Origin of the sequence: Salinimicrobium sediminis, assembly GCF_900215295.1 — a bacterium.
Taxonomy (GTDB): Bacteria; Bacteroidota; Bacteroidia; order Flavobacteriales; family Flavobacteriaceae; genus Salinimicrobium; species Salinimicrobium sediminis.
Genome location: NZ_OCMF01000005.1, coordinates 57672 through 113860, shown reverse-complemented (window position 1 = coordinate 113860; position 56189 = coordinate 57672). Strand labels below are relative to the sequence as shown.

Below are 56189 nucleotides of genomic sequence, written 5' to 3'. Positions count from 1 at the left end.
ATAGCAATAATAGCATCAAGCATATCAAAACTCTCCTGCATTTTCTTACACCCGTAGATCAATTCAAAACTTCCGGGAACATTCCAGCGAACGATCTTTCTTTCCAGAACGTCATTCTCCAGAAGTACTTTTATCGCTCCCTGTGCAAGATTCTCAGTAATATTATCGTTCCATTCAGAAACAACGATCCCAAACCTGAATTCCTTCGCGTTTGGGATCTTATTCTTATCGTATTCAGAAAGATTTTTTCCTTCGGTAGCCATAGATTATTGTTGCATTGCCTGAGCCTGACCCATATAGGCTGCTACTTTATTAGCTTCAGCAGATTCTGGATATTCTTTTTCGATCCTGGTTAGATACTCTTCAGCAGCTTCCCCATCTCCTAAACTTATTGCTGTCATCGCAGCCTTAAGAAGAAATTTTGGCGCAGTAAAGTTATTGTCTCTCATGGTAGCTGCCTCTTCATAATAACTTAAAGCCTCTTCCGGTTGATCCAGCTGAAGGAAAGCATCTCCAATTCCACCTTTTGCAAGCGGAGCAAGTATTTCATCGTCACTCTTAAAGTCATCAAGGTGCTCAATGGCTTTTTGATACTGGTTGGTGCTTAGGTAAGCCATACCTGCATAGTAACGGGCAAGGTTACCGGCTTTGGTAGAACCATAATTCTCTATAATGTCTTCAAAACCAAATTTACCCTGACCTCCGGTCAAAGCCATATTGTACAGGGAATCACTTTGCGCACCCTGGGCATCAAGTGCATTGTCAAAATATTGCTGGGCCATATACATTTCATTGGCAGCTTCAGCCTCTTTTGGCTCCTGGATAAATTCCTCATAACCAAGGTATCCAAGAATAACAACGGCAGCAACACCTATTATGATAAAGATATATTTCTGGTTGCGGGCAACCCATTCTTCAGTCTTGTTAGCACCCTCATCAAGGGTATTAAAAACTTCTGCAGTTGTTGAATGATCTTCAACAGCCGTGTTTTGCTCCTCTTTAGTGCCGGGCTTATATCCTCTTTTCTTGTACGTAGCCATAAATAAACGTTAATGAAGCGCAAAAATAGAATTTTTCTTTAAAACTTAAAGGGAATTAAATTGTTTATTTATGCTAATTTGCAAGCCCTGCCGGCCAGGCTCCCTATGGAATTCATTCTTCTGAATATCAGTTATATATGTTTTTAAAAAACCTTTCCTTACTCAATTATAAGAATTTTACAACGGCCGAATTTCATTTTGATCAAAAGATTAATTGCATGGTAGGGAATAACGGGATTGGAAAAACCAATATCCTCGACAGCATCTATCATCTTTCCTTCGGAAAAAGTTACTTCAATCCCATCACCAGCCAAAACATAAATCATGATTCGGATTTTTTTGTGATCGATGGGATCTTTGAAAAGAAAGAGCGGGAAGAGCAGATCATCGTGAGTGCCAAGCGTGGGCAAAAAAAGGTGATCAAAAGAAATAATAAGCCTTATGAAAAATTTAGTGAACATATAGGCTTCATTCCCACCGTGATCATTTCACCCGCAGACAGAGATCTTATTATTGAGGGCAGTGAGACCAGAAGAAAATTCATGGATGGAGTGATCTCCCAAAGTGACAATAAATACCTGAACAACCTCATCAACTACGGAAAGATCCTTGCACAACGCAATTCCCTGCTGAAATATTTTGCTGCAAACAACAGCTTTGACCGCGAAACACTTTCGGTTTACAACATGCAGCTGGAGGAATTGGGAAATGATCTTTTCCTGAAGCGAAAAGAATTCCTTAAAACATTTATTCCCATTTTTAAGAAGCGATATGATACCATTAGCAACGGGCGCGAAGAGGTAACTATCACCTATAAAAGTCAGTTGGATGATGGCAGTTTTAAGGATCAATTGGAAAACAGCCTTCAAAAAGATATGACGCTGCAGTATACCGGAGTGGGCACACACAAGGATGATCTCATTTTTGAAATAGCCGGGCATCCTATTAAAAAATTCGGTTCCCAGGGGCAACAAAAGTCATTCCTGATCGCTTTAAAATTAGCACAGTTCGACTTTATAAAAGACCTAAGCAAAGTTTCTCCGATTCTCCTCATGGATGATATATTTGACAAGCTTGATGAGAACCGGGTGGCACATATTGTTGACCTGGTGGCGACAGATGAGTTGGGGCAGTTGTTTATAAGCGACACTCATGGTGACCGCACCGAAAAAGTAGTTAAAGGCACCGGCCAAACCTATAAAATGTTTTACCTGTGAAAAAAGGCATTTCCATAATTCTGTTTTTAAGCCTGCTTATAAGTTGCAGCAGTAATGATCATGAAGAAAAAATACAAAACCTAAACGGTTACTGGGAAATTGAACAGGCAGACCTACCCGAAGGAATCTCTAAGGAATTCCGCTTTAGCGAATGGGTAGATTATATTGAGGTGGATAGCGCAAATGGCTTCAGAAAAAAGGTTAAACCTCAGATCGACGGAAGTTTTATTACCACCAATGATGCAGAGAAATTTAAGGTAAAGGTTGAAAATGACAGTATTAATTTGTACTATTCCACTCCCTACGCAAACTGGAAGGAAACCGTACTTTCTTCCGAAGAAGATGAACTTGTCGTTCTAAACCGGGACGGCATTATTTACACCTATAGACGTTTCACCCCCTATTCCGGCAACTATGGCGAAGAGAATTAATGACCACATAAGTATTAGCGATGCACTAAAAGAATTTGTTAGCGATAACAAATTGCAAAAAGGGCTGGATAAGGTACATGTGCGGGAGGTTTGGAACAGCCAGATGGGTCCTGCCATAGAGAAATACACAACCTCCATTAAACTGGAACGCGATACCCTTTACGTGCAGTTAAGTTCATCTGTGCTACGGGAAGAACTCAGCTACGGAAAAGAAAAGATTATAAAAATGCTCAACGAAGAGCTGGGGAGAGACCTGATCAAAAAGATCATTTTACGCTGAAGTTATTCCGGATTCAGGTGCTTTTCAAAAAATTCATATAGATCTCCTTTGGTGATCACCGCTCCCTGCTGAATTAATGCAAAAATATCTTTATTGCGATCATCACTTATATTTTTTGATGAAGTGTAAAGCGAGACCCGGTTATCCATCAAATTTTGTTGCAGCCAGGCATATCCCTGGCGGGTGGTAATATCAATAGCTTCATATTCTACTTTAACCCCAATTAGATTTATGGTAAATTCGGTGATCTTAAATAGATAAATTTGGTTAGGAGAAATATGCTCGAGGAATTTTGCCTGGTTAAGTACTCCTTCCCACACCAGGTCACTAAAAACATCCAGTTCCTGCTCAGCAACTTCGGGTTTATTCTTTTTTATACTCTCCCACTCATCTCCGGTTATCGACTGTGATGCAAGAAAATTAATGAATTCCTGGTGCAGCTCCTCGAACTGCTCTTTTGTTAATCGGGCGTACTTCATAAAAAGGTTTAAAGTTTAAGGTCTAAGGTTCAAGGTTTTTCAAAATCTGTTTTACAGTTTCACATTTCAAATCTCACATCTCACATCTCAATACTAAATAAAAAAGCCCACTCCGTTAGAAGCAGGCTTTAAAGTTATCTTATCAGCAATTAAGCTTGTGCTTCTGCTACCACTTCAAAGTTGAAGTTAGTAACCACCTCACGGTGAAAACGCAAAGTAGCATCATACTGTCCTAAACGCTTGATGTTTCCACCAGCGATAGAAATGTATTTCTTTTCGATCTCAACTCCTTCTTTTGCAAGAGCATCAGCAAGATCTGCATCGGTTACAGATCCAAAGATCTTATCACCGGCACCTGCTTTTGCAGTAAGTTTAATATCCAAATTCTGAAGTTTTGCAGCCTGAGCTTTTGCATCTTCAATTTGCTTTTTCTCTTTGTAAGAACGCTGCTTTAAAGTTTCTTCCAAAACTTTTTTTGCAGAAGGGGTTGCCAATACAGCAGCACCTTGAGGAATAAGGAAGTTGCGGCCATATCCCGGTTTTACCGAAACCACATCATCTTTAAATCCTAACTTTTCTACGTCTTTCTTTAATATCACATCCATAATAGCCCCTTTTTATTTTAGTAAATCGCCAACATAAGGCATTAATGCTAAATGACGTGCGCGTTTAACAGCTACAGCCACTTTTCTCTGATATTTCAAGGAAGTACCGGTCAAACGACGAGGCAATAATTTCCCCTGCTCGTTTACGAAGCTCATTAAGAAATCCGGATCTTTATAATCGATATATTTAATACCAGATCTTTTAAAACGACAGTATTTCTTAGCCTTGTTTGTCTCAATATTCAACGGGGTAAGATACCTGATCTCTCCGTCTTTCTTTCCTTTAGCTTGTTGTTCTATAGATGACATAACTACGCTTTTTCTTTGTTTCTATTCCTTCTCTTCTCTGCCCAGGCAACTGCATGTTTGTCTAAGCTCACAGTAAGATAACGCATCATACGCTCATCTCTTCTAAATTCAACCTCCAATGGATTGATTGCTTCACCCGGAGCGGTGAACTCAAACAAGTGATAAAAACCACTCTTTTTGTGCTGAATTGGGTAAGCCAATTTCTTTAGCCCCCAGTTCTCTTTTGATATCATCTTGGCACCGTTAGAAACAAGAAAATCTTCGTATTTCTGAACTGTTTCCTTTATCTGGTCATCAGATAAAACGGGATTCAAGATGAAAACAGTTTCATAATGATTCATAAAAAATTTACTTTAAATTAAATTGGCTGCAAAAGTAACATTATTATTTTATTCTACAAACAAGAACTGCCTGGCTAAACTGCTTTTTTAATCGGTGAAATTCCTCTTTTACTTTTTTTTATGATTTTTTTTATTTATTATTGCTATGATCTAACCTTTTTATAGTGGAAGAAGTTATACTTAAATGTGCAGTAGTAGATGATTCAAGCTTGCAACGCCTTTCTATTGTAAAGCTTATCAAAGACCACCCAAATCTTAAATTGGTTGCAGAATACAACAATGCCATTGAAACCAAAAATGGCTTACTGGACATAGAAGTAGACCTAATATTTCTTGACATTGAAATGCCAATTCTATCAGGTTTTGACCTGCTGGACGATCTTCCCAACAAACCTCAGATCATCTTCGTCACAGGAAAGACCAAATATGCTTTTAAAGCTTTTGATTACGATGCTGTAGATTATCTACACAAACCTATTTCCAAAGAACGTTTTCTTAACGCGGTATCCAAAGCAATCAACCTTTACCGGCTTAAACATGAAGGTGCCCCACCAGAAGATGATAACTATATCTTTGTAAAAAGCAATTTAAAGAACCGTAAAGTTTTCCTTAATAAGCTTAAATACATTGAAGCCTTAGGAGATTATGTGAAATTTGTCACCGAAAAAGATAATTTCATAGTACTTGCTACCATGAAGTCTTTTGAAAACCAGTTGCCATCCAACAAATTCCTGAGGATCCACAAATCCTACATTGTAAACCTGGACAAGATAGAACGCTACAACAGCAGGAACATTGAGATAGACAAACAACAGATTCCTTTAAGCAGGCATAAAAAATCAAATCTTATTGAAGCACTGGCTGCGAATCAATAAGGATCTACATTAATTACAGTTTTCACACCCCTGTAGGCGCCAATTGCTTTAAAACTTTGTAGTACTCTGCTTACGAGCTCCTTTGTTTTCGCAAGTGACTGCTTCTGCGGAATTTTTATGAGAATATTCTTATGGTACTCATTCCTTATCCTGGCGATTGGGGGAAATTCCGGCCCCAACACGTTCTCATAAAAGGAATTCTTAAGTGATGTCGCCAACCATTCTGCACCCTCATTTACTCTGGAATAATCCCTGCCTTTAAGGGTTATCCTGATGAGCCTGTAGAAAGGTGGATATTTGTAATTTCTTCGCTCCTCCAGCTGCTCTTTGTACATATCCAGGTAATTGTTGGTAGAAACCTGCTGCACGATCTGGTGATGTGGATTATAAGTTTGGATAAGCACAAGACCGCGTTTCTTTGTCCTTCCCGCTCTCCCTGCAACTTGTAGCATCAATTGAAAACTCCGCTCATGCGCCCTAAAATCGGGAAAGTTGAGTAGCGTATCGGCATTCATGATCCCCACCAGCCGTACATTTCGAAAATCGAGACCTTTGGTGAGCATTTGTGTTCCAACCAGAATATCGATCTCTCCTTCCTCAAAAGCTGAAATGATCTTTTCATATCCATGCTTTCCGCGCGTCGTGTCAAGATCCATTCTTCCAATTTGATGTCCGGGAAAAAGAGCTTTTAACTCGGTCTCTACTTTCTCTGTCCCAAAACCTTTGGTGGATAATTCAATGCTGCCGCACGCCATACATTTTGTTTGTAAAGCTATATGATAGCCACAGTAATGACATCGCAGTTGATTGTTATGACTGTGGTAGGTAAGGCTTACATCGCAGTTAGGGCATTGGGGGGAATGCCCGCAGGTATTACATTCCAGGATTGGACTAAACCCACGCCTGTTCTGAAAAAGAATGACTTGCTCGTTGTTGCTCAGCGTTTCCCTGATCTCTTCCAGCAGTCTATCAGAAAAATGGCCGGTCATTCTTTTCTTGCGGTGCTTTTCCTTTATATCTACGATCTCTATTTCTGGCTGCAGTACATTGCCATACCTGCGGTCGAGGTTTACTAAACCATATTTGGAGTGTTCGGCATTGAAATATGATTCCAAAGCCGGAGTAGCCGATCCTAAAAGCACCTTTGCTCCGTTCATTTTCGCCAGCACAACTGCAGCATCCCGGGCGTTATATCTTGGTGCAGGATCATACTGTTTAAAAGTAGATTCATGTTCCTCATCAACGATGATGAGCCCCAGGTCGTGAAAAGGTAAAAAGATACTGGAACGCACACCTATTACAATTCGTGCATTGTCATGATTATTTAAAACGTTCTGGTACACCTCTACCCGCTCATTTACAGAATATTTACTGTGATAAATAAGCACCTTTTCTCCAAAATAATTCTGAAGCCGGGTAATCAATTGGGCAGTAAGGGCAATTTCCGGAAGCAAATAAAGCACCTGTTGCCCTTCTGAAACTGCTTTTTCTATTAGCTCTACATAAAGCTCTGTTTTACCCGAAGAGGTAATTCCGTGAAGCAAACAGATATCCTGAGTTTCAAATGCAGTTTGAATTTCCTGAAGAGCCTGTTGCTGATGCTCATTAAGTGCAACCTTTCCAGCCAGCTCTCCTTCTTCAAATTGAAATCGTTGCTCCCGAACCTTCACCTCCTCAAGCACTTCTTTGTCAATTAAAGCTTTAATAACAGCTGCCGAAGCTTTACTTTCTTTGGTTAATTCTGAAATTTTAATAAGGTCTTTGCCCTGTGCTGTCATTCCAAAAAGGGCAAAAATCACCTCTCTTTGTTTTGGCGCTCTGCTCAAATCATCGAGAAGCTGATGCATGGCCGTTTCATCCTTATATTTCTCATGCAATCTCACATGTCGCTCCAGCTTAGGCTTGTATTGTTCATAGATCTCCTGGTTTACCGCTACCACCTTTTTCTCAACCAGGGAATTGATCACCGGAAGCACCGTTTTCTTATCCAGCAGCTGGATGATCTCGTTGATCTTGAGCAAAGATTGCTGTTGCAGGGCTTCATAAAGGACGAATTCATCATCTGTGAGCTCCTCATCCTGCACTTCCACACCTTTTAAAAGCTGCACCACAGTTTCACTTTCCAGAAGAAAAGCACCTGGAATGGCTGCCCGTAACACTTCTCCTTCAGTACACATATAATATGAAGCAATCCAACTCCAAAACTCCATTTGAGCTGCTGTCACCACCGGACTCTTATCCAATATTTGCTCTATAGGTTTGGCTTCATAGATCTTCGGGTCATTTTGATGTACTTCAGAAACAATTCCGGAATAAACCTTTGATCTTCCGAAGGGAACAGCTACCCTCATGCCGGGCTTGAGAAAATTTGCTTCAGCTTCAGAAATGCTGTATGTAAAATGATTGTCAAGCGGAAGCGGCAAAATTACATTGATGAAGAAGGGCATCCCGTAGGTTTTAAGCAAAAATAAAAGGAATTTGGTGCAAAAAAATAAACCATCCTAAAAAGAATGGTTTATGATTAAAGATTGTTTCCGGATTATTTTCCGGAAAGAAGTTCTTTCTTAAGATCATCGTCTGCAGGCCTGTTAGAAAGCCAGATTCCAAAAAGCGCTTTTTTAAACTCTTTCCCTTCGACTACACCCCTTTCTTTACCGTTCTTGTGCGCAATAACTCCTTTAGAAGGAACATAAACAAGATCAAAAACGTCATTCTTTTTGATATCTTCTTTAAAGAAACCTAACATGGTATTGATCTCATCCTGAATTGGAGCTGTATTGCCATTGGTGGCTTTTTCAAAACCTTCGGTCACCGCTTCCACCATCTTGTCACTGGTAATAAGTTTAGAAACGATATGAAGCTTTATGGCCATAGGTTTATCAGAGTTCAGCACCTCGTCTGCATTGGAAGTTTTTTTCTCAAGATATAGTCCGGCGGCATAAAGATCTATCCATAGCTTCTCCCGAACCCCGGCTCCATTAAGATGCAACGTATGTTCTTTGAATTTTTGAGTTGCAGGAAGAGTTACTCCTCCAACCTCTTTTTGAGCTACGGCGGTAGATGAAACCACAACGGCCATTATTAATAAAAGCAGATTTTTCATAATTGAATTTTTGTTAAAAAGTTATTTTTTATTTCGTTTTAATCTCATAAGAGAGGCATTTAGTTCAAAACCGAGCAACAATATATTAGAATTTATCCAGATATACACCATCAAAATCAACAGTGCTCCAATCGAACCATAGAGCTCATTATAGTTTGAAAAATTTTCAATGTAAATCCCAAATAGATAAGTTGTCAGAATGATCAAAATAGTAGCAAAAAAAGCTCCTATTGAAAAAAAGCGGCTCAATCTGCTTTCTTTGGTTCCAAAATAATAAAGGATCGCTACTCCTATATATACCAGACATATAAATATTATATACCTGCCCACATTTATCCACATTACCGTATCATCTACGACTCCCAGACTTTTAAGGTCTTCTGTTAAGAATGTCAAATAAACAGTTACTACTACAGTAGTTAGCAATAAAAGGGCCATAATTAATGAAACCCCTACTGCAATGAAATATTGTCTTATAATTGAACGGTTTATTTTGGTGTGATAGGAGAATTCAAAGCCGGTAAACACTGCATTAACGCCGTTTGCCATTAAAGCAATGGAAAGCAAAAAAACAAAAGATAAAAGTCCTCCCCTTTTGCGGGCTGCGATATCGTAAAAAATATCGTCAAAAAATGCGCTTGTTCCCGGGGGCAGCAGCGAATCGATAAAATCCAGGAACAGGATCTGGAAATCATCAATAAAGTCAATAAAGGGAATGAGGTTTAATATAAACAGCAAAAAAGGGAACAGGGCCAGTACAAAACTAAAAGAGATAGCACTTGCCCTTGCCGAAAAAGTACCCTTGACAATTCCTGCATAAAAAATAATGTAAAGGTCAAAAAGAGAAAGTCCTTCCAGCCCCGGAAGAATGATCTTTTTTGCCCGGCTGGTCCACCAGTAGGTAAAACCTTCTTTCTTTTTAGCACTTTTTGCCTTGCCGTTAGTCATGCATTAAACCGCCTTTAAACTCAGGTCAAGATTATACACCGAGTGGGTTAATGCGCCACTTGAAATAAAGTCCACTCCACATTCGGCATATTTCCTGGCAGTTTCGGGAGTAATGCCTCCGCTGGATTCAGTTTCGCACCTGCCGTTGATCAAAGCTACCGCTTCTTTTGTTTCATCATAGTTGAAGTTATCAAGAAGGATACGGTTAACACCCCCGGCTTTAAGGATCTGTTTAATCTCGTTCAAATTTCTTGCTTCCACAATGATCTTAAGATCCATGTTGTTTTCCTTTAAGTAAGTCTTGGTCTTTGTAATTGCAGTATCTATTCCTCCGGCATAGTCAATATGATTGTCTTTAAGCATGATCATATCAAAAAGTCCGAAGCGATGGTTTTCTCCTCCTCCAATTTTAACCGCCCACTTTTCCAGAGCTCTGATTCCGGGAGTAGTTTTACGGGTATCTAAAATGTGGGTATTAGTGCCTTCCAGTTTATCGACGAAGGTGCGGGTTTTGGTGGCGATGGCACTCATTCTCTGCATCGCGTTAAGCACCAGGCGTTCTGCCTTTAAAATGGAACGGGAAGCTCCTTCCACATAAAATACAATGTCCCGGGGCTTGATGCGGCTACCGTCTTCCATTTGGACTTCTATCTTTAATTGTGGATCTACTTTTTCAAAAACCCTGCGGGCAAACTCGACTCCTGCCAGAATTCCGGTGTCTTTTACCAGCAATTTTGCTTTTCCCCGGGCATCTGCCGGGATACAAGCCAGGGAACTGTGATCCCCGTCTCCCACGTCTTCCCTTAAAGCATTTTCAATTATTATTTCAATTTCCTTTTCAAATTGTTCTTTTGAAATCATTGCAGTGCCTATTTTTGCTAAAGTTACAAAGTAAACACTAAAATTTTACCATGACCATAAAATTGCTGACAATAGGAAAAACTGATGATAATGCACTGCAAAACCTCATCGGAACCTATGTCAACAGGTTGGGCCACTACAACAAATTTGAACTGGAGATCATCCCCGATCTAAGGAAGACAAAGAACCTTTCTGTAGAGCAGCAAAAGGCTGCAGAAGGAAAACTGATCCTCGAGAGAATAAATACTTCCGACTTTGTTGTGCTGCTCGATGAGAACGGAAAGCAATTTTCTTCGGAAGGTTTTTCAGAATACATTCAGAAGCGGTTGAACAGCGGCATGAAACAGCTCATCTTTATCATTGGAGGCCCTTATGGCTTTTCTGAAGAAGTCTACTCCCGTGCCGACGGAAAAATTTCCCTCTCAAAAATGACTTTTTCGCACCAAATGGTAAGACTGTTCTTTGTCGAACAGCTGTATCGCGCCTTTACTATCCTTCGGAATGAACCCTACCATCACAAATAATCTGCTATGAAATTGGTTTTCGCCACGAATAACAAGAACAAGATAAAAGAAGTACAATCCTTGATGCCTGAAGGTATCCACCTGCTTTCTCTGGAAGAAATTGGTTGCCATGAAGATATTCCTGAAACCTCGCCCACCATTGAAGGCAATGCTATTCAAAAAGCTGAATATGTAAAGGAAAAATACGGATATGATTGCTTTGCCGATGACACCGGTCTGGAGGTCGCAGCCTTAAATGGCGCGCCCGGAGTTTACTCTGCCAGGTATGCGGGGGAAGAAAAAAGCAGCGATGCCAATATTGGAAAGCTATTGAACGAATTGGAAGGAAAAGAAGATCGCAGTGCCCGTTTTAAGACAGTAATTGCACTGCATCTTAAAGGAAAGTTCCACACTTTCGAAGGAATTTGTGCCGGAAATATCATTTTTGAAAGGAAAGGCTTACAAGGTTTCGGCTATGATCCTGTGTTTCAACCCGAAGGAAAATCGGAAACATTCGCCGAAATGAACCTTTCAGAAAAATCCAAAATCAGTCACCGTGGGCGTGCAATCCGCAAATTGATTGACTTTCTTGATCATTTGAACAGTTAAATATTAATGTAATAAGCTGCTAACTAATCCGTACCTTTGCCGCTTATTAGATATGTATGAATAAATTTGAATTATTAGGATTGAATGACGCCCTGTTACAGGCAATTAAAGACATGGGTTTTGAAAGCCCTAGCGAAGTACAGGAAAAAGCAATCCCAATTTTATTGCAGGAAGACACAGATATGGTGGCTCTTGCACAAACCGGAACGGGAAAGACCGCAGCATTTGGCTTTCCGCTTATCCAAAAAATTGATGTAAACAGTAGAAAGACGCAGGGCCTTATTCTTTCTCCAACCCGTGAGTTGTGTTTACAAATTACAAACGAATTAAAGAATTACTCAAAATATTTCAAGGGCCTGAATACCGTAGCTATCTATGGAGGCGCAAGTATTACAGATCAGGCTGCGCAGATCAAGAAAGGAGCCCAGATCATTGTTGCCACTCCCGGCCGTATGCAGGACATGGTGAACAGAAGGCTGGTAGATATTTCTGCCATCCAGTATTGCATCCTTGATGAAGCAGATGAGATGCTGAACATGGGCTTTTATGAGGACATTACAGAGATCCTCTCCCATACTCCAAAAGAAAAGAGCACCTGGTTGTTCTCGGCTACAATGCCTAAGGAGGTTTCTACTATTGCTAAAAAGTTTATGCGCACCCCGGTAGAGATTACTGTGGGTACAAAGAACATGGGAACCTCAAATGTTTCCCACGAGTATTATGTGGTTAATGCCCGTGACCGTTATGCAGCCTTAAAAAGACTTTCAGACGCAAACCCGGATATTTTTTCTGTTGTTTTTTGTCGCACCAAACGTGACACTCAAAAAGTAGCCGAACAGCTTATCGAAGATGGGTATAACGCTGCTGCTCTTCATGGAGACTTGAGTCAAAATCAACGTGACCTGGTGATGAAAAGTTTTAGAGCAAGACAGATCCAGATGCTGGTAGCTACAGATGTTGCTGCCCGCGGAATTGACGTTGACGATATTACTCACGTGATCAACTACCAGCTTCCAGATGAAATAGAAACTTATACTCACCGAAGCGGTCGTACCGGAAGAGCCGGAAAAAGCGGAGTTTCTATGGTAATTGTTTCCAAGAGTGAAGCAAGGAAGATCAAAGGTATTGAGCGAATCATAGGGCAGGCTTTTGAAAGAAAGGATATTCCCGATGGCAGAGAGATCTGCGAAGTGCAGCTATTCCACCTTGCCAATGAAATAAGTAAGACAGAGATCAATCATGAGATCGATAAATATTTACCGAGTATAGCCGAACTTTTTGAAGGCCTTACAAAAGAAGAACTCCTTAAAAAATTCTTTTCGGTAGAATTCACCAGATTCTTTAATTACTACAACAACGCACAGGATCTTAATGCAAAAGGTTCTACGGAAGTTTATGAGGACGAAGGTGACAGCACCAGGTTCTTTATTAACGTAGGAGCAAAAGATGATTTTGACTGGATGAGCCTCAAGGATTTCCTTAAGGCTACTTTAGATCTTGGAAGAGATGATGTAAATCGTGTTGAAGTAAAAGACAGCTTCTCCTTTTTTAACGTAGACAGTTCAAAAGCGGAAGAAGTGATTAAAATTTTCCAGGATTTTAAACACAATGGTCGTCACATCAATGTGGAGATCACCAAGAAAAGCGCCGGCAAGGAACGCAGTGGCGGCCGCAAAGGCGGGGGTGGCTTTAAAGGTAGAGACAAAGGCGAACGCAGTTTTGACAAGCCCTCCAGAAGTGGAGATAAAGGCCGCAGACGTTCATCTGATGCACCTACGGGTGGTAGAAGAAGGTCATCTGACGCAGGATCCGGCGGACGCCAGGGAAAGAAGAGCGGTGGCCGCAGCAGCAGCATTGAAAGCTCCATTAAAAGAAGAAGATCAAAAAAGTAATTTTTGGAAAGCTTTTGGTACAATTTTTCCTAGTACGTAAATAGCTTAGATCACAGCATGAAAAAACTTTTAGCTCCCCTTTTCCTACTCCTGGGTTTTATGGCATTTAGCCAGGAACAACCTACTGTAGTAAAAGGAAAGGTACTTAACGCCGCGAATGACCTTCCCATTGAGAATGCTCACATTGTGAACCTCAACCAGGTGATTGGTGCGGTGTCCTCTGCGACAGGAGATTTCGAAATTAAGGCGCAGGTCAATGACACCCTTTATTTTTCTTACCTGGGTTTTAAATCCATACGGGTAAGAGTCACCAATGACTGGCTTAAGTTTGGAGAGGTAAAAGTAAAAATGACCGAACTCGGGATTGCCCTGGAAGAAGTTACTGTGAGTCCCGTTCAGTTGACAGGATATCTGGAGATCGATGCCAAGAATATTCCTATTTATGAGAATTACCGCTACAGTATTTCCGGATTGAATCAAGGCTATGAAGGTGGAGATTACAGTCCTAATGCGGTTTCGAGAGTATTGGGGGCTGTTTTTAATCCGGCAGACGCTTTGTATAATATTTTCGGAAAGCAACCTCAACAAATGAAAAAGCTTAGGGAGATGAAACAGGATGACGAGATACGCCGCCTGCTGGCTACTAAGTTCGACAGGCAAACCTTAATGGCTGTGCTTGGTATAAACAGGATGGATATCGATGAAGTGCTTCGCAGGTGTGATTATTCAACCGATTTCATAAAAACGGCTAACGACCTGCAGATACTGGACGCCATGAGTGGTTGCTATGAGGAATACAAGGTTCTGAACAGGTAAAGCAGAAAGAACTTTGAAATTTACAGGAGCCGAAAATGTGAATTTTCGGCTTTTTTTTTGACTATTTACCAGCTATTAATTTTCTACCCTGAAAGTGGTTAAAGTGACGTCAACAGATAGAATTTAAATAACTTTTATCCAGACCTTCCCGGAATTTGTAATTGAAAAGTTGGAATTTGGAATTTTTGATTTGGTGCTTTAATGAGTTATTTTCTCTCCAGGTGAATTTTTAGGTTGTACAAACCTGTTTCAAAGTCTTTTCCCAAAGCGCGATCCATTCCGTAAAAAAGCATCAGCACCGACGCAGGAAATTTATGTACTCCTTTTACACCCCATACCATTTTTGTGCGATTAGGCTCCACCTCCTTGACCGCCATATAGCAAAGAGAAAGAGATTTATAGGGTTTTATGAATAGTAACTGGGTTTCAAAAACTTTTCCTTCCTTTACCTTTACGATCTTCTCGATCCCCTCCACGTTGTTGCTACCTTTCCAATAAGCAGAAGCGCCAACTTTACCGTCTTCTCCCTTAAATTTTAAAACCACCCCGGGATCATTTAAGAACCACGGCATCCAGAGAGGTTGTTTTTTCAACTGTCTTATAAAAGCATAAACTTCAGCCTTAGGCCTGTTTATGACCACGGTTCTGCTAAAGTTATATTCCTTTTTTGCCCAGGCATGGAGGAACGCAACAAAAGTGATGAGGCCAATAATGATGTAAAAGAAAAGTGTCATGCAAATTTCACATAGGGGACCTAAATGTAAATAATTTTATCGTGATGCCTCAAAACGGCTGATGATTTCGGCGGAATTTTTTAAATTTTTCTTTGCCCAGTCTAATCGTTTAAAAATTTGCTCTTCTTCGGAAAGCTGCCAGTTGATCTCACTCCTTCGTAATCGGGCAGTTACATCCTGAAGAATAATAGCTGCAGAAACCGAGATATTCAAACTTTCGGTAAATCCCACCATGGGAATCTGCAAAAATTCATCCGCCTCTTCCAGTACTTCTTCTGAAAGACCTTCAGTTTCCCTACCAAAGAACAGGGCTGCAGGCCTGGAAATATCGAAATCCTGAAGCATGATTCCTTTATGAGGCGAGGTCGCTATGATCCTATAGCCTTCATTTCTCAATGTGTCAATACAATCTTCTGTTGAAGTATACCGGTTAATATCCACCCATTTTTGAGCACCCATTGCGATTTCCCTGTCGATCTTCTTGAGATTCACCTCTTCCACCACATGTACATTCTGAACGCCAAAAACATCACAACTGCGAATCACCGCACTGGTATTATGTAATTGATAAACATCCTGGGTGGCCACCGTAAAGTGATTTGTGCGCTGGGAGAGGACTATTTTAAAAAGTTCCTTTCTGCTTTCGGTAAGAAATGATTCGAGGTACTCGAGTAATTTCCGGTTCTCATTCATGTGGCGAAATTAGACAATCCTCCCGATAACAATTCAATGAGGCCTATGAAATTCCGTAAAAACTACTTATTTTATGCATCAAATTGACATGTATGAAAAAAGTTGTTGTACTTACGGGAGCAGGTATTAGTGCAGAAAGCGGAATTAGCACCTTTAGGGATGCCGATGGCCTCTGGGAAGGACATGATGTGATGGAAGTTGCTTCTCCAATGGGTTGGGAACGCAATATGGAACTGGTACTTGATTTTTACAACAAACGCCGAAGACAGTTAAAGGAGGTTTCTCCCAATGATGCACATAAGGCTTTAAAAGATCTTGAGGAAAAATATGAAGTTTATATCATTACCCAAAATGTTGATGATCTACATGAAAAAGCAGGCAGCAGCAATGTAATCCACCTTCACGGGGAGCTTAAGAAAGTCCGCAGTACTTTTAACGGTGAGCTTATTATGGATTGGGAGGATGACCTGAATCCCGGAGATTTTTGCGAAAACAATTTCCAGCTTAGGCCACATGTGGTGTGGTTTGGAGAGGCTGTTCCTATGATGGAGCCCGCCATGGACATTACTTTCCAGGCAGATGTCCTTATGATCATTGGCACCTCCATGCAGGTTTATCCCGCCGCCGGACTACTGGACCTTGCTCCTGAAGGGATTCCTATTTATTTTATCGACCCCAAACCCTCTGTCGCTGAATCTAAAAATCTAAAGATTTATGCTGAAAAAGCATCAGTAGGTGTGCCGCGGGTGGTGCAGGAGTTGCTCGAAAAAGCCTGAAAAACTTCAGGAAAAAATGCCTTTTTGAGTACCCCTGAAAAATGTATCTTTAGCCTTTAATTTCTGAAACAGATTTTCATGACTTCTCTCCAGGCAATTTCGCCCATTGACGGTAGATATATTTCCAAGACCCGGCAGCTTGCCGAATACTTTAGCGAACAAGCCCTTATAAAATACAGGGTGCGGGTAGAAATAGAATATTTCATTTCTCTTTGTGAGCTCGGCCTACCACAGCTAAAACAAATGCAGGAATCCAAGTTTGCTGAACTGCGTAAGATCTACAGCAACTTTTCCACAGAGGATGCTTTGGAAATTAAAGAGATCGAAAAAACCACAAATCACGACGTTAAGGCTGTTGAATATTTTATCAAAGACAGGTTCGACAAGTTAAACCTGTCGCAATTCAAGGAATTCATTCATTTTGGCCTTACCTCACAGGATATCAATAATACGGCAGTTCCTTTAAGTATAAAAGAAGCTCTGGAAGATGTTTATAATCCTGCATTGAATGACCTTTTGGAAAAGCTGGAACAATTGGCCACCGACTGGAAGGAAATCCCTATGCTGGCCAGAACACATGGCCAGCCTGCCTCCCCTACCCGTTTGGGAAAAGAGATCAAAGTCTTTGTAGTAAGATTAAAGGAACAGTTAAAATACCTGCAGGATATTCCCAATGCAGCTAAATTTGGTGGCGCAACAGGTAATTTCAATGCTCATAAAGTAGCATATCCCAAGGTAAACTGGAAGCTCTTCGGAAAGGATTTTGTTGAGGGTTCTCTAGGACTTTATCATTCTTTTCCTACTACCCAAATTGAACACTATGACCATATGGCTTCGCTTTTTGATGCTCTAAAACGTATTAACACTATAATTCTTGACCTGGATAGAGACATTTGGTCTTACGTCTCCATGGATTATTTCAAGCAAAAGATCAAAAAAGGAGAAGTGGGATCCTCGGCGATGCCCCACAAGGTGAATCCCATCGATTTTGAGAACAGTGAAGGGAACCTGGGCATAGCAAATGCCCTTTTTGAGCACCTTTCGGCTAAATTACCGGTTAGTAGGTTACAACGGGATCTAACAGACAGTACAGTCCTAAGAACTATAGGGGTGCCTTTTGGTCATACCTTGATCGGATTTTCATCTACCCTTAAAGGCCTTAATAAGCTGTTACTGAATGAAGCCAAACTCGATGCCGATCTTGAAGATAACTGGGCGGTAGTGGCCGAAGCCATTCAAACCATTCTTAGACGCGAAGGTTATCCAAACCCGTATGAAGCTTTAAAAGGCCTTACCCGTACCAACGAGAAAATAAATCGTGACAGCATATCAGAATTTATTGGAAGCTTGGAAGTTTCAGAAGAAATAAAGGAAGAACTCAGGCAAATTAGTCCGCAGAATTATACGGGAATATAATCAAGTATTCAGTGGTCAGTGATCAGTAATGAGTAGTAAGTTGATATGAATGTGTGGGAAAAATTCTGAATTCTGAATCTTGAATCTTGAATCTTGAATCTTGAATCTTGAATCTTGAATCTTGAATCTTGAATCTTGAATCTTGAATAAAATAAAGAGGCTCAAAAACATCATTTTTGAGCCTCTTTATTTTTAATCCAGAAAACCATCCAGGTCCGGTAAACCTGCTACATCCAATTCTCCTTTTTCGAAAGACTTAAGCAGTCTTATCATAGCTTCAGGATTCATGTCATTTCCGGTTACGCGGGCAATTCCGAAGCCTTTTTCATCATCACTGCCAAAAATAATCAATTCATCTATGGCGTCTTCCTCACCTAAATAGTACAACTCGGCTTTTCGGTTTCCGCCGCCATAGCGCATAAGCTGCTGATATTTATCAGATTTAAGGATCTCGGTCAATTTAGCTTTTTCAGCTTCATAAAACTCCTTGTTCCCGTCTTTTAAAGGAAATCCAAGTACATTCACCTTTTTAATGGTTTCAAGGGTAGCTTTCTGTTCAGCATTCAGTTTTGAGTTATCCCCGGTCAACAAACTGGCAGGCAGGTCAAAAGCTAAATACTGCTGACTGTTCTGGTTCTCTACATAATACTCCTGAAGGGTTGTTTCATTTTTACAGGAAACAACCCCAAGAGCTATTAGTACCAGCATTAAAACTGCTTTTTTCATCACTGTTTGGTTTCAACATTCTTCAATTCATTTCCCCCCGGGATCTTAAAATCATTGGCGAGTTTAGAAACCTGTGCAAGATTGATCTCCCCGGTTATATTTAGGATCACAGATAGAGGCTTGTTCTTCTCCCGGCCTTCCATAAACATGAACAACTGGCTCACATAATCATCATTTTTGCCGGGTTTGTAGTAGAACTTCACTGTCTTGTCGCCTTCAGAAACTCTCATAAGCTCTTCCATTTTTCCGGTTTTAAGGTATGCGGCCACATCTGTTGCCATTTGTTTACGCACCCCGTCCTGTGTGGAAGACAGTACTCTCATTTCCTGCAGATTTTCAATAAGATCAATATAGGCCTGAGTTTCCGGATCATCTGCATTTAGATCTATTTTGGTAAGTAGCTTGAACATTTTGCTCGTGACTACTACTGCGTCTACCTCTTTCATGTTCTCATATTTATCGAAATTCTGTGCAGATGCAAGAAAGGGTAATATTAATGCCAGTAAGGCTAAGGTCAATTTTTTCATGGGTTCTTTATTTTTTGATTTTACTTAACAATTTTATCTTTGGTACTATTAAATTCTTCGATGTATCCAAGCTCATCGGTGCCTGAATTCATATAAACAGACATCATTTCAAGGGCTTCCATGGTTTTTTGCATGGCCAGTTCAGGATCTTCATAAGTGCCATATTCACTTACCTGGTTCTCCTGCTGAACTACTACCCCGAGAAGGATCACTATGGAGGCCGCTATAGCCACCCAGGAATAAACCTTTCTACGACTTTCCTCAAATATATTTTTAGGGGCATAGGTTACTTCTTTGGTCAAATTTTCTTTCCCTGCCTGCTCAAAGTAGCAGAATACTGGAATATACTGCTGCAGGTGAGGTGCCACTTCTCCCGAGGTGAAGTAGGTTTTTAGTTGAGCTTCTTCTGCTCCCGAGGTTTCTGCCTCAAAATACTTATCCAGAAGGGATTCAATTACTCGTGATTCCATAGCGATGTCTTTTAGTCATTTCTTCTCTTATTTTTTTTCGGGCCCGGCTCAAAGCAACCCGTATAGCCGTTTCATTCATTTGGGTCATCTTGGCAATTTCTTCATACTCGTACTGCTCCACTTCCCTAAGTTGTATTAATATTTTCTGTTGCTCGGGCAGCCCTGCAATGATCTTCTGTACCCAGTTAAGATCATCCTGCACCTCAACCTTGTGCTGCAACGAAGATTCCCCACACTCGTAATTGTTGTGCACGATCCTCAGATTGTTGTTCTGCTTGAGCTTAAGTTGATCAAGACAGTGGTTCTTGGTAACGGTCATGGCAAAAGCCTCAACATTATTATAAGAACTCAACTGTTCCTTTCGGCTCCACAATTTGAGCATCACTTCCTGCGTTGCATCTTCGGCCGCCTCTTTCGAAACCAGGAGACGTAATGCAAGTCTGTACATCTTGTCCTGCACCGGTTTCATAAGGCTTATGAAAGTATGCTGTTTCATTTGATTGTTGGTTAGCGGGAGGTTTTTTACTGCCTCTTACCCTTACGACGGATGTAAATCAATTTTGTTACCAATTAATTTCAAAATTTCTTTATTCCACCTAAATTTAGTGATTTCAAAACCCTGTAAAGCTATGAAATCTGCCCACAAACTGATCTTCGGCCTCCTCCTGCTCTTCTTTTTCACCGGCTGCCAGGATGATCTTGATGATGTAATCCGCCCCAGCACCGACCTGGATATAAAGAATTTTATCTGGAGAGCTATGAATGACACCTATCTCTATAAGGCAGATGTGCCCGCACTGGCCAATGATCGCTTTGCTAATCAGTCGGAACTAAATGAATTCCTGAATAGTTTTTCCTCGCCCCGGGATCTTTTTTATAATGGCCTGGTGGCCCCTCATGATGAATTCAGCTTTTTAGTCGAAGATTATCATGCTTTGGAACGATCTCTTGACGGGATCACTCTTTCCAACGGAATGCAATTTGGCCTGTTAAGATATACTTCCACTTCGCAGGAAGTTCTGGGATATGTGAGGTATGTTATGCCAAACACTTCGGCTGAAGCACAGGGTATAAAAAGAGGTGATCTTTTCAATACCGTCGATGGAGAACAATTAACTGCTGAAAATTTCTCCCGCTTGCTGGAACCTGCCACATACACTATAGGCCTGGCAGAAATTAACGGCGATGTAATAAGCTCAACCGGGGAAACCGTTACTTTAAAAAAAGTAGAATATACTAGTAATCCTGTCTATATAGCGACCACTATTCCCACGGCTTCAGGGAAAGTGGGCTATTTGATGTATAACGGTTTTACCGGCACTTTTGATGATGTACTTAATGAAACCTTTTCGATGTTTAAATCTGAAGGAATTACCCATCTTATTGTCGATCTGCGTTACAACAGCGGCGGATCTGTTGAAAGCGCCAGCGACCTTGCCAGCATGATCACGGGCCAGTTTAAGGGAGAAGTATTTTATAAAGAGCTGTGGAATGAAGAGCTGCAGACCTACTTAGAGACCACAGATCCTGAAAGCCTGGTCAACCGTTTTAACGATCGCACTAATTCAGGTGCACTGATCAACAGCCTGAATTTAAATAAAGTATATTTCATTACAACTTTACGTACTGCATCGGCCAGTGAGTTGCTTATCAATGGACTAAAACCTTATATAGAAGTAGTACAAGTAGGAGAAAACACCACAGGCAAATTCCAGGCCTCTACCACTCTTTATGACTCTCCCACCTTCCGAAGAAACAAGGTCAACACCGGCCATACCTACGCAGTGCAACCCCTTATTTATAAAACAGCAAATGCCGATGGGGTGACCGATTATAGCGAGGGACTTATTCCTGATGTTGAAATAAGTGAAAATATAAGTGATCTGGGAGTTCTTGGAGATCCAAACGAACCCTTATTGGCTGCAGCTCTTGCTATAATAGCAGGAACTCAACCCTTAGATACAAGAGTTAAAAATAAGTTATTTATCATTTTTGGAGAAAGTGGTATGGATGATGCACTCTATCAAAAAATGTACACAAGTGATCATTTACCAAAAAACACACAACCTGTAGTCGATTAACAATTATTTAAGAAAAGGTTTTGCCATAAACTTGGTTTACAGTAGATTTAGAACCTATTAAAAATAAATTTTTGAAATGAAGAAATTTTTTATGCCGGTGCTCCTTTTAGGAGTGATGTTGACATCCTGTTCCAAGGATGATGATATCAATGAAGTTGAAGAAGTAGAAGTTGTAGTAGAGCAGACCGCCGAGGAAAAGAAAATGCTTGAGATAAATGATTTTATCTGGAAAGGCATGAACGACATTTACCTGTATAAATCCAATATCCCACAGCTTGCTGACGACTATTTCAGTACCCAAACAGAGCTAAATGATTATCTCTTAAAATGGGATGATCCTGAAGACCTTTTTTACAATGGTTTGGTCTATAAAAATTTAGACAAATTTAGCTGGATTGTAGATGATTATTCAGAGCTGGAAAGTTACCTGGCGGGTTCCAGTAAATCTGCAGGTTTTAAATATGGCTTCGTCTATGCCCCTAACAGTGATACAAAAGTACTGGCATATGTCATATTTGTTTCTCCCGAAGGGCCTGCCGACATTGCAGGTTTAAAACGAGGAGATCTTATTTCCAAAGTGAATGGAACAGAAATGACTGTCAGTAATTACCAGTCCATTTTTAATTCCGAAATGTTAGAATTGGGAAGATCAACCATAAAGGATGGTGCTTTGGTAGCTAACGGAGATCCAATTAATGTTACTAAAACAGTCTTTAAGGAAAAACCCATAGCAGTTGATAAAGTATTTACCGTAAACGGAGTGAAAATCGGGTATTTATACCTTTCTACTTTCCTGGGTGAATTTGGTGTTGATGACGTAAAATTAAACGACGTCTTCGCAAAGTTCAAATCAGAAAACATTGATGAATTAATCGTAGACCTGCGGTATAACAGCGGGGGATATTCTGAATTCTCAGCCGATTTGGCCAGTATGGTAACCGGGCAGTTTGAAGGACAAATTTTAACTCAGCAGTTATGGAACGACAACTGGATGGATTACTGGAAAAAGAATGACCCGGAAGCCATATACAACCGTTTTGATGCAGAAGTTAGTACCGAGCAGGCTATTAACAGCTTATATCTTGATAGAGTTTATGTGATTGAAACTGACAGGAGCTATTCTGCAAGTGAAAGTTTCCTCATTGCTTTAGAACCTTACATAGATGTTATTCATGTGGGGCAAAACACGGGAGGAAAATTCCAGGGTTCGGTTACTGTTTATGATTCCAATGGTTTTTTCAATAAGGAAGGTATCAACCCAAATCATAAATACGCCATACAACCTTTGATCTATAAGTATGCAAATGCTGTAGGCTTTACCGATTTCGTTGGAGGACTTACTCCGGATATAGAAAAAGATGAAAGCATCGGTAACCTGGGACAATTAGGAGAATTGGATGAACCTCTTCTTGCCAGAACTATCCAGGCAATTACAGGAGTTGCCCCTCAATCTTCGGCGGTTAAAAAACAGCCGACAGATTCAGGTTTAAATTTCCGTAAAATAGCTAAGCAAGATGAAAAAGGTTGGTTCATCACCCAAAATGAGGGACTTAAGAATGTGCCGCTTTCTTTCCCTCAAAATTAAATTGTTCAAAATTTTAAAAATAAAAAATCCCGCAATTGCGGGATTTTTTATTTTTAAAGATTGCTTGTGCTAGTCGTTGAAGAAAATTCCGTTAGGGTTTATTCCTGTATCATACTGGCCAACAAGATTTCCACCTGCAAGGTCGTAGATAAATAGCTTTCCGTTACCGGTGAAGTCGGGACTTGCTGAGGCCGCATAAGCTTTGCCCTCATGAATATTGAAACCATAAAGATATGCCACCTCTTCTATTGGAAAAGCTGAAATAGTCGGTAGTTCTGAGGCAGAAGTAGAAAAACTGAAAACCTCATCCCTCAGTGTAAAATAAATATCTCCATTGTAGTGGCTCATGTTAGCAGGATGTTGACCGGCATCCGGAAAACTAAAGGTTTTTTCTACCGTTAGTGAGCCCAAGTCAATTTTGCTAATGCTACCAGCGGTTTCTCCGGCATAGTCTGGAAGACCGGCAGAAGAAACCCACAATGATCCATCTGCAGCTGCGATACCGTTTGGCACCTCTCCCACCTCAATCACCTTGTTAACTTCAGTTCCGGTGATGACACTAATCTTGTTATTGAAATTCCAGCCTCCGCCGTGAGCGACAAAAATATTGCCGTTGAAGGATAAAATATCCTCAGGCCCTTCAGCTACAGGAATTTTAGTGAGAAGTTCAAAATTTTGTGTGTCAAATACAGCCACATAATCATCTGTGGTATCGCTACCTTCTCCCCAATTGGTCACGTACAGCATTCTCTCAGAAAATGCTATTTTTCGTGGGTTATGTAAGTCAGAATCAATTGTAGCTATACTTTCAAAAGTAACAGGATCCACGATCTCGATCGTATTCGATACGTTTAATACTATAAAGCCGTGATCTTCAAAAAAGGCTAAATCTGTTGCGGTGTCTCCCATGGGAACTTTGTTTACACCTTCAAAGATATTGTGAGACACCACTCCCGCAGCAGGATCTACATAGGTTACAGAGGAATTTCCCTGTTGAAAATTTCCCTCATTAAGCACAAAGATCCCATTTTCAAAGGTAACGGGACCTTCAGGATCCGGAAGTGAATCATCATTGTTATCGCAGGCGCTAAATAACAGAGCACAGAGGCAGAAGTAAATTAAATGTTTGGAATGCATAATTAAAAATTAAAGGTTAGTGAACTTTGAATGGAGCGTCCCGGCATAGGTCGGGACGGCATACTTTGATATTCTTGGTCAAATATGTTTTGAACGACCAATCCCAGCTGCACCCGGTCCTTCAAAAAATTATAATTGAAACCGAGATTGCTCAGGGTATAACCGGGAAGGGTATAGTGATTATCCGAGGAGGTAAAAACCTCTCCGTTATACAGGATTTGCAGGTAGGTGGAAAAGTTTTTGATCTCATAACCTGCAGATGCAGTGCCCTTGTGCATAGGCACATAGATCAAGGTCTTGTCTGAGCTTTGGTCCATGGCTTTTGTAAAAGCGTAAGTTCCTGAAAAACTGATCTTATGCTCTTGAATTTTTATCTGCCAGTCGGCTGTTGATTCAAACCCGTAATTCAGGGCTTTTTTAGTGTTTTCGGGAAGCCAGAGTCCTCCCGAAGAAGGCACCCAGCGCAAGAGATCCCGGGTGTTGATAATAAATCCCGTAAGACTGAAATTAAGATTTGAAAAATGCAGATTTTGACCTAGCTCTGCCTGCAGGGATTTTTCCGGTTTAAGGTCCAGATTCCCTCCGGAATACCAAAAGAGATCATTAAAAGTGGGGATGCGGTAATTGCGGGAGACATTCAGCTTTACTGAATAAAAATCGGTAAAAGAATAAGTTGCCCCTGCCGAAAACAACAAAGGAGAATTGTATTTATCTGAAAATTCTGCTCTTGCGCTTATTTCATACTTCAGCGGAGAAAGGTCGTGGATAAAAAGCAATCCCGCAGAACCCATATTCCGTTCGTTGATCCCGGAAAAATTACTGCCTTCCCCTCTCGAATTCTGGTATTCCAAAATTCCGGTGATCCCTGCCTTTGAAGACAAATTATACCTGAGGTCATATTTTATTATACCGGTTTTAGCTCTTCCGTAGCTGAAGTTATCTCTTTCCCGGTTTTCAAAATACTTGTAATGTTCATCCAGGTAAGCGAGGCGAACATTCGATTTAAAGTTTCTAAAATAGCTATTCCACTCCACCAGATTACGGGAGTTCCTGTCTTCATATTTCGACTTTGAACCTGCAGTCAGAGTTCCTGAAAAACCGCGGTCTCCATCAAAATAGTTGGTGTAGAATTTAAGAGTATTGTTTTGATCAATTAAGTACCCAATAGATAGAGAGAGCTGATCATTGCTAAAATCTCCATTGTCATTGATCTTATCAGATTCAGGATAAGGAAAATCATTATCGCTTTGATGTCGCGCCACAGCAAGCTGCAAGCTGAGATCTTCATTTGAATATTCCGAATCGAGGCTGCCGTAACGGGTGTCAAAACTGCCATATCTTAACTGAATTTTATTCTGAAGTCCGCGATTGAACCTAAAGCGGTTGTTGAGATGTATACTTCCTCCAATGGCGCCACTTCCATAGAGTACGCTCCCTCCACCCGATCTTATCGCTACTTCATCAAAGCCCGAAGTGAGTACCGTATTAAAATCTGTTTGCCCGTTAAACTGCGAATTGATATTGATCCCATTCCAGATCACAGCTGTTTGAGAAGCAGTTGTGCCCCGAAAAGATGCCGATGCCACCATTCCCGGACCATTTTCTCTAAAGTAAAGCGGAGAATTGAATTTTAGAACCGATGTCAATGCCGGCTGATTTTGATCCAGCACAGAATCCTTTAGCACCTGCACATGATTGGTAGAAGAGCTGCGGTGAAGATGAATATCACTTAAGATCACCTCGGGCAATTGTTGCAGGGATTCTAGTTGTGCATGAGCCGGGAAGGCCTGCAGCAGTACAAAAACTAATAGGTAATAGACGTTTTTTTTCATCATCCGCAGGCTTTTTTCCCGAAAGCCTAAAGGTTTTAATTGATAGAAAATTGGCAGGTCTCCTGGCTTGCGTCCTTTTGTTAACCTTCCCATCCTTAACAGAACAGTGGTATGAAGTGTACAAAAGGCATCCGCCGCGGCGGACTAAGCTTACAGTTGCGGGAACAGCTCAGGCTTGTTTGAAGTATGATCTTAGAAGTACGAAATTAGAAATTGCACTTTGAGATCGCTTCGGAAGTTAAAATAATTCGTACTTCGTACTTCTTATTTCTAACTTCCCCTGATTCCCTTTTAATCGAGCTGTTTAATTCTGAAGATATTTCAGAAAAACTCGAACCAAAATTTCAATACGAAAGTAACAATTTCAATTAATCCCACTCCCAAAAATTTAAATAATCTTACTTTTGATTCGGCAATGAAACATTTCTCTCACATCCTTTTCCTTCTGCTCGCTTTTCACCTGCTTGGTTGTAAGACCGATGAAAAACGAAAAAAACCATTGGTGATCTCTGGCGGAAAAGAAATTGAGATCAAATATGCCAGCGGACTTTCCATTGTGGATTTCGGTGACTATTCCATTGTCACCGTTGAAAACCCATGGCCTAATGCCGATCGTTCCTACAGATATTTACTCGCTGAAGCAGATGCAGAAGTGCCGGAAAATGTAAAATTCGATCAAAAGATCCAGGTGCCGGTGGAACATGTTGTTGTTACCTCCACCACTCATATTCCCTCTTTGGAAATTCTCGGTGTGGAAAGTACCCTCATTGGTTTTCCAGGCCTGGACTACATTTCTTCAGAAAAAACCCGAAACCTGATCGCGGACGGCAAGATCAAAGAACTCGGCAAAAATGAAGCTTTGAATACAGAGACTCTTTTGAACCTCCGGCCAGATGTGGTGATTGGTTTCTCCATTGATGGCAGCAACAAAAGCCTCAACACCCTCCAAAAAAGCGGAATTCCTGTTGTCTTCAATGCAGACTGGACCGAAAGTTCTCCTTTAGGAAAAGTGGAGTGGATCAAATTCTTTGGCGCCTTCTTCGGAAAAATGGAGGCTGCAAATGCCTTTTTCGAAGAGGTAGAACAGGAGTATCTCAAAGCAAAATCTTTGGCGGCAAAAGCAGATAAACGACCAACGGTTATGGCCGGCGCCATGTACAAGGATCAATGGTATTTACCGGCAGGGAATTCCTGGCAGGCCATTTTTATTGAAGATGCCAATGCAGATTACCTTTTTGAGGATACCGAAGGCACCGGAAGCCTTTCGTTATCTCTTGAAGCAGTGTTGGCCGAAGCCGCAAAAGCCGATTTTTGGGTAGGACCGGCACAGTTCACGGCTTATCAAGAATTGCAGGAGGCTTCTCCTCATTACCGGCAGTTCCAGGCATTTCAGGATCAGAATATTTTCACCTTTGCCAGCGAAAAAGGGGAAACCGGCGGAGTTATTTTCTATGAACTCGCTCCTAACCGGCCCGATCTTGTGTTGAAGGATCTAATTTCCATTTTTCATCCTCAACTGCTCCCCGACTATAAAACCACCTTTTACAAACCCCTCGAATAGTTGCAAAACTCCCGTCCTTATATCATCAGCCTCCTCGTACTGTTGCTTTGTACAGTAGCCGCCTGGTTTTTGAATATAAGTCTGGGATCGGTGAATATTCCATTCATGGAAGTGCTTACAGTTCTTTTTTCCTCGGAAGCCGAAAATAGCAACTGGCAATATATCATTATGGAATACAGGATCCCTAAGGCGCTTACATCGGTTTTGGCAGGTTCGGGCCTGGCGGTTAGCGGAATGCTGATGCAAACCATGTTTCGAAATCCATTGGCAGGACCTTATGTTCTGGGTTTAAGCAGTGGCGCCAGTCTGGGTGTGGCTTTAGTGCTTATGGGTGCCTCTCTTTTCGGCGGACTCGCAGGTAGCGTGCTTTTTTCAAGCTGGGGATTGGTATTGGCTTCAAGTTTGGGAAGTCTACTGGTACTCCTGGCCGTGATGCTGGCTTCAGTTAGATTAAAAGACACCATGGCCATTCTTATCATTGGGTTAATGTTTGCCAGTTTGAGTTCGGCGGTGGTAAGTGTACTGGCATATTTCAGTCCGGCGGCACAACTGCAGCAATATGTCTTCTGGTCCTACGGAAGTGTGGGCGATCTTTCCTGGACTGAGCTGGGGGTACTTAGTATTTTCTGGACCTCCGGAATTGCCATTGCACTTTTCAGCATTAAAAATCTGAATTCTCTCCTGTTGGGGGAGCAATACGCCCGAAGCCTTGGCATGAACATTGGCCATAACCGGGCGCTGTTGATCATTTCTACGAGCCTCCTGGCCGGAAGCATCACCGCGTTTGCCGGCCCCATTGCTTTTGTGGGCCTGGCAGTTCCACATTTGATAAGACAGGTGGTGCCGGGAAACGATCACAAGATCCTTCTTCCTGCAGTCATTTTTGGCGGAGCAATTTTGATGCTGCTCTGCGATATTGTTGCTCAATTACCCGGTAGCGAACATACCTTACCTATAAATGCCATAACTTCCCTAATAGGAGCGCCGGTAGTGATCTGGCTGCTGGTAAGGAAACGGAAATTCATCTTTTAGCCATAGGAACAACAATAAAAAATATCATTCTAAAGACCGAATCTCTCAGGATCGGGTACAGGAAAAAGCAACTGGAAACAGTGGTAGCTTCAGGTATTGATATTGATGTTGCTGAAGGGGAACTCACTGCTGTGATTGGAATTAACGGGGTGGGAAAATCCACTTTTTTGAGAACCATTTCAGGAATACAACCTGCGCTTTTGGGAAAGATCCTTATAAACACTGAAGCTCGTGAAGATATTCGGCCGCAACAGCTGGCCAGGCTCATAAGCCTGGTGCTTACAGAACAGCCTTTATCCAAGAACCTCAGCGTAGCCGAATTGGTAGCTCTTGGAAGACAGCCTTATACCAACTGGATAGGTACATTGAGTGCTGAAGATCGAAAAATGGTAAAAAAGGCGCTGGCTCTAGTGAACATTGAAGACCTGCATAACAAAAAGTGTTATGAACTTAGTGACGGTCAGCTGCAAAAAGTACTTATTGCCCGGGCTCTGGCACAGGACACCAAAATGATGATCCTTGATGAACCCACCTCCCACCTGGATATGTACCACAAGGCGCAGGTGCTAAAACTTTTAAAGCAACTTAGCCAACAGACCGGGAAAGCCATTATTTTTGCCACTCATGAGATCAATCTGGCCTTACAGCTTTGTGATAAGATCATTCTTATGAAACCCTCACAAGTGATTCAGGATGTGCCGAAACAGCTCATTCAAAAAGGCCATTTTGAGAGCATCTTTCCTTCAGACCTTATTGTTTTCGATCCCGTGACGGAAACCTTCAGAATAAAAACCTGAAAATACTATCTTTGAGCAAACCTCCTGCTCATGACCGAATTTAGCCTCATCGCCCTCTCCTTCTCTATTCTGATATTTGGCGGCTTCTTGGGATATTTTCTTTCGGGCCTTAGAAGTAAAAGCCTTCAGAATCTGCTTTCAGAAAAAAATAATCAGCTCAATCAGCAATTTTTGGATGCCTGTAAAGAGCGTGAGGAAATAAGGAATACAAAAGACCTTTTAAGCACCCAATTAACCGAACGAAATTTAGAATACAAAAATCTTCAGCAAAAGCTCGAAGAACAAAAATTGGATCTGGAGAGACTTCAGGAGAAATTCAGCAAGGAATTTGAAAACCTCGCAAATAGAATTTTAGAGCAGAAATCGGAAAAATTCACCTCCATAAACAAAGAGAATATTGCACAGATCCTGCACCCGCTTCAGGAGAAAATAAAGACTTTTGAGGAGAAGGTGGAGAAGAATTCCAATGATTTTATCGAGCGGCATGCGGCTTTAGGACAACAACTTCAGCATTTGCATGAGCAAAATATCAAAATAAGTGAAGAGGCCAATAACCTTACCAGAGCGCTAAAAGGGGAAAATAAGACCCAGGGAAACTGGGGAGAATTGATCCTGGAGCGCGTGCTGGAGAAATCGGGGTTGGCCAAAGACAGGGAATATTTTGTACAGCAGTCTCATCAAACTGAAGATGGAAAAAAACTCCTGCCAGATGTGGTGCTGCATCTCCCCGGAGATAAGCGCATGGTCATTGATTCCAAGGTGTCACTCGTGGCATATGAAAAATATATTAACGAAGAAAATGAAGACCAGCGTCAAAAATTTTTAAAGGAGCATCTGCGCTCGCTTAATTCACATATTCAGGATTTGAGTTCGAAGAAATATGAGGACCTCTATAAAATGCAATCTCCGGATTTTGTTCTGATGTTCATACCCGTAGAACCCGCTCTATACCTGGCGCAAAATCTTGATAACTCCTTTTTCTATACCGCCTTTCAAAAGAATATTTTACTGGTAAGCCCCACCACCTTGCTATCTGTTCTGAGAACTATAGATACCTTATGGAGCAATGAAAAACAACAGCAAAATGCCCTGGAGATCGCAAATCATGCGGCTTCGCTTTATCATAAGTTCAAATTACTGCTGGACGAACTGGAAATTGTAGGGAACAGGCTGAAATCAACCACCTCAGCTTACGATGGGGCAATGAAAAAGCTTACGGGGCAACAAAATCTTATCAAGGATATTGACCAACTGGAAGCACTCGGGATCTCTCCCAAACAAAAACTTTCGCAAAAATGGCTTTCCCAGGCAAATGGGGAGGAAAATCAATTGAATTAGAATGAAGAAAATTTACACTTTAGGTTTTTTCTATTTTTCCAGCTTTTTATTTACTCCGGCTGCCGCACAGGAAATTTACTTCCCGGAGGCAGGAACATGGGCAGAAAAACCTGCTTCTGAATATAATATTGATGTCTCTAAAGCGGTCGAATTTGCACAAAATAATGAGTATTCAGAATCTAAAGACCTGCGACAGGCAGTTTTAAAAGGTTTTGAACACGAACCTTACCACGAGCTCCTCGGTCCCACAAAACGACGTGGCGGCCCTGCCGGAATAGTCCTCAAAGATGGATATATCATAGCGCAATGGGGAGACACAAAACGGGTGGACATGACCTTTAGCGTGACCAAAAGCTTCCTTGCTACCACTGCCCTTCTGGCCCTGGACGCCGGCTTTATAACCGATGTAGAAGACCCGGTAGAAAAATATGTTTGGGATGGCACTTTTGAGGGGCCCCATAACAGCAAGATCACCTGGGAACATTTGCTGCATCAAACCTCGGACTGGAGCGGACAATTGTGGGGTGGCTTTGACTGGGCAGACAGGCCTTCTTCGCAGCAGAACATAGATCAATGGAGAGCCAGAGCATTAAAGGAGCCGGGCACTTCCTTTGAATACAATGATGTGCGGGTAAATGTACTGGCATATTCCCTGCTCAACGTCTTCAGAAAACCTTTACCTCAGGTCCTTAAGGAGAAGATCATGGATCCTATTGATGCTTCGCCCACCTGGCGCTGGTATGGATATGAGAATTCCTGGGTCACCATTGATGGCCTTAAAATGCAGTCAGTAAGTGGCGGCGGGCATTCGGGTGGAGGTTTGTTCATCAGTACAGAAGATATGGCAAGATTTGGTTTACTGTACATGAATGCCGGGAAATGGGACGGGGAACAGTTACTTTCCTCTCAAATTATTGCAAAAGCATTGGAATCTTCAGAAGCTAATCCATCTTACGGATATATGTGGTGGCTCAATCGTGGGAACCGGAAATGGGAAAATGTTCCCGACCATGTATTCTATGCAGCGGGATTCGGGGGCAATTTTATAGTCATTGATCGCAAAAAGAACCTCGTCGTGGTGACGCGCTGGCTGGAACCTTCCAAAATTGAACAATTTATGAACCTACTTTACCAAAATTTATAAAATGACCGACAAGTTTAAAACCGTAGCCGATTCTCAGGTTACCATTTCTGAACTCATGCTTCCCTCCCATTCAAACTTCAATGGAAAAATTCACGGAGGTTATATTTTGTCCCTGCTGGACCAGATCGCCTTTGCCTGCGCCTCAAAGCATTCCGGTGTTTATTGTGTGACAGCAAGTGTGGACACAGTAGATTTTTTAAATCCCATAGAAATAGGAGAACTGGTGACCATGAAAGCCTCTGTAAATTATATTGGGAACAGCTCCATGGTCATTGGAATTCGTGTTGAAGCCGAAAACATCCAGACCGGGGCCTGCAAACACTGCAATTCCTCTTATTTCACTATGGTTGCAAAAGACTCCACAGGAAAATCTTTAAAAGTACCCGGTCTTATTCTGAGATCTAAAGATGAGATAAGACGTTTTGCAAAAAGCATAAAGAGGTACGAGAACAAAGCAAAGCGTAAAAAAGAGTTCAATGAGACAGATTTTATTCATGAAGAATACCTGCACATACAGGAACTGGATAACGTAAAGATCGAGCAATAGGTGAAATTTAACGGATTTATAGCCGCACTCCTTTTCTCGATCCTGGTCGCCTGGTTTTTTCCACAAGGGCCGGAGGTCCTGCCGTTAAAAACAATCACTGATATAGGAATCGGCTTCATCTTTTTCTTCTACGGATTAAAACTTTCTCCGACTGAATTTAAAGCAGGTTTATATAATTACCGGGTTCACATTCTCATTCAGTTGACCACTTTTGTGGTTTTTCCTTTGCTGGCTCTCGCTTTTTTGCCATTTTTCGAAGCCGGTACAGCATCCAATCTCTGGCTGGCTCTTTTTTTCCTTGGAGCCTTGCCGTCAACAGTGAGTTCGTCTGTTGTTATGGTGTCATTAGCAAGAGGTAATTTACCTACTGCCATCTTTAATGCCAGTCTTTCGGGACTAATTGGAATTGTGGCGACACCGCTATGGATGAGCATGTTTATGGCTGCAACTTCAGATTTTGAATTTGGTGCCGTTGTGCAAAAGCTAATGCTACAGATCATTTTGCCGTTGATCATTGGTCTGTTTCTTCAAAGGTGGCTGGGTAACCTCGCGCGGAAACATAGTAAAAAGATCAGCTTTTTCGATAAATCAGTGATCATCCTCATTGTTTACTCCAGCTTCAGCACAGCTTTTTCAACACAGTTATTTAGCAGCGTGGGAGTTGCTGACATGCTGAAATTAATGCTGATGGTCTCTATGCTTTTCTTTGTAATTTATTTTGGATTGGGATTTGCCTCTAAATTGATCGGTCTGAACACAGAGGACGAGATCGCAGCGAAATTTTGCGGCACCAAGAAATCATTGGTCCATGGGTCGGTGATGGTGAAAGTGATCTTCGGAAATAGTGCGGCGAATGCATTATACCTTCTACCTATAATGCTTTACCACATCTTACAGTTGCTGGTAGTTGCTGTTTTTGCGGAGAAATACAGGAACAGACCGGTTGAATAGGAAATGGTTAAAACCATTTCAGTTCTGCCGTGCCTACTTTTCTCCCCGGGTTAAAACCCAGGGCTATTTTCTCTCTCATGATTTTCTAATTAGGACTATTGATTTGGTTAAAAACCAAATTGATATGAGTAGGTTAAACTTGCCTTAGAAGCTATCATCTAAAATGAGTAAATCATACTAGATAATGAGGTGAGTCTGATCGAAAATTCAGAATATTATATTTATTTTCAATGAATTAAATAATAACGTTTTTTTAGCCCCGGGTTTCAACCCGGGGTGTTGTAATTTTATGTATTATAAAAAACCGTTTTAACGGTTTTAATTTTCAAGATTCTATGCCTCATTCCTATAACAAAATTTGGATCCACGCAATCTGGTCAACAAAGGATCGAAGGCCTTTAATTGAAAAATCGGTGGAGGCCGAGATTTATAACTATATTAAAAAAGAATTTCAGGAAATAGGGTGCAGGGTAAAAATGGTCAATGGGATGCCCGATCATATTCATTGTCTATTCCTTCTAAGTCCTCAAAAATCTATTGCTGAAGTTATAAAACAAATTAAAGGCAGTAGTTCCCATTACATCAATAGTAACGACTTAACTAATGATAAGTTCGCCTGCCAAACAGGTTATGCGGCATTCTCTGTGTCTGAATCTGCCGTAGAGAAGGTGTTTCTCTATATCCAAAACCAAAAAGAACATCATAGGAAAAAGACCTTTCAGGAGGAATACAAAGAATTTTTAAAATTGTACAAAATCGAGCAACAACCGGAAGAATAATCGGTTAAAACCGATTATGAAATAATACTCTTCGATGTCCCCGGGTTGAAACCCGGGGCTATTATCATTTCCCGATTTTATGACTTGAAAACAGGACATTAGGCAGGATCCTTGGGCCGGAGAAATAAAAATGAATTCTATTATTTCATCATAAAAATTTAAATTAGAATATAAATATTCAACGAATTATTTAGGATAATTTAGCCCCGGGTTTCAACCCGGGGTATAGAGAATTTACGTAATATCAAAAAACCGTTTTAACGGTTTATCTTTTCAAAGAAATTCAGCAATTGCAGCTACATTAATTGCAAACAGAATCCAGCCCATAACCAGAAGCAATCCTCCCAACGGAGTAACAGGTCCCAAAAATGACATTTTTCGACCTTTTGCCGAACTCAGAACCAATCCATAGATGCTGAAGGAAAAGAAGAATACTCCGAGCAAAAGAAACCATCCCATGAGGTTCTGAGAAAACCCTGTAAAAGGAAAAATAATTCCTACCAGAATGAGCAGCAGAGCGTGATACATCTGGTATTTTACACCGGTCTCAAAACTTTTCAGCTGCTCCACATCAAGAACCTTTTTAAGAGCGTGAGCACCAAAAGCACCAAAAATTACTGCGAGGGCACCATATACTCCGCCCATGATGAGGATGAATTCTTTCATTTGATCAACTTTTTCTCTGTTAAAAGAAGAATGCCACCTTAAACAGATGGCATTCAAATATAGCTTTTTTGGAACCTATTTACTCAGGTACATTTTCCTTCTGGAATACAACTCGTAAAAGGTATCATCTCTTAGGCTGTCAATAAACAAGATACTTTCCCCCGTACTTTTCATTTCAGGACCAAGCTGTTTATTAACCTTCGGAAATTTGTTGAAGGAGAAGACAGGCTGTTTAATAGCATAACCCTCAAGCTGCGGATTAAATTTAAAGTCGGTCACTTTCTTTTCCCTAAGCATTACCTTAGTTGCATAATTAACATAAGGCTCTCCGTACGCTTTAGCAATAAAAGGGACTGTTCTGGAAGCCCGCGGATTGGCTTCTATGATATACACTTTATCATCCTTGATGGCAAATTGAATATTGATCAGACCAACAGTATTAAGGGCCAAAGCAATCTTTTTTGTGTGGTCCTTTATTTGCTGCATCACCAGGTCTCCCAGGTTGAATGGCGGCAATACTGCATTAGAATCTCCGGAATGAATTCCGCAGGGTTCTATGTGTTCCATGATCCCAATGATCTGAACGTTCTCCCCGTCACAGATTGCATCCGCTTCAGCCTCTATGGCTCCATCAAGATAATGGTCAAGCAGCAGTTTATTGTTTGGGATCTTTCGAAGCAAATCAACAACAGTGGCTTCCAGATCCTTTTTGTTGATCACGATCTTCATACCCTGTCCACCTAAGACATAAGACGGCCTTACCAGAATTGGAAAATCAAGTTCATCGGCAAGTGCCAGGGCTTCATCGGCGGTTTCGGCCACACCGAATTCCGGATAAGGAATATCATTTTCCTGGAGCAATCTGGAGAAGCTACCCCTATCTTCGGCAAGGTCTAAAGCTTTATAGCTGGTACCGAGGATCTTAATTCCGTAGCGATCAAGTTTTTCAGCAAGTTTAAGAGCGGTTTGTCCCCCCAGCTGCACGATCACTCCTTCGGGCTTTTCATGACGAATGATGTCATAAATATGCTCCCAAAAAACAGGTTCAAAATAAAGTTTATCTGAAACATCAAAATCAGTTGAAACCGTTTCGGGATTACAGTTGATCATGATGGTTTCATAACCACACTCCTTGGCAGCAAGAACCCCATGAACACAACAGTAATCGAATTCAATTCCCTGTCCAATTCTGTTAGGCCCGGAACCCAGGACTACAATTTTCCTCTTATCTGAAACCTTGCTGTCATTCTCCACATACCTCACCCCTTCTTTGGTTTCAATATCGGCCTCAAAAGTGGAATAGTAATAAGGAGTTTCCGCTTTAAATTCGGCGGCACAGGTATCTACAAGTTTGTATATTCTGTTAATGCCTAATTCTTCTCTTTTTTTGTACACCTGGCTTTCCAGACAACCTACCATATAAGCTATTTGCCTGTCGGCGAAACCTTTCTGCTTTGCCTCCAGAAGCAAATCTTTAGGCAGGGAATCAATATTGTATTTGGAGATCTCAACTTCCAGAGCATACAGTTCCTCATATTGCTTAAGGAACCACATGTCAATCTTGGTGATCTCGTGAATTCTGGCCAGAGGTATACCTAACTGAATGGCATCATAGATTACAAACACCCTGTCCCAGCTGGCATGTTTCAATTTATCGAGGATCACATCATAATTGGTGTAACCTTTTCCATCGGCTCCAAGTCCATTTCTTTTGATCTCCAGCGATTGGGTGGCTTTGTGAAGTGCCTCCTGGAAAGAACGTCCAATTCCCATTACCTCTCCTACAGATTTCATCTGCAGACCCAGAGTACGGTCGCTGCCTTCAAATTTATCGAAGTTCCAGCGCGGAATTTTAACGATTACGTAATCAAGAGTCGGCTCAAATAACGCGGAAGTAGATTTTGTGATCTGGTTATGTAGCTCATCTAAAGTATAGCCAATTGCCAGTTTTGCAGCGATCTTAGCAATAGGATATCCGGTTGCTTTAGATGCCAGTGCCGAAGAACGGGAAACCCTTGGATTGATCTCTACGGCAATAATGTCTTCCTGATCATCTGGGCTCACCGCGAACTGCACGTTACATCCCCCGGCAAAATCTCCAATGCTTCGCATCATCTTAATGGCCAGGTCACGCATTTTCTGGAAGGTGACATCGCTCAAGGTCATTGCCGGCGCAACTGTAATGGAGTCACCGGTGTGGATCCCCATTGGATCCATATTTTCAATGGAACAAATAATAACAACGTTGTCATTCTTATCCCGTAAAAGTTCTAATTCATACTCCTTCCACCCCAGTAAAGCCTTATCGATAAGTACTTCGTGAATAGGAGAGACTTCCAGACCGTATTGAAGCATCTCATCGAATTGATCTTCAGTATGTACAAAAGAAGCACCTGTACCTCCAAGAGTAAATGAAGCCCGAATTACAAGTGGAAAACCAAACTCCTGCGCGATCTCCTTACCTTCAAGGAAAGAAGTTGCTGTTTGTGCAGGGGCTACGGGAACATTGATTCGTCCCATTAATTGTTTGAACTTTTCTCTGTCTTCGGTAATATTAATAGCATCTATATCCACCCCGATGATCTTCACATCAAAATCTTTCCAGATTCCTTTTTCGTCGGCTTCAATACAGAGGTTAAGAGCAGTTTGCCCACCCATAGTTGGGAGAACGGCATCTATCTGCGGATGTTTCTTAAGGATCTCGATGATCGATTTAGTATTGAGCGGCTTTAAGTACACATGATCGGCCATCGAAGGATCGGTCATGATCGTTGCAGGGTTGGAGTTAATAAGAATGGTCTCGATGCCGTCTTCTCGTAGGGATCGTAGTGCCTGAGTTCCGGAATAGTCAAATTCACAGGCCTGCCCAATAATGATGGGCCCCGATCCAATAATTAAAATGCTTTTAAGGTCTTTATTCTTTGGCATTGGGAAAAATTTGCGTGGTGTTTGTAAAAATAGGAACCTATAGGGTATAAAAAAAGGCGTTACTTGAAAAAGTAACACCTTTAATATTTTCGGGAATTATCATCTAGTGTTTATGCCTGTTCTCAGAGGAAACTGATAACTTCTTTCTTCCTTTAGCTCTTCTACGAGCCAGCACTTTTCTTCCGTTAACACTTGCCATACGTTCTCTGAAACCGTGCTTGTTTTTTCTTTTCCTCTTTGATGGTTGAAACGTTCTTTTCATGATAATTATCTTTAATCTTCTTTGAAATCGCTTTGAAAAATTGTTCTAAGACCTCCTCCTAAAACTGCGGGCAAATATACAAAGAGTTTTTACTTGCACAAACCCATTTTTGAAATAATTTCCAATTGTTTTTCTTACCTTTGCGGCCTTTAAATTTCACAGCAAATGTTCAATAAAGTCTATAAATTAATCATCGCAGGTCTCCTCGTGATCCTGGCCATCTGGCAATTTTTTGAAGGTAATATAGGGAACGGCATCTTCATTTTGCTTCTTTCGGGAATCTTTGTCTTTCTATATTACAAAAATGAGATGATATTAATGGCTTTCCTGAGACTTAGAAAGCAGGATTTCCCCGGAGCCAAAAAATGGCTTGATAAGATCAAAGATCCTGAAAAAGCTCTTACCCAAAAACAACAGGGTTACTACTGGTACCTTCACGGACTAATGGTTTCCCAAACCAATATCACCCAAGCAGAAAAGTTCTTTAAAAGAGCAGTTAAGATGGGACTTTCAATGAAGCAGGATTTGGCTATGGCCAAACTTAACCTTGCAGGAATTGCCATGACCAAACGAAGAAAAAGAGAAGCTCAAATCTTGCTGCAGGAAGCTAAAAAACTTGATAAGCACAACATGCTTGATGAGCAGATCAAGATGATGAAACAACAAATGAAAAAGATCTAATTTTTAAGATTTCATTTGTAGGAAATATTGCTGCTGTAGTTCATCTAATATCCCTGTATTTTAACGAGTAAATTTCTGCGGAAGCTACCTTCTCAGTACTTTTGTCCTGAATTTGGAAATCATCCTGATGCGGAAAATATTACTCTTCTTTCTTACACAAATTTTAGTAGTCCCCCTTTTCGCCCAACAAGATCAAATTTCTTTTTCTGAAGCTTTAACCACCCATCTGCCGAAATACAAAAAACAAGCAGATAAAGCTTACCGCACCGAGAACCTAAAACGTGCCGATTTTCTTTTTGATTCCCTGGTTAAATACGGACTTAAGGGCAGCAAAATGGATAATTTTAAAGTACAGGACCTTAAAAAGAAACCTGTAGCTCTTGACGAATTCCAAAAACCCGTTTATTTGACCACTTATGCCTCGTGGATCGTTCCCACAGAAGGAGAGATCCCGGCATTAAATAAATTATCAGAAAAATATGGCGACCAAGTCGATTTTGTAATGCTGTTTTGGGACAGCCACTCCACGACCAAGGAACTTGCAAAAAAATATAATAAGAATATTACCGTACTTTATGTTGATGAAATGAAAAATGACAGCCCTTACGTCATTAAAATGATGAAACACTCTCTTGGGTTCCCTACTTCATTTCTACTCAACAAGGACAAAAATATTATTGATATTAGACGAAAAGTGTCTCATCCCTTCGGGATAGAGTTTGAAAAATCCTTTGACCTTAACTACGATTCCTTTACCAGTGCCATTTCCCTTCTCCTTATTAATGACAGCAGTCAATATTCACAGGCAGAAAAAACTCTCACTCCTTAGCAGCCGATCTTAATAAAAGCAGTCTTTCATATTTTGCCTTTTTTTAAGGTGCTACACTATAATATTCCGGTTCGGGCAACTCGATCAAATATTCTTTACGGGACTTGTTTTTAAGATCTGTTTCCCTCAACCACGGATTATGCAGCTTTAAAATTTTATAGTTGATCCCGAAGTTTTTTGCAAACGCAGCAAAATCGGTCACAGAGGAATCTACCTTTACCTTACGTGAGGGAATCTGTTTGTAAAGATCCTTTGTCCTGAAATTAAATCCATATTTATCGGGATTTTCCATGATCTCCTTTAGCGCCAGAATGCGGAAAACATATCTTCCTGTCTCTTCTCCTAACAACAGGTCATAATAATCCCGAACATCCTGCCTGTCTCTTTGCTTATCTACTCCGTAATTTCCGGCATTATATGCAGCTGCCGCCAGGGTCCAGCTTCCGAAGCGTTCTTTGGACTTTTTGAAATATTCCGCAGCAACCTGGGTAGATTTTTCCAGATTATATCTTTCGTCAACATTGTCATTGATCTCTAAACCATACTCTTTCCCGGTTGATTCCATGATCTGCCAAAAACCTCTGGCTCCGGCAGGAGAGACGGCATTGGTAAGGCTGCTTTCGATCACCGCCAGATACTTAAAATCATCCGGCACCCCATTTTTAGCTAAAATGGGCTCTATTACAGGAAAATACTTATTTGCCCGTTTTATTAGAAGTAAGGTATTGGATTGCCAGTAAGTGTTAACCAGCAGCTCCCTATCCATTCTTTCATAAACATCAGGAATTTCCAGAGGCACAGGTTCTTCTGCAAATTCAAGTTCCTCGGGCATGGGTAAGGCATACACATTATAATCATTGATCATTTTTTGCTCCTGGTTCTCGTCACTGGGAGCATCCTGCACAGCATTTATACCTAATCCCAAAACTACCAGCGCGCTTCCTCCAATAAGTATGTTCTTAATCTTCATCTCAATTTATAATTTCGTTTTTTACTTTTTCCTTTTTTAGTTTTCCCGTAAGGATTATTTCCTCCAGGTGTTCATTGAACCACCTAAACCTGTTTATGATCATTACATGAGTTCCTCCCGGTACCGTAATACAGTCTTTTATGTACTTGTAAGGGAAAATTTCGTCTTTATCCCCATGAATGTGGATCACGTTTTTATAAGGTTCTTTTCTTTCCCAGCAAACCATTTGTTCAATTGCCCAATCCAAGTACCGCGTATCTGTTATAGACAAATACTTTTTATACAAAACAGCCCGTTTTTTTGCAAAATCTCCTACCGCAAGCTTTTCAAAAGTGTCTACGTGCCGGGCCAAAGAGGTAGGCAAAACTTTGAATACTTTTGTACACCTTGCAAATTTCATCCTGCGCGGCAGTTCATTCTCTGTTTTGACACTGGAGATTATAATAAGCCTTTGCACATCGATAATCTGAGCCATTTCCTGAACAATTATCCCGCCAAAAGATACTCCCATAAGGACCGGCTTCTCATGTTTCACCAATTTACACATGCGTCCTGCATAATCCACAAGGCTCTCTTTGTGCTTTGGCAACAACCAATCCAGCCAGTGGATCATAAATTTTTCCGTGGGAAGATCAATATTTTCGAAAATCGTGGAATTCGCTGCCAAACCGGGCATGCAATACACGTGAATAAGAGGGTCCTTCATCATTAATTAGCAGCTTCTACAGCTCCAAATTGCTCAAAATTTCTTAACTTTATCTTCAAATTTAAGGGAAATTCACGGCTTCCGATAACTTTTAATCCTAAAAAATTTCCCCTGGCCATAGAGCAGACTTCGACTCATGGAATAATTAGTAAGTAATTTCAACAGTGGCCAATTTTTTGATAATAGAATAGAAACCAAATACTTATACACATGAACCCTCCACTTACAGTTAATGATAATGAATTCCTGCGCCAGTTTGAATGTGAGATTGATGGAGATCTGGCCAGGATCGAATACTCCAGCCAGGACCGAAAGATCTTTTTAACGCGCCTGGATATGAGTGAAGAACTAAAAGAAAAAGGATACCTGGAGCCTTTTATTGAAGAAGTTCTTCAACTAATTAAGGATAGGGAGATAAGAGTAATGCCTACCAGTCCTGTGATTGCGAAATTTATGCGGAAGAATCGCCGTAAATATAAGGATCTGCTACCCGTGGGAATAAATATCTAAACCGGAAGCTTTTCTTCAACATATGTAAACCTAACCAGACCGTCTTCCCCTATTTTTTGTAGTTCAATTTCATGAAGGGTATTGACCAGGGCAGGATCCCAGGGAGTTTTCACCTTGACATAGTTCTCTGTAAAACCATGGATATAGCCTTCTTTATTTTCCCCTTCGAATAAAACCGTTTTTTGTTTTCCCAATTGAGATTCGTAGAACGCCCTTCTCTTTTTGGCTGAAAGTCCGCGCAACATCTTACTGCGTTTCTTTCTTACTTTTAATGGCACCACCTCTTCCATTTCTGACGCGAGAGTATTATCTCTTTCAGAATAGGTAAATACATGAAGATAGGATACATCAAGTTCATTCAGGAAGTTATAGGTCTCCAGGAAATGTTCATCTGTCTCTCCCGGAAAACCAACTATTACATCGACTCCAATACAGGCATCTGGCATGGTCTCTTTGATCTTATGAACCCTGTCAACGTAAAGTTCCCTAAGGTACCGGCGACGCATGGCTTTTAAGACAGCGTTGCTTCCGCTTTGCAGCGGGATATGAAAATGGGGCACAAAGGCATTGCTTTGAGCAACAAAATCTATAGTTTCATTTTTCAGAAGGTTAGGTTCAATAGAAGAAATCCTTAGCCTCTCGATTCCTTCCACAGTATCCAATGCTTTAACAAGGTCCAGAAAAGTATGCTCATGCTTTTTATTCCCAAACTCTCCTTTCCCGTAATCTCCTATATTTACCCCGGTGAGCACAATCTCCTTGATGCCTTTTTCGCTGATCTTTCTCCCATTCTCCAGAACATTTTCCAGAGTATCACTTCTGGAAATTCCTCTCGCCAGCGGAATGGTACAATACGTACATTTATAATCACAACCATCCTGCACTTTCAAAAAAGCTCTTGTGCGATCGCCAAAGGAATAAGAACCAACATAGAAGTCTGCCTCTTCGATCTCACAGGAATGCACCTCTCCCATATCATTTTTGGTGAGGTCATTAAGGTAATTGGTGATCTTGAATTTTTCGGTAGCTCCAAGAACAAGGTCCACCCCATCTACCGCCGCCAATTCTTCGGGTTTTAATTGTGCATAGCAACCAACAGCGATAACAAAAGCGTTTTCATTAGCCTTTTGTGCCTGCTTTACTATGGTTTTAAAGCGTTTGTCGGCATTGTCTGTGACCGAACAGGTGTTGATCACGTAAATATCTGCTGCTTCAGAAAAATCCACTCTTAAAAAACCCTCATCTTTAAACGAACGGGCAATTGTAGAGGTTTCAGAAAAATTAAGTTTACATCCAAGGGTGTAAAAAGCAACTTTTTTAGGTTCTTCCATTTCTTCTCCTTCGGGGAATTCCAAAGCTAACCTTCAGGAATTCAGTTAAATATAAAAACCTCTAAAAATGTCATTTTAGAGGCTGCAAAGATACTAACTATAATCAGGTTATAAAAGGGTACGAAACAGAGGAAAAAGGATTTAAATTGGCATCGGAAGTTTTCCTCAAACAATCCTAATCCTTCACCCGGGCAAAGAAAAAATTTCAGCTTCTGTTTAAGACCCCGGTTTCAACAAATACATTCTTTGGATCTTCTATTTCGAGAACATATTTTTCGTCATCAACAGTTAATTCTCCTTCATTTTTTACTCCGTCGTTTACAAAAACAATTTTATAAATGCCATTTTTGAGACCAAACAACTCCAGGGACTGTGCCGGACCCAAGGCAGTCAAACAGAGTTCCGGTTTTACTATCCCCGAATAGGTGATTGTAATTTCATTATTCCTGAATTGTTGTTGAGTTACAATGGAAAAATTATAACAGCTGAAGATCTCGAAGGTTTCTGATCTAATCACAAGCTTTGAACCCTCTTCTGAAATCTCTTCCTGAAGGATCACTTTAATATCCGATCCTACCTTTCCATCAGCGTCTGCCGACTGGGTGGAGCAGGAAGAAAAAACAACCGCTGTTATTATGAATAGGAAAAATATTCTCATGACTAAATTTCCAGAATTATTCCTGAACTGAACCGTAGATTAATCCTTCCTCCACTTTTTTGTTTCCTCAAAAACATGCTCAAGGATCGCTTTCTCTTCTTCAGAAAATTCCACTTTTCTTCTGGACATCACTTTTTCGGCAACCTCAAAGGCTTTTACAGTCTTATAGGTAGTTGTTCCTCCACTTCCGCCCCAGCTAAAGCTTGGAATAAAATTCCGCGGGAATCCGGCTCCGAAGATATTGGCGCTTACGCCCACCACTGTTCCCGTGTTGAACATGGTATTGATAGCACATTTACTGTGATCTCCCATCATGAGTCCGCAAAACTGCAAACCGGTAGGAGAAAACCTTTCCGAAGCATAATTCCACAGCCGCACGTCTGAATAGTCATTCTTAAGATTCGAAGTATTGGTATCTGCTCCCAGGTTACACCATTCTCCTATAACCGAATTCCCCAGGTAGCCATCATGGCTTTTATTGGAATAAGCAAAAATCACAGAATTTGTAACCTCTCCTCCCACTTTGCAGTAAGGCCCAACAGTGGTAGGCCCATAGATCCTGGTTCCCATTTTCAAAGTGGACTCCTCTCCTATTGAAAAAGGTCCGCGGATCATGCTTCCTTCCATGATCTCGGCATCGGCAGCTATATAAATGGGACCGGTAGATGCATTTAAAGTCGCACATTCTACTTTAGCCCCCTTTTCTAAAAATATATTTTCGGGTGCTATTACATTATTGGTTGCAGATAAAGCTTCGCTTTTCCTATCTCTGGTAAGCAGATCGAAATCGGCAGCGATCGCTTCCCCGTTCTTTAAAAAAATATCCCAGGGATGTTCAATGGTGATAGCCTTACCTTCCATTTCAATACTGCTACAGTCGGCAAAATTCACCTCCTGTTCTTCATAGGCATGAAAAGCCACCACATCTTCTTCGTGAAAAATTGCCTCTCCGGGCTGAAGCCCCATAATTTGCTCTACAAGTTCGGCACTTGGCAGAAAGGAAGCATTGATCATCACATTTTCTTCCATTTCGACCATAGGCCATTTTTCTGAAAGATAATCTTCGGTAATGGTCGAGGTAGTAGTGTTAAGGTATTTTTCCCATTTTTCACGGATGGTCAGGATCCCGGCTCTTAGATCGGCTACCGGTCGGGTAAAAGTAAATGGCAGAAGTTGTGAACGCACAGTGCCATCGAACAAAATATAGTTCATGCAGTCTCTTTTGGGATAAAAGTACAGTTTTTTAAAAAAACCCGCTTATTTTTTAGAAAGTAAGCCACAAAAAAAGCCTCTTTTTTAAAAGAGGCTTTAATTCTATGGTAATAGCGGAAATTACTTCTTGAATTTCGCGTATTTGTTCTTGAACTTGTCAATACGACCGGCAGTATCCAATAATTTGGCTTTTCCGGTGTAGAATGGGTGAGAAGTTCTGGAGATCTCCAACTTCACTAAAGGATATTCCTCACCATCAACTTCAATAGTTTCTTTTGTGTTTGCGGTAGATTTGGTAAGAAACACCTCTTCGTTAGACATGTCTTTAAACGCTACCAATCTATAATTTTCCGGATGGATTCCCTGCTTCATCTCTTTATTCTTTAAAATCTTGTAATTTTTTCGAGCTGCAAATTTAAATAAATTTTGTAAATCAACAAGCAATATAAATTAAAATTTCACTCTTTACAAACTCTCTCCCGCTGTGTAACGTTTTGTTATATTTGCTTACTAACTGTAATATCAACCAAAATAGTTATTTATGGAAGCTCAAAAAGCTAAAGCACGCAAGACAGTGCTCAATTACGGTTTACTTTTAGGAATTTTAATGGTGATCCTTGGGGTCATTATGTATGTTATGGATCTACATTTGGATCCACATTGGAGCTTTATCCTTATTACCCTGGCAATTTTTATTGCAGTAATTGTATACGGTATTAAAGCTTTTAAAGGTGATAACGGCGGATTTCTAAGTTTTGGCGAGGCGTTGAAGGTTTCGGTAGGGATTGGCCTTATTGCAGCTATCATCAGCGGAATCTGGAGCCTGGTTCTTACCACAGTTATTGAACCCGACTATGCAGATCAAATGGCTGAAGTACAAAGAGAAAAAATGATTGAATCCTATCCTGAAATGAGCGAAGAACAAATTAATCAGGCACTCGAATTTAGTGCCGGGTTTAGCAGTCCATGGATTACCTTTGCATCTACCCTGGTTATGTATATGTTATTGGCTTTAGTCATAGGTTTGATCGCCGGAGCGGTAATGAAACAAAACCGTCCATACGAGGTATAAAAGTATTTTAATGCAGTTATCTATTGTCATCCCCCTTCTTAATGAAGCCGAATCTTTAAAAGAACTACATAATTGGATCGCATCGGTGATGCGGTCCAATTCTTTTTCTTACGAGATCATCTTTATAGATGATGGCAGTACAGACGATTCCTGGAAGATCATCAAACAAATTTCTGCGGAAGACCCTTCTGTTAAAGGCATTAAATTTAATCGCAACTACGGAAAATCCCAGGCATTGCATGTTGGTTTTGACAAAGCTGAAGGTGATGTGATCATTACCATGGATGCCGACCTGCAGGATAATCCCGAAGAAATTCCGGACCTGTACCATCTGGTATCTAAAGAAGGTTACGATCTTATTTCGGGCTGGAAAAAGAAGCGCTACGACTCTGTGCTTTCAAAGAACCTGCCTTCAAAATTATTTAATGCTGCAGCCAGAAAAACTTCCGGACTTAAGTTGCATGATTTTAACTGCGGACTCAAAGCCTACCGCAAAGCGGTGGTGAAAAATATAGATGTTTATGGGGAGATGCACAGGTATATTCCCGTTTTAGCAAAGAATGCCGGATACTCAAAGATCGATGAGAAGATAGTTCAGCACCAGGCCCGCAAGTATGGAAAGACCAAGTTTGGTGCAGAACGCTTTATCAATGGCTTTCTGGACCTAATCACAATCTGGTTCCTGTCGAAGTTCGGCAAGCGCCCTATGCACCTTTTTGGAGCTCTCGGGATCCTCATGTTCTTTTTCGGCTTCCTTTTTACTGTTTGGATTGGCGCTTCCAAGCTCTATAAGCTTTACCATGGGATGCCCAATATATTGGTGACAGATAATCCGTGGTTTTATATCGCGCTAACCACCATGATACTGGGGACATTATTATTCCTCACCGGATTCCTTGGAGAACTCATCCTGCGCAGCAGCAGGGAGAAAGACCGCTACCGCATCAGCGAAACTACAGGAGAGTTTTAACGGGCCTTTACCACATAAATCCTTATTTTTGTTGCTGAAAATAAAATATTGGCATGAGCTATTACGACATAAAGTCAAGAGCAGAAAATTGGTTAAAACCTGTTTTTGACGAACAAACCCAAAGAGAAGTAAAGGAACTTCTTGAGAATAAACCCGAAGAATTAAAAGAGAGTTTTTATAAGGACCTGGAATTTGGTACCGGCGGAATGCGCGGTATTATGGGTCCCGGAACAAACAGGATCAATAAATATACCCTTGGTAAAAACACCCAGGGGCTTTCAAACTACCTGAAAAGGCAATTTCCCAATGAAGATATTAAAGTGGTGATCGCTTATGATTGCCGCAATAACTCAAAAGAACTTGCTCATATAGTGGCCGAAGTTTTCTCGGCAAATGGAATCCAGGTGTACCTGTTCTCTGAACTTCGTCCAACGCCTGAACTTTCCTTTGCCGTCAAATACCTCAATTGTCACTGCGGAATTGTACTCACCGCCAGCCACAACCCACCCGAATATAATGGCTACAAAGTTTACTGGCAGGATGGAGGACAATTGGTGCCTCCCCAGGATAAGGAGATCGTGACTGAGATCAATAGCCTTGACTATAATGAGGTGAAATTTGAAGCCAATAAAGACCTAATAAAAATAATCGATACCGAAGTTGACGAAGCTTTCGCCTCAGCTTCTATATCTAACGGCAGTTTTGATACTTCTGCGGAAGCAAAGAAAAACCTGAAGATCGTTTTTACCTCCCTTCACGGAACTTCCATTACCATGGTCCCAAAAGTGCTGGAAAAAGCAGGGTATTCAAACCTTCACCTGGTAGAGGAACAATCTGAGCCTAACGGAAACTTCCCCACAGTAGAATCTCCTAATCCCGAAGAACCTGCAGCTCTTAAAATGGCATTGGAGTTAGCAGAAAAGATCGATGCCGATATTGTTATTGGAACAGATCCCGATTGCGACAGGCTCGGAGTGGCAGTTAGAGATAATTCCGGTAAAATGGTGCTCCTTAATGGAAATCAGACCATGCTCATCATGACCTGGTTTTTATTGGAACAGTGGAAAAAACAAGGCAAGATCAACGGTAAAGAATTCGTAGGATCTACCATAGTTTCCACTCCCATGATACGGGTAGTTACTGAAGCTTATGGCGTTCAATATAAAGAAGGCCTTACCGGTTTTAAATGGATTGCAAAAATGATCAAAGATCACCCTGAATTAGATTTTGTTGGTGGTGGTGAAGAAAGTTTTGGCTTTATGGTAGGAGATTTTGTACGGGATAAAGATGCAGTCACCTCTACCCTACTTGCCTGCGAAATAGCCGCTCAAATGAAAGTTAAGGGCAGTTCGGTCTATGAAAAGCTAATTGAACTTTACAGCGAATTCGGGTTGTACCGGGAAGAGTTGATCTCCCTGGTCAAAAAAGGTATAGACGGCGAAGCACAGATCAAAAATATGATGATTAGCTTAAGAGAAAATCCTCTGAAAGAAATAGCCGGAGAACACGTGGTTTTAGTCGAAGATTATCAGAAATCTGAAGCAATAAATTTCAACTCCAACTCTCAGGAAGTGCAGACCCTCGATGTGCCAAAATCGAATGTTTTGATCTACTACACCGAGAACGGCACAAAGGTCGCAGCCAGGCCAAGTGGAACCGAACCTAAAATTAAATTCTACATTAGCGTCAATACCACGCTGGAGAATGTAGAAGATTACGAGAAAGTTGATCAGGAACTTTCAGATAAAATTGCCGGTATAAAAACCGATCTAAATCTGGCATAAGCCATTTGAATGAATTATTTTAAGAAGATCCTTCAATTCGCGATCCCATACAAGAGGTTCGCGATCCTCAATATTATTTGCAACGTTTTTTACGCGCTCTTTAGTACGCTGTCGTTCCTCGCGCTCATTCCGGTGATCCAGATCCTGTTTGATAAGACCAAACGGGTGGCAGTAGAACCGCGTTACGATGGTTTTGGAAGCTTAAAAGATTACGTAATAGATTCTTTCAACTACCAGGTCACTCAAAGGGTGAACGAGGATGAAGTTTCTGCACTCCTCTTCGTCTGCGGAATTGTTGTGCTATTATTCTTCCTGAAAAATCTTTTCGGCTACCTGGCTGCTTTCTTTATCACCTTTCTGCGGAATGGAGTTCTAAAGGATGTTCGAAATGCAATTTATGATAAGATCCTATCTCTTCCGGTTTCCTATTTTTCTGAAAAACGGAAAGGAGATACTATATCCCGTATTACGGCCGATGTTAATGAGGTGCAATATTCCTTTCTGTCGATCCTGGAATTGATCGTAAGGGAGCCGTTGACAATCATTTTTACAATTACGGCGATGCTCATCATGAGCCCCACACTTACCCTGTTTGTATTTGTCTTTTTGCCTATTTCGGGATTTATTATTTCCCTTATAGGTAAAAAACTTAAAAGCCAGAGTGACCAGGCGCAGCAGGAAAACGGGCATTTCCTGTCCTTAGTGGAAGAAACACTTTCCAGTTTAAAGATCGTTAAAGGGTTTAATGCCGAAGATAAATTCAGGGATAGATTTCACGATTCTACAAGCAGGTTAAAAAGAATTCTTGACAGCCTTATAAATCGTCAAAACCTCGCCTCTCCTACAAGTGAATTCCTTGGGATCTTCGTTATTGTAATCATTCTTTGGTTTGGAGGCAACATGGTATTGGTAGAGGGAACTTTAGATGGGGCTACTTTTATCGCCTTTATGGGATTAGCCTATAACATTCTTACCCCGGCAAAACAGATAAGCAAGGCTACCTACAGCGTCAAAAAAGGAGATGCCGCAGCAGAAAGGATCTTCCAGGTGCTTGAAACTGAAAGCAATATCACAGATGCTGAAAATGCAGTTAAAAAAGAGCATTTTGAAGAGGCAATAGAAATTGAGAACATCAACTTTAGGTATGAAGACGAAAATGTGCTGAAGAATTTCAGCATAACAGTACCAAAAGGTTCTACGGTAGCACTGGTGGGACAATCGGGCAGTGGAAAATCAACCATAGCCAATCTCGTCACCCGGTTCTATGATGTGAACGAAGGTTCTATAAAAATCGATGGCATCGACATCAGGCAAATGACAAAGAAGTCCCTGCGCAATCTCATGGGATTAGTGACCCAGGATTCGATTCTTTTCAATGACACCATTAAGAACAATGTAAGCCTCGGTAAAGATGGCGCTTCAGATGATGAGGTGATCGAGGCATTAAAGATCGCCAATGCCTGGGAATTCGTTAAAGATCTGCCGCAAGGTCTTGACACCAACATCGGGGATAGCGGAAATAAATTAAGCGGCGGTCAAAAGCAACGCCTTTCCATTGCCCGTGCAGTTCTTAAAAATCCACCGATCATGATCCTGGACGAAGCCACATCTGCCCTGGATACCGAAAGTGAAAGACTTGTGCAAAAGGCACTGGAAAACATGATGAAAAACAGAACTTCCATTGTAATAGCCCACAGGTTGTCTACCATTCAAAATGCAGACAAAATTATAGTGATGCAAAAAGGTGAGATCGTGGAACAGGGAAAACACGAAGAACTTTTAGCCAAAAGATCCGTTTACCAAAAACTGGTAGAAATGCAGTCATTCGAAAGCTAATTTGAAGTACGAAGTCAGAAGTACGAAATTAGAAGGACGATTTAGAACAGAGGAATTTTAATGAGGATCCACCTGATATTGTTTTTAAAATTTATCTGCGGGAGCTGCGGAAATTAATTGAGTTATGAGTGGTAGTTATTCTTCTTTTCGACAAGGAGACTACAAAAGAAATTAAAAATTCGTGGGAAGGCTGTAAAAGAAAAAAATGGATGAAGTAGGTCCATCCATTTTTCCTGATCTTAACGCCACTTTGGGGCAACGGCGGAAAGACATTCTCATTTGGAGCAAAAAAGATATCTTTTTCACAATGTGAAGATACTACAAAAAACATCACTACCAAATTTTTTGTGTATTTTATCCTAATTTTGTGTATTTCATCGATGTTTTGCCCTGAATAAGGCGTCATAATCACTTCTGTAATTTCTAAGGAAATCCTTTTATCTTTATCGGCTTTAAAATTCCACAGAACTATTGTGAATGCTTCCGAAGAAAAATTAGTGCTTCAGCTACAGGATCCTGCATCCCGCAATGAGGCATTCAGGGAGCTTTTAAAACTTTATCAGGAACGTCTTTACTGGCAAATAAGAAACATTGTTAAAAATCACGAAGATGCCGATGACGTGTTGCAGAATACCTTTATTAAGATCTTCAGGAACATAGAAAAGTTCAAAGGAGAAAGTCAGCTATTTTCATGGATGTACCGCATTGCCACCAACGAAGCTATCAGCCACTTAAATAACCGGGCAAAAAAGCAGAGTATAAGTTCAGAAGAGCTTCAACAGCAAATCATTGACAACCTGGAGAATGACGTGTATTTTGAAGGGGATGAAATCCAGCTAAAACTTCAGAAAGCCATCGCTGCCCTTCCGGAAAAGCAACAGCAGGTTTTTAATATGAAATATTTCCAGGAATTGAAATACAAAGAAATTTCCGATATCTTGGGAACATCTGAAGGTGCTTTAAAAGCATCCTATCATCATGCAACCAAAAAAATCGAAGAATATTTAAAACAAGTTTAAACCTTGAGAAGAAAATTCAGTCAAATAAACAAATGAAAGAGAACAGGTTACCATATCACAAACAATCAGGCTTTAAAGTCCCCGAAGATTATTTCGGGAACTTTGAGGAACGTATGATGGTAGAAATGTTTTTTGAAGAAAATAAGCTCAGACAAACACCTTTTAAAGTACCTGAAAATTATTTTGAGCAACTGGAAGGTCGTGTTTTTGAAAAACTGGAAGTGACTCCTAAAAAAGGTAAAGTAATTTCTCTTTTCAATCGTCGTACCTTATCCTATGTGGCGGGTATTGCCGCTGTACTCTCGGTATTGCTTACCTCTGTAGTATTTAACCAGTCGCAGGATCCCGGTTTTGAAGATCTGGATATAACTGCCGTGGAAAATTACCTTTTAGAATCTATAGATCATGATGATCCAAAGAATAATCCGGAAAATTATGATTTTACAGCTTCTGCAAACCCCAATATTGACAAAGAAGCGTTGCTCGAATATCTTAATGAAAACATAGAAGAGCCCGCACTCCTACTTAATGAAGATTAAAATGAAACAAATAATTTTTCTTGCCTTTTTCCTGTTTGCTTCTCTCTATGCTGTAGCACAGGACAGAGATGAACATCGCGAGAAGATAAGGGCGTTAAAAACAGCTTACATTACCGAGGGTCTTGACCTCACTGCCAAAGAAGCACAGCAGTTTTGGCCGGTGTACAATGAATATGAAGAGAAAAGAAGAAACCTCTATCGCCGGGAAAGAGCCGAAGTTGCTAATATGGAGTGCCTTTCTGAAGAAAATGCCGATGCAAAACTGGAAGAATACGTTGAGATTGAGCGGGAAGATTACCTGCTAAAAAAGAAATATTACAACGACCTGAAAAAGATCTTTACAGCCCGCAGGATCATGCAGCTAAAAAAGGTCGAGGATGAGTTTAATCAAAAAATGATGCGTGAGTATAGAGAAAGACAGCAGGCATCGAAAAATAATCGATAGTTAGATTTTGGTTGGTTAGTTAGAGTGATCCGGTGGCTGTAAAAAGCGCCGGATTTCTTGTTTTACCTGAAGGTCAACCTGGCCAGCCTGTTTTTTCCTGCCGCATACGCAGTTGTATCGTTTAAAAACCTAAGGGTGTAAAAGCCTTCTTTAGAGAGTTCTTTCCAGCTCGTCCCGCCGTCTGCGGAATAAGAAATTCCGCTAAAACCAACCGCTACCATTTCTTCTGCTTCGCCGTCCGGAACATATCTAATACTGCTTTTATATCCGGGGTCTTTTCCTTCCGCAATAAGTTTCCAGGTTTTACCGCCATCTTTAGTGACGGCTTTATTAGAAGTGTTTTCTTCGGGAGCTGTATAATCGCCGCCTATGATCACACCGTGCAGCATATCATAAAAATCCACGGAGTAACCACCCTGGGTACTCTTCCCCTGCACCAGCGGGGTATCAAAGACTTCCCATGTTTTGCCTTTGTCCGGCGAATAATAGATCCTCGATTTCGCTCCTCCTGAGAGGATCCAGGTCTTTTCCCCCTGTACGGCAATATTGGAGTTACTTGCAGCAAATGCAGCTTCGCCTTCAGCAGCTTCCGGAATAACATCACAGGAAAGTTTTTCCCAGCTTTTCCCGCCATCCCGGGTAATAATGATAGAAAGGCAATTCTCTACAGGATCTCCCATTGCGATTCCTTCCTCGTCATTCCAAAAGGTCATAGCGTCGTAAAATACCTTTTCATGCTCCTCCTTATAAACCAGCTCCATGCGCCCGCCGTTGCCGGTTTTAAACAAAAGAGCGGGATTAGCGACGCTAAGCATGAAAAAATCTTCAGAAGTTCCTGCCACTGCCCTGAATTCAGGATAGATCGAATCATACTGCTGCCGGCTCACCCGCACCTGGTCCTGTGCCGAATTATAAATGCCATAGGTCCCGTTGGATCCTGCAAAGGCCACGTCGTTACCCATGATCTCAATTGCCCTAATGCTTACCGAATCCTCAAGCAACACCTCCATTTCCACTTCAGAAAATGGCCCGCGTTCGACTGCAGAAACCTGTGGCAGTTGCTCCTTTTTAGGATCTGATTTACACCCGATTATTAAAATTAACAGCAAAAAACTTATTCGCTTCATATCCGGAATTTGAAGGTAAAGATAGATTTTTCCGAAGTTTAAAAACCTTACCTTTGCGCCTTTAAATTATTTTTATGCGCTTGTACAGAAATCTGGTCTTTGCTACCGTTGATGCCCTTAGTGAAATTTTTAATGAAGGAGCTTATGCCGATAAGGTCATCGAAAAAACCCTGAAACGAGATAAACGTTGGGGAGCAAGGGATCGGAGCTTTATTGCTGAAACCACTTACGACATAGTTCGCTGGAAAAGACTTTATTCTGAAATTGCTGAAGTTAAGGCACCTTATTCCAGGGAAAATCTTTTTCGGCTGTTTGCAGTATGGGCGACCTTAAGAGGGATTGAAATTCCGTCTGACTGGAAACAGATCGAGCCTGTTCCTACCCGCCGCATCAAAGGAAAATTTGATGAACTAAGCAAGATCAGGAAATACCGGGAATCAGTACCAGACTGGCTTGATGAGATGGGAGTTAAGGAATTGGGAGAAGAAGTTTGGGAAAAGGAAATTCATGCCCTCAATCAGCAGGCTCCTGTGGTGTTAAGAGCAAATACCCTTAAGACCACGCGGGAAAAACTACAACAGGAGCTTCAAAAAGAGGGAATAGAAACTACCTTTTTAGAAGGTTATCCTGATGCACTTCAGCTCAATGAAAGAACCAATGTTTTTAGAACAGAAGCTTTTAAAAATGGATTTTTTGAAGTACAGGATGCCTCTTCACAAATGGTGGCACAATTCCTTGAAGTTCAACCCGGCATGAGAGTGGTGGATACCTGTGCGGGGGCCGGAGGAAAATCTCTGCACCTGGCTGCCTTGATGGAAAATAAAGGCCAGTTGATCGCTACAGATATCTATGATAATAAATTGAAAGAATTAAAACGCCGCGCCCGTCGCGCCGGTGCTCATAATATTGAACCCCGCGTAATAGATTCTACCAAAGTGGTAAAAAAGCTTTACGGAAGTGCAGACAGGGTTTTGATCGATGCACCTTGTAGCGGACTTGGAGTCCTTAGCCGTAATCCCGATGCAAAATGGAAGTTACAGCCGGAATTTATAGAGACTATAAAAATGACCCAGGAGGAGATCCTGAAACAGTATTCTAAAATGGTAAAAGATGGAGGTAAACTGGTATATGCAACCTGCTCTGTCTTACCTTCAGAAAACGAGGAACAGGTGGAGAAATTTCTTGCTTCAGAAGATGGGAAAAATTTCAGTTTAAAGGATCAACAAAAGATCCTTTCCAGTGAAACCGGTTTTGATGGTTTTTACATGGCATTATTAGAGAAAAAATAATTTCAGAAGCAATTCGCAGCCGTTTTTTAAATAATCTTTTAGATTTGCAGTTAAACATTATATTTCCTCAATCTATAATTTCTTTACAATGAAGAATACCTTTTATTTACCCTTTTTGACAGTGCTTTTCCTTTTAGGTTGTAGTTCTGATGACGGAGGTGATCCTATCAATCCCCAACCGGAACCTGAGCCACCTGTAGTTGAAAATTTTTATGAAATTCCTGAAGCTCTTGACGCCTATTATGCCGGCGTGGATTTTAACCTGGAGGGAGCTGAGTTATATGATGAACTCGCGGCCCACACCATTGCTAAACATGGAACTTTCCTTGAATATACTCAAAGGCATGATTATTTATATGACGCCGATGAAGATCCTAATAATCCCGACAATGTAATTCTTGTTTACACCGGGGAAAGCAGGGACAAAAGAGAATATGAGTCAGGTAATAATTCCTATTCTCCGCAAACCTTTAACACAGAACACATCTATCCCCGCTCTTATCTGGAAAATGAAGCTGAGGCCGATCTTCATGTACTTAGAGTAGCCGATAAAGATGTAAACACGCTACGCTGGAACTACCCTTATATAGATGGAGAAGGAAAATATTCATTAAAAGGAGAAGCATTCTTTCCGGGAGATGAATGGAGAGGCGATGTAGCCAGGATCATCATGTACATGAACCTGAGATATGATGAATCTTTTGATACCATGGGAGGTATGGATCTTTTCCTGGAATGGAATGCTGAGGATCCTGTTTCTGCTATTGAAAAGCAAAGAAACGAGGTTATCGAGGATGCACAGGGTAACCGTAATCCATTTATTGACAATCCACATCTTGCTACCCGCATCTGGGAAGGACCGGAAGCCGACAATCGTTGGGATGGAGAGGCTGAGGAACCAGATTCTCAAGCCCCCACTG

General features: G+C 41.1%; 60 protein-coding genes and 1 riboswitch (2 of these 61 cut by a window edge). Of the genes, 32 read left to right on the top strand and 28 right to left on the bottom strand.

Going from position 1 to position 56189, the window contains the following annotated elements; genetic code table 11:
* Both ribH and CRO16_RS15230 read right to left on the bottom strand, forming a co-directional pair.
* Window positions 1–263, bottom strand: the 5' portion of a protein-coding gene (gene ribH, locus CRO16_RS15235) for a 6,7-dimethyl-8-ribityllumazine synthase (RefSeq protein ID WP_097057265.1). Its footprint begins 235 nt before the window's first position; 263 of the gene's 498 nt are visible here — the first part of the coding sequence; it begins with the start codon at window positions 261–263; the stop codon falls past the left edge of the window.
* A 3-nt stretch (window positions 264–266) separates the two neighbouring features.
* Window positions 267–1040 (bottom strand): tetratricopeptide repeat protein, encoded by a 774-nt coding sequence (locus tag CRO16_RS15230; RefSeq protein WP_097057264.1) that lies wholly within the window; start codon window positions 1038–1040, stop codon window positions 267–269.
* A gap of 137 nt (window positions 1041–1177) precedes the next feature.
* On the opposite strand from CRO16_RS15230, the gene recF reads away from it, so the two are divergent.
* Genes recF through CRO16_RS15215 form a run of 3 tightly spaced genes read left to right on the top strand, consistent with a single transcriptional unit; the run spans window position 1178 to window position 2968 of the window.
* Window positions 1178–2257 carry a DNA replication/repair protein RecF gene (gene recF / locus CRO16_RS15225; protein WP_097057263.1) on the top strand — a complete coding sequence of 360 codons (1080 nt, stop codon included), beginning with the start codon at window positions 1178–1180 and terminating at the stop codon, window positions 2255–2257.
* Entirely contained in the window at window positions 2254–2688 is a 435-nt protein-coding gene (locus CRO16_RS15220) for a lipocalin family protein (RefSeq protein ID WP_097057262.1), read from the top strand. Before recF ends, CRO16_RS15220 begins: the two co-directional genes overlap by 4 nt.
* Window positions 2672–2968 (top strand): DUF721 domain-containing protein, encoded by a 297-nt coding sequence (locus CRO16_RS15215; protein ID WP_097057261.1) that lies wholly within the window; start codon window positions 2672–2674, stop codon window positions 2966–2968. Before CRO16_RS15220 ends, CRO16_RS15215 begins: the two co-directional genes overlap by 17 nt.
* A gap of 2 nt (window positions 2969–2970) precedes the next feature.
* On the opposite strand, the gene CRO16_RS15210 is transcribed toward CRO16_RS15215, so the two are convergent.
* From CRO16_RS15210 to rpsF, 4 genes are all read right to left on the bottom strand, one after another.
* Entirely contained in the window at window positions 2971–3447 is a 477-nt protein-coding gene (locus CRO16_RS15210) for a DUF6495 family protein (protein WP_097057260.1), read from the bottom strand.
* Between the two features lie 149 nt (window positions 3448–3596).
* Complete coding sequence (rplI, locus tag CRO16_RS15205; protein ID WP_097057259.1) at window positions 3597–4052, bottom strand: 50S ribosomal protein L9; 456 nt, start codon at window positions 4050–4052, stop codon at window positions 3597–3599.
* A 12-nt stretch (window positions 4053–4064) separates the two neighbouring features.
* Window positions 4065–4361, bottom strand: coding sequence for a 30S ribosomal protein S18 (rpsR, locus tag CRO16_RS15200; RefSeq protein WP_029036469.1), 297 nt, complete (start codon window positions 4359–4361; stop codon window positions 4065–4067).
* A 2-nt stretch (window positions 4362–4363) separates the two neighbouring features.
* A complete protein-coding gene (gene rpsF, locus CRO16_RS15195; RefSeq protein WP_097057258.1) occupies window positions 4364–4702 on the bottom strand; it encodes a 30S ribosomal protein S6 in 339 nt (112 codons plus the stop codon).
* 164 nt (window positions 4703–4866) lie between these two features.
* On the opposite strand from rpsF, the gene CRO16_RS15190 reads away from it, so the two are divergent.
* A complete protein-coding gene (locus CRO16_RS15190; protein ID WP_179670559.1) occupies window positions 4867–5577 on the top strand; it encodes a LytR/AlgR family response regulator transcription factor in 711 nt (236 codons plus the stop codon).
* On the opposite strand, the gene priA is transcribed toward CRO16_RS15190, so the two are convergent.
* The 4 genes from priA to nadC form a co-directional block, all read right to left on the bottom strand.
* Window positions 5571–8024: a replication restart helicase PriA gene (priA, locus tag CRO16_RS15185; protein WP_097057256.1), complete on the bottom strand. Its 2454-nt coding sequence runs from the start codon at window positions 8022–8024 to the stop codon at window positions 5571–5573. The genes CRO16_RS15190 and priA overlap by 7 nt on opposite strands.
* Before the next feature lie 92 nt (window positions 8025–8116).
* Complete coding sequence (locus tag CRO16_RS15180) at window positions 8117–8680, bottom strand: chalcone isomerase family protein (protein WP_097057255.1); 564 nt, start codon at window positions 8678–8680, stop codon at window positions 8117–8119.
* Window positions 8681–8701: 21 nt separating this feature from the next.
* The gene (locus tag CRO16_RS15175) at window positions 8702–9628 is read right to left on the bottom strand and encodes a YihY/virulence factor BrkB family protein (RefSeq protein WP_097057254.1); all 927 of its coding nucleotides are present in this window, start codon (window positions 9626–9628) and stop codon (window positions 8702–8704) included.
* A gap of 3 nt (window positions 9629–9631) precedes the next feature.
* A complete protein-coding gene (nadC, locus tag CRO16_RS15170) occupies window positions 9632–10489 on the bottom strand; it encodes a carboxylating nicotinate-nucleotide diphosphorylase (protein ID WP_097057253.1) in 858 nt (285 codons plus the stop codon).
* 50 nt (window positions 10490–10539) lie between these two features.
* On the opposite strand from nadC, the gene rlmH reads away from it, so the two are divergent.
* The 4 genes from rlmH to CRO16_RS15150 are packed head-to-tail and all read left to right on the top strand — an operon-like array spanning window position 10540 to window position 14309.
* Complete coding sequence (gene rlmH / locus CRO16_RS15165; RefSeq protein WP_097057252.1) at window positions 10540–11013, top strand: 23S rRNA (pseudouridine(1915)-N(3))-methyltransferase RlmH; 474 nt, start codon at window positions 10540–10542, stop codon at window positions 11011–11013.
* Window positions 11014–11019: 6 nt separating this feature from the next.
* Window positions 11020–11601, top strand: a complete 582-nt coding sequence (locus CRO16_RS15160; protein WP_097057251.1) for a non-canonical purine NTP diphosphatase — start codon at window positions 11020–11022, stop codon at window positions 11599–11601.
* Window positions 11602–11657: 56 nt separating this feature from the next.
* Complete coding sequence (locus CRO16_RS15155; RefSeq protein ID WP_097057250.1) at window positions 11658–13493, top strand: DEAD/DEAH box helicase; 1836 nt, start codon at window positions 11658–11660, stop codon at window positions 13491–13493.
* A gap of 57 nt (window positions 13494–13550) precedes the next feature.
* Complete coding sequence (locus CRO16_RS15150; protein ID WP_097057249.1) at window positions 13551–14309, top strand: carboxypeptidase-like regulatory domain-containing protein; 759 nt, start codon at window positions 13551–13553, stop codon at window positions 14307–14309.
* Window positions 14310–14515: 206 nt separating this feature from the next.
* Here CRO16_RS15150 and CRO16_RS15145 read toward each other — a convergent pair whose 3' ends face one another.
* On the bottom strand, window positions 14516–15043 hold the full coding sequence (locus CRO16_RS15145) for an SRPBCC family protein (RefSeq protein WP_097057248.1): 528 nt from the start codon (window positions 15041–15043) through the stop codon (window positions 14516–14518).
* A 36-nt stretch (window positions 15044–15079) separates the two neighbouring features.
* Window positions 15080–15736 carry a TrmH family RNA methyltransferase gene (locus CRO16_RS15140; RefSeq protein ID WP_097057247.1) on the bottom strand — a complete coding sequence of 219 codons (657 nt, stop codon included), beginning with the start codon at window positions 15734–15736 and terminating at the stop codon, window positions 15080–15082.
* Between the two features lie 92 nt (window positions 15737–15828).
* Between CRO16_RS15140 and CRO16_RS15135 the strand changes: the two genes are divergently transcribed.
* The gene (locus tag CRO16_RS15135) at window positions 15829–16512 is read left to right on the top strand and encodes an SIR2 family NAD-dependent protein deacylase (protein WP_097057246.1); all 684 of its coding nucleotides are present in this window, start codon (window positions 15829–15831) and stop codon (window positions 16510–16512) included.
* 78 nt (window positions 16513–16590) lie between these two features.
* A complete protein-coding gene (gene purB / locus CRO16_RS15130) occupies window positions 16591–17928 on the top strand; it encodes an adenylosuccinate lyase (RefSeq protein WP_394341415.1) in 1338 nt (445 codons plus the stop codon).
* 192 nt (window positions 17929–18120) lie between these two features.
* Here purB and CRO16_RS15125 read toward each other — a convergent pair whose 3' ends face one another.
* The 4 genes from CRO16_RS15125 to CRO16_RS15110 are packed head-to-tail and all read right to left on the bottom strand — an operon-like array spanning window position 18121 to window position 20147.
* Window positions 18121–18654: a DUF4252 domain-containing protein gene (locus CRO16_RS15125; protein WP_097057244.1), complete on the bottom strand. Its 534-nt coding sequence runs from the start codon at window positions 18652–18654 to the stop codon at window positions 18121–18123.
* Window positions 18654–19181, bottom strand: a complete 528-nt coding sequence (locus CRO16_RS15120; RefSeq protein ID WP_097057243.1) for a DUF4252 domain-containing protein — start codon at window positions 19179–19181, stop codon at window positions 18654–18656. The genes CRO16_RS15125 and CRO16_RS15120 overlap by 1 nt, the downstream gene beginning before the upstream one ends.
* A gap of 20 nt (window positions 19182–19201) precedes the next feature.
* Complete coding sequence (locus CRO16_RS15115; protein ID WP_097057242.1) at window positions 19202–19651, bottom strand: FecR family protein; 450 nt, start codon at window positions 19649–19651, stop codon at window positions 19202–19204.
* Entirely contained in the window at window positions 19632–20147 is a 516-nt protein-coding gene (locus tag CRO16_RS15110; RefSeq protein ID WP_097057241.1) for an RNA polymerase sigma factor, read from the bottom strand. Before CRO16_RS15110 ends, CRO16_RS15115 begins: the two co-directional genes overlap by 20 nt.
* A 133-nt stretch (window positions 20148–20280) precedes the next feature.
* Between CRO16_RS15110 and CRO16_RS15105 the strand changes: the two genes are divergently transcribed.
* Together CRO16_RS15105 and CRO16_RS15100 are read left to right on the top strand one after the other, a co-directional pair.
* On the top strand, window positions 20281–21732 hold the full coding sequence (locus CRO16_RS15105; protein WP_097057240.1) for a S41 family peptidase: 1452 nt from the start codon (window positions 20281–20283) through the stop codon (window positions 21730–21732).
* Between the two features lie 76 nt (window positions 21733–21808).
* Entirely contained in the window at window positions 21809–23317 is a 1509-nt protein-coding gene (locus tag CRO16_RS15100; protein WP_097057239.1) for a S41 family peptidase, read from the top strand.
* Between the two features lie 69 nt (window positions 23318–23386).
* Here the strand turns inward: CRO16_RS15100 and CRO16_RS15095 are convergent, their stop codons facing one another.
* Together CRO16_RS15095 and CRO16_RS15090 are read right to left on the bottom strand one after the other, a co-directional pair.
* Complete coding sequence (locus CRO16_RS15095) at window positions 23387–24454, bottom strand: DUF5074 domain-containing protein (RefSeq protein WP_097057238.1); 1068 nt, start codon at window positions 24452–24454, stop codon at window positions 23387–23389.
* 2 nt (window positions 24455–24456) lie between these two features.
* Entirely contained in the window at window positions 24457–26289 is a 1833-nt protein-coding gene (locus CRO16_RS15090) for a TonB-dependent receptor (RefSeq protein ID WP_143544559.1), read from the bottom strand.
* 32 nt (window positions 26290–26321) lie between these two features.
* Window positions 26322–26642, bottom strand: a riboswitch (cobalamin riboswitch).
* 59 nt (window positions 26643–26701) lie between these two features.
* Here CRO16_RS15090 and CRO16_RS15085 point away from each other — a divergent pair.
* The 8 genes from CRO16_RS15085 (at window position 26702) to tnpA (ending at window position 34435) form a co-directional block, all read left to right on the top strand.
* Window positions 26702–27847 (top strand): ABC transporter substrate-binding protein, encoded by a 1146-nt coding sequence (locus CRO16_RS15085; RefSeq protein ID WP_097057309.1) that lies wholly within the window; start codon window positions 26702–26704, stop codon window positions 27845–27847.
* On the top strand, window positions 27848–28879 hold the full coding sequence (locus tag CRO16_RS15080; protein WP_097057237.1) for a FecCD family ABC transporter permease: 1032 nt from the start codon (window positions 27848–27850) through the stop codon (window positions 28877–28879).
* A gap of 80 nt (window positions 28880–28959) precedes the next feature.
* Window positions 28960–29676 carry an ABC transporter ATP-binding protein gene (locus CRO16_RS15075; RefSeq protein WP_317042537.1) on the top strand — a complete coding sequence of 239 codons (717 nt, stop codon included), beginning with the start codon at window positions 28960–28962 and terminating at the stop codon, window positions 29674–29676.
* 30 nt (window positions 29677–29706) lie between these two features.
* On the top strand, window positions 29707–31014 hold the full coding sequence (gene rmuC, locus CRO16_RS15070) for a DNA recombination protein RmuC (protein ID WP_097057235.1): 1308 nt from the start codon (window positions 29707–29709) through the stop codon (window positions 31012–31014).
* Window position 31015: 1 nt separating this feature from the next.
* Window positions 31016–32158, top strand: a complete 1143-nt coding sequence (locus tag CRO16_RS15065; protein ID WP_097057234.1) for a serine hydrolase domain-containing protein — start codon at window positions 31016–31018, stop codon at window positions 32156–32158.
* 1 nt (window position 32159) lies between these two features.
* On the top strand, window positions 32160–32705 hold the full coding sequence (locus CRO16_RS15060; protein ID WP_097057233.1) for an acyl-CoA thioesterase: 546 nt from the start codon (window positions 32160–32162) through the stop codon (window positions 32703–32705).
* On the top strand, window positions 32706–33656 hold the full coding sequence (locus CRO16_RS15055; protein ID WP_097057232.1) for a bile acid:sodium symporter family protein: 951 nt from the start codon (window positions 32706–32708) through the stop codon (window positions 33654–33656).
* Window positions 33657–33991: 335 nt separating this feature from the next.
* Window positions 33992–34435, top strand: coding sequence for an IS200/IS605 family transposase (gene tnpA / locus CRO16_RS15050; RefSeq protein WP_097057231.1), 444 nt, complete (start codon window positions 33992–33994; stop codon window positions 34433–34435).
* A gap of 273 nt (window positions 34436–34708) precedes the next feature.
* Here tnpA and CRO16_RS15045 read toward each other — a convergent pair whose 3' ends face one another.
* From CRO16_RS15045 to rpmH, 3 genes are all read right to left on the bottom strand, one after another.
* Window positions 34709–35101, bottom strand: coding sequence for a DUF423 domain-containing protein (locus CRO16_RS15045; protein WP_097057230.1), 393 nt, complete (start codon window positions 35099–35101; stop codon window positions 34709–34711).
* Between the two features lie 75 nt (window positions 35102–35176).
* On the bottom strand, window positions 35177–38029 hold the full coding sequence (carB, locus tag CRO16_RS15040; RefSeq protein ID WP_097057229.1) for a carbamoyl-phosphate synthase large subunit: 2853 nt from the start codon (window positions 38027–38029) through the stop codon (window positions 35177–35179).
* A 103-nt stretch (window positions 38030–38132) separates the two neighbouring features.
* Window positions 38133–38291 (bottom strand): 50S ribosomal protein L34, encoded by a 159-nt coding sequence (gene rpmH, locus CRO16_RS15035; RefSeq protein ID WP_013071475.1) that lies wholly within the window; start codon window positions 38289–38291, stop codon window positions 38133–38135.
* Between the two features lie 165 nt (window positions 38292–38456).
* Between rpmH and CRO16_RS15030 the strand changes: the two genes are divergently transcribed.
* Window positions 38457–38972 carry a tetratricopeptide repeat protein gene (locus CRO16_RS15030; protein WP_097057228.1) on the top strand — a complete coding sequence of 172 codons (516 nt, stop codon included), beginning with the start codon at window positions 38457–38459 and terminating at the stop codon, window positions 38970–38972.
* 127 nt (window positions 38973–39099) lie between these two features.
* On the top strand, window positions 39100–39801 hold the full coding sequence (locus CRO16_RS15025) for a TlpA family protein disulfide reductase (protein ID WP_097057227.1): 702 nt from the start codon (window positions 39100–39102) through the stop codon (window positions 39799–39801).
* A 43-nt stretch (window positions 39802–39844) separates the two neighbouring features.
* Here the strand turns inward: CRO16_RS15025 and CRO16_RS15020 are convergent, their stop codons facing one another.
* The gene (locus CRO16_RS15020; RefSeq protein ID WP_097057226.1) at window positions 39845–40771 is read right to left on the bottom strand and encodes a lytic transglycosylase domain-containing protein; all 927 of its coding nucleotides are present in this window, start codon (window positions 40769–40771) and stop codon (window positions 39845–39847) included.
* 1 nt (window position 40772) lies between these two features.
* Window positions 40773–41480: an alpha/beta fold hydrolase gene (locus CRO16_RS15015; RefSeq protein ID WP_097057225.1), complete on the bottom strand. Its 708-nt coding sequence runs from the start codon at window positions 41478–41480 to the stop codon at window positions 40773–40775.
* 207 nt (window positions 41481–41687) lie between these two features.
* On the opposite strand from CRO16_RS15015, the gene CRO16_RS15010 reads away from it, so the two are divergent.
* Complete coding sequence (locus CRO16_RS15010) at window positions 41688–41987, top strand: GNAT family N-acetyltransferase (protein WP_097057224.1); 300 nt, start codon at window positions 41688–41690, stop codon at window positions 41985–41987.
* Here the strand turns inward: CRO16_RS15010 and mtaB are convergent.
* The 4 genes from mtaB to CRO16_RS14990 all read right to left on the bottom strand — a co-directional run bounded on the left by mtaB (window position 41984) and on the right by CRO16_RS14990 (window position 45560).
* Complete coding sequence (gene mtaB, locus CRO16_RS15005) at window positions 41984–43318, bottom strand: tRNA (N(6)-L-threonylcarbamoyladenosine(37)-C(2))-methylthiotransferase MtaB (protein WP_097057308.1); 1335 nt, start codon at window positions 43316–43318, stop codon at window positions 41984–41986. The two genes, CRO16_RS15010 and mtaB, sit on opposite strands and share 4 nt — an antisense overlap.
* Window positions 43319–43523: 205 nt before the next feature.
* The gene (locus CRO16_RS15000; protein WP_097057223.1) at window positions 43524–43976 is read right to left on the bottom strand and encodes a hypothetical protein; all 453 of its coding nucleotides are present in this window, start codon (window positions 43974–43976) and stop codon (window positions 43524–43526) included.
* 39 nt (window positions 43977–44015) lie between these two features.
* A complete protein-coding gene (locus CRO16_RS14995; protein WP_097057222.1) occupies window positions 44016–45188 on the bottom strand; it encodes a GlmU family protein in 1173 nt (390 codons plus the stop codon).
* A 120-nt stretch (window positions 45189–45308) separates the two neighbouring features.
* Window positions 45309–45560 (bottom strand): type B 50S ribosomal protein L31, encoded by a 252-nt coding sequence (locus CRO16_RS14990; RefSeq protein ID WP_097057307.1) that lies wholly within the window; start codon window positions 45558–45560, stop codon window positions 45309–45311.
* Window positions 45561–45729: 169 nt separating this feature from the next.
* Between CRO16_RS14990 and CRO16_RS14985 the strand changes: the two genes are divergently transcribed.
* The 7 genes from CRO16_RS14985 (at window position 45730) to CRO16_RS14950 (ending at window position 52853) form a co-directional block, all read left to right on the top strand.
* The gene (locus CRO16_RS14985) at window positions 45730–46260 is read left to right on the top strand and encodes a DUF4199 domain-containing protein (RefSeq protein WP_097057221.1); all 531 of its coding nucleotides are present in this window, start codon (window positions 45730–45732) and stop codon (window positions 46258–46260) included.
* A gap of 10 nt (window positions 46261–46270) precedes the next feature.
* Window positions 46271–47230 carry a glycosyltransferase family 2 protein gene (locus CRO16_RS14980; protein WP_097057220.1) on the top strand — a complete coding sequence of 320 codons (960 nt, stop codon included), beginning with the start codon at window positions 46271–46273 and terminating at the stop codon, window positions 47228–47230.
* 53 nt (window positions 47231–47283) lie between these two features.
* On the top strand, window positions 47284–49014 hold the full coding sequence (locus tag CRO16_RS14975; protein WP_097057219.1) for a phospho-sugar mutase: 1731 nt from the start codon (window positions 47284–47286) through the stop codon (window positions 49012–49014).
* A 9-nt stretch (window positions 49015–49023) separates the two neighbouring features.
* Window positions 49024–50850, top strand: a complete 1827-nt coding sequence (locus CRO16_RS14970) for an ABC transporter ATP-binding protein (RefSeq protein ID WP_097057218.1) — start codon at window positions 49024–49026, stop codon at window positions 50848–50850.
* Window positions 50851–51323: 473 nt separating this feature from the next.
* On the top strand, window positions 51324–51869 hold the full coding sequence (locus CRO16_RS14960) for an RNA polymerase sigma factor (protein ID WP_097057216.1): 546 nt from the start codon (window positions 51324–51326) through the stop codon (window positions 51867–51869).
* Window positions 51870–51901: 32 nt separating this feature from the next.
* Window positions 51902–52408 (top strand): hypothetical protein, encoded by a 507-nt coding sequence (locus CRO16_RS14955; RefSeq protein WP_097057215.1) that lies wholly within the window; start codon window positions 51902–51904, stop codon window positions 52406–52408.
* 1 nt (window position 52409) lies between these two features.
* On the top strand, window positions 52410–52853 hold the full coding sequence (locus tag CRO16_RS14950) for a hypothetical protein (RefSeq protein ID WP_097057306.1): 444 nt from the start codon (window positions 52410–52412) through the stop codon (window positions 52851–52853).
* Between the two features lie 62 nt (window positions 52854–52915).
* On the opposite strand, the gene CRO16_RS14945 is transcribed toward CRO16_RS14950, so the two are convergent.
* Window positions 52916–53980, bottom strand: a complete 1065-nt coding sequence (locus CRO16_RS14945; RefSeq protein ID WP_097057214.1) for a WD40/YVTN/BNR-like repeat-containing protein — start codon at window positions 53978–53980, stop codon at window positions 52916–52918.
* Window positions 53981–54054: 74 nt separating this feature from the next.
* Here CRO16_RS14945 and CRO16_RS14940 point away from each other — a divergent pair, with 74 nt between their 5' ends.
* Window positions 54055–55269 carry an RsmB/NOP family class I SAM-dependent RNA methyltransferase gene (locus CRO16_RS14940; RefSeq protein WP_097057213.1) on the top strand — a complete coding sequence of 405 codons (1215 nt, stop codon included), beginning with the start codon at window positions 54055–54057 and terminating at the stop codon, window positions 55267–55269.
* Between the two features lie 88 nt (window positions 55270–55357).
* A protein-coding gene (locus CRO16_RS16435) for an endonuclease (protein WP_097057212.1) crosses the window boundary here: on the top strand, window positions 55358–56189 show its 5' portion. 1007 nt of this gene lie beyond the right edge of the window; 832 of the gene's 1839 nt are visible here — the first part of the coding sequence; the start codon lies at window positions 55358–55360; its stop codon lies off the right edge, out of view.

Excerpts from the sequence above, each read along its gene's own strand:
- CRO16_RS15230 (WP_097057264.1), bottom strand. The coding sequence starts at position 1,040 with ATGGCTACGTACAAGAAAAGAGGATATAAGCCCGGCACTAAAGAGGAG.
- recF (WP_097057263.1), top strand. The coding sequence starts at position 1,178 with ATGTTTTTAAAAAACCTTTCCTTACTCAATTATAAGAATTTTACAACG.
- CRO16_RS15215 (WP_097057261.1), top strand. The coding sequence starts at position 2,672 with ATGGCGAAGAGAATTAATGACCACATAAGTATTAGCGATGCACTAAAA.
- CRO16_RS15210 (WP_097057260.1), bottom strand. The coding sequence starts at position 3,447 with ATGAAGTACGCCCGATTAACAAAAGAGCAGTTCGAGGAGCTGCACCAG.
- rplI (WP_097057259.1), bottom strand. The coding sequence starts at position 4,052 with ATGGATGTGATATTAAAGAAAGACGTAGAAAAGTTAGGATTTAAAGAT.
- rpsR (WP_029036469.1), bottom strand. The coding sequence starts at position 4,361 with ATGTCATCTATAGAACAACAAGCTAAAGGAAAGAAAGACGGAGAGATC.
- rpsF (WP_097057258.1), bottom strand. The coding sequence starts at position 4,702 with ATGAATCATTATGAAACTGTTTTCATCTTGAATCCCGTTTTATCTGAT.
- priA (WP_097057256.1), bottom strand. The coding sequence starts at position 8,024 with ATGCCCTTCTTCATCAATGTAATTTTGCCGCTTCCGCTTGACAATCAT.
- CRO16_RS15180 (WP_097057255.1), bottom strand. The coding sequence starts at position 8,680 with ATGAAAAATCTGCTTTTATTAATAATGGCCGTTGTGGTTTCATCTACC.
- CRO16_RS15175 (WP_097057254.1), bottom strand. The coding sequence starts at position 9,628 with ATGACTAACGGCAAGGCAAAAAGTGCTAAAAAGAAAGAAGGTTTTACC.
- nadC (WP_097057253.1), bottom strand. The coding sequence starts at position 10,489 with ATGATTTCAAAAGAACAATTTGAAAAGGAAATTGAAATAATAATTGAA.
- rlmH (WP_097057252.1), top strand. The coding sequence starts at position 10,540 with ATGACCATAAAATTGCTGACAATAGGAAAAACTGATGATAATGCACTG.
- CRO16_RS15160 (WP_097057251.1), top strand. The coding sequence starts at position 11,020 with ATGAAATTGGTTTTCGCCACGAATAACAAGAACAAGATAAAAGAAGTA.
- CRO16_RS15155 (WP_097057250.1), top strand. The coding sequence starts at position 11,658 with ATGAATAAATTTGAATTATTAGGATTGAATGACGCCCTGTTACAGGCA.
- CRO16_RS15150 (WP_097057249.1), top strand. The coding sequence starts at position 13,551 with ATGAAAAAACTTTTAGCTCCCCTTTTCCTACTCCTGGGTTTTATGGCA.
- CRO16_RS15145 (WP_097057248.1), bottom strand. The coding sequence starts at position 15,043 with ATGACACTTTTCTTTTACATCATTATTGGCCTCATCACTTTTGTTGCG.
- CRO16_RS15140 (WP_097057247.1), bottom strand. The coding sequence starts at position 15,736 with ATGAATGAGAACCGGAAATTACTCGAGTACCTCGAATCATTTCTTACC.
- CRO16_RS15135 (WP_097057246.1), top strand. The coding sequence starts at position 15,829 with ATGAAAAAAGTTGTTGTACTTACGGGAGCAGGTATTAGTGCAGAAAGC.
- purB (WP_394341415.1), top strand. The coding sequence starts at position 16,591 with ATGACTTCTCTCCAGGCAATTTCGCCCATTGACGGTAGATATATTTCC.
- CRO16_RS15125 (WP_097057244.1), bottom strand. The coding sequence starts at position 18,654 with ATGAAAAAAGCAGTTTTAATGCTGGTACTAATAGCTCTTGGGGTTGTT.
- CRO16_RS15120 (WP_097057243.1), bottom strand. The coding sequence starts at position 19,181 with ATGAAAAAATTGACCTTAGCCTTACTGGCATTAATATTACCCTTTCTT.
- CRO16_RS15115 (WP_097057242.1), bottom strand. The coding sequence starts at position 19,651 with ATGGAATCACGAGTAATTGAATCCCTTCTGGATAAGTATTTTGAGGCA.
- CRO16_RS15110 (WP_097057241.1), bottom strand. The coding sequence starts at position 20,147 with ATGAAACAGCATACTTTCATAAGCCTTATGAAACCGGTGCAGGACAAG.
- CRO16_RS15105 (WP_097057240.1), top strand. The coding sequence starts at position 20,281 with ATGAAATCTGCCCACAAACTGATCTTCGGCCTCCTCCTGCTCTTCTTT.
- CRO16_RS15100 (WP_097057239.1), top strand. The coding sequence starts at position 21,809 with ATGAAGAAATTTTTTATGCCGGTGCTCCTTTTAGGAGTGATGTTGACA.
- CRO16_RS15095 (WP_097057238.1), bottom strand. The coding sequence starts at position 24,454 with ATGCATTCCAAACATTTAATTTACTTCTGCCTCTGTGCTCTGTTATTT.
- CRO16_RS15090 (WP_143544559.1), bottom strand. The coding sequence starts at position 26,289 with ATGATGAAAAAAAACGTCTATTACCTATTAGTTTTTGTACTGCTGCAG.
- CRO16_RS15085 (WP_097057309.1), top strand. The coding sequence starts at position 26,702 with ATGAAACATTTCTCTCACATCCTTTTCCTTCTGCTCGCTTTTCACCTG.
- rmuC (WP_097057235.1), top strand. The coding sequence starts at position 29,707 with ATGACCGAATTTAGCCTCATCGCCCTCTCCTTCTCTATTCTGATATTT.
- CRO16_RS15065 (WP_097057234.1), top strand. The coding sequence starts at position 31,016 with ATGAAGAAAATTTACACTTTAGGTTTTTTCTATTTTTCCAGCTTTTTA.
- CRO16_RS15060 (WP_097057233.1), top strand. The coding sequence starts at position 32,160 with ATGACCGACAAGTTTAAAACCGTAGCCGATTCTCAGGTTACCATTTCT.
- tnpA (WP_097057231.1), top strand. The coding sequence starts at position 33,992 with ATGCCTCATTCCTATAACAAAATTTGGATCCACGCAATCTGGTCAACA.
- CRO16_RS15045 (WP_097057230.1), bottom strand. The coding sequence starts at position 35,101 with ATGAAAGAATTCATCCTCATCATGGGCGGAGTATATGGTGCCCTCGCA.
- carB (WP_097057229.1), bottom strand. The coding sequence starts at position 38,029 with ATGCCAAAGAATAAAGACCTTAAAAGCATTTTAATTATTGGATCGGGG.
- rpmH (WP_013071475.1), bottom strand. The coding sequence starts at position 38,291 with ATGAAAAGAACGTTTCAACCATCAAAGAGGAAAAGAAAAAACAAGCAC.
- CRO16_RS15030 (WP_097057228.1), top strand. The coding sequence starts at position 38,457 with ATGTTCAATAAAGTCTATAAATTAATCATCGCAGGTCTCCTCGTGATC.
- CRO16_RS15025 (WP_097057227.1), top strand. The coding sequence starts at position 39,100 with ATGCGGAAAATATTACTCTTCTTTCTTACACAAATTTTAGTAGTCCCC.
- CRO16_RS15020 (WP_097057226.1), bottom strand. The coding sequence starts at position 40,771 with ATGAAGATTAAGAACATACTTATTGGAGGAAGCGCGCTGGTAGTTTTG.
- CRO16_RS15015 (WP_097057225.1), bottom strand. The coding sequence starts at position 41,480 with ATGATGAAGGACCCTCTTATTCACGTGTATTGCATGCCCGGTTTGGCA.
- CRO16_RS15010 (WP_097057224.1), top strand. The coding sequence starts at position 41,688 with ATGAACCCTCCACTTACAGTTAATGATAATGAATTCCTGCGCCAGTTT.
- mtaB (WP_097057308.1), bottom strand. The coding sequence starts at position 43,318 with ATGGAAGAACCTAAAAAAGTTGCTTTTTACACCCTTGGATGTAAACTT.
- CRO16_RS15000 (WP_097057223.1), bottom strand. The coding sequence starts at position 43,976 with ATGAGAATATTTTTCCTATTCATAATAACAGCGGTTGTTTTTTCTTCC.
- CRO16_RS14995 (WP_097057222.1), bottom strand. The coding sequence starts at position 45,188 with ATGAACTATATTTTGTTCGATGGCACTGTGCGTTCACAACTTCTGCCA.
- CRO16_RS14990 (WP_097057307.1), bottom strand. The coding sequence starts at position 45,560 with ATGAAGCAGGGAATCCATCCGGAAAATTATAGATTGGTAGCGTTTAAA.
- CRO16_RS14985 (WP_097057221.1), top strand. The coding sequence starts at position 45,730 with ATGGAAGCTCAAAAAGCTAAAGCACGCAAGACAGTGCTCAATTACGGT.
- CRO16_RS14980 (WP_097057220.1), top strand. The coding sequence starts at position 46,271 with ATGCAGTTATCTATTGTCATCCCCCTTCTTAATGAAGCCGAATCTTTA.
- CRO16_RS14975 (WP_097057219.1), top strand. The coding sequence starts at position 47,284 with ATGAGCTATTACGACATAAAGTCAAGAGCAGAAAATTGGTTAAAACCT.
- CRO16_RS14970 (WP_097057218.1), top strand. The coding sequence starts at position 49,024 with ATGAATTATTTTAAGAAGATCCTTCAATTCGCGATCCCATACAAGAGG.
- CRO16_RS14955 (WP_097057215.1), top strand. The coding sequence starts at position 51,902 with ATGAAAGAGAACAGGTTACCATATCACAAACAATCAGGCTTTAAAGTC.
- CRO16_RS14950 (WP_097057306.1), top strand. The coding sequence starts at position 52,410 with ATGAAACAAATAATTTTTCTTGCCTTTTTCCTGTTTGCTTCTCTCTAT.
- CRO16_RS14945 (WP_097057214.1), bottom strand. The coding sequence starts at position 53,980 with ATGAAGCGAATAAGTTTTTTGCTGTTAATTTTAATAATCGGGTGTAAA.
- CRO16_RS14940 (WP_097057213.1), top strand. The coding sequence starts at position 54,055 with ATGCGCTTGTACAGAAATCTGGTCTTTGCTACCGTTGATGCCCTTAGT.